The sequence below is a fragment of the Arthrobacter sp. G.S.26 genome (genome assembly GCF_050847375.1).
Lineage (GTDB): Bacteria > Actinomycetota > Actinomycetes > Actinomycetales > Micrococcaceae > Arthrobacter.
Genome location: NZ_CP193752.1, coordinates 2,724,788 through 2,782,458, shown reverse-complemented (window position 1 = coordinate 2,782,458; position 57,671 = coordinate 2,724,788). Strand labels below are relative to the sequence as shown.

Genomic DNA, 57,671 nt, shown 5'->3' with positions numbered 1-57,671 from the left:
TGCCGGCCGCTCGCTGACGGCAACGGATGTGGCCGACCTGGAGGGCGACTCCAAGGTCAAGGTCCACAAGGGACCCGGCGGGGAACTGCGCTACATCGTCTTCAACTTCGACACCATGCCGTTCGGTGCCAAAACCGCGGAGGCCGATCCGGCCAAGGCGCTGGCGGTCCGCCAGGCCATGGCCAACATCGTGGACCGGGATGCGATTGCCACCCAGGTCTACAAGGGCACCTACCTGCCTGCATACTCCGTGGTTCCCGATGGCTTCCTTGGTGCTGAACAGCCCATGAAGGAACTTTACGGCGACAATGGCAAGCCCAGCCTGGACAAAGCCAAGAAGGCACTCTCAGACGCGGGCGTGAGCGGGCCCGTCAACATCAAGCTCCAATACAACCCTGACCACTACGGCAGCTCCTCCGGAGATGAGTACGCCATGATCAAGGAACAGCTGGAAAAGTCGGGCCTGTTCACCGTGGACCTGCAGTCCACCGAATGGGTCACCTACTCGAAGGACCGGACTGCTGACGCGTACCCGGTTTACCAGTTGGGCTGGTTCCCGGACTACTCCGACCCTGACAACTACCTCACCCCGTTCTTCGTACCCAACAACTTCCTCAAGAACCACTACGAGAACGCCGACGTCGCTGCCCTGATCCAGAAGCAGCTGACAACTGTTGATAAGGACGAACGCGTCAAGATCCTCGGCGAGACCCAGGAAGCGGTTGCCAAGGACCTCTCCACCCTGCCCCTGCTCCAGGGCGCGCAGGTGCTGGTCTCCGGAGCGGACGTCAAGGGAGTCGAGACCACCCTGGACGCTTCCTTCAAGACGCGCCTCGGCGTCATCTCCAAGTAAGTCCATCCGGCCCTGACGGGCAACGGGGCGGAACACCTGTAGGTGTCCCGCCCCGTTGACGGGCCCGGCCGGCGTTTGGGGACGCTTGGCGCGGGCACCACATTCTTAGGTGATCCATTGACAACACTGATCGACGCCCCGCCCCCGGAAACGGACGGTGCACTACAGGCCGCCAAAAAGTCCTCCGGCGGAGGGCTTGGCCAATATATCCTGATCCGATTCCTCTTGATCTTTCCAACCATCTTCATCCTGGTGACCATGGTGTTCTTCCTGATGCGGATCACCGGCGATCCCATCACCGCAGCCCTGGGCGGGCGCCTGCCCCCCGAACAGCTGCAGGAACGGATCCAGGCGGCGGGCTATGACCGGCCGATCTTTGTCCAGTACTTCGAGTACCTGGGGCAACTGGTCACCGGCAACTTCGGAACCACCCTCTCCGATAACCGCAAAGTGACCGAAGTGCTGACAACGTACGGTGCCGCCACCCTTGAACTGAGCATTAATGCCTTGATCGTTGCGCTGCTGATCGGCATCCCCCTTGGCATGGTGGCTGCCCATCGGCGTGACCACCTGCCCGATGCCGTCCTGCGGATCTTTGCCATCCTTTGCTATGCCACCCCGGTCTTTTTCGCCGGGCTGCTGCTGAAACTGACGTTTTCCGTGTGGCTGGGCTGGCTTCCCGTCGCCGGCCGGGCCAAAACCTCCAACGAGCTGGCACTGACAGCCCTTCAGGCTCCCAGCGGAATCTACTGGCTGGACGCCCTCCGCAGCGGCAACATGGCAGCGCTGGGGGATGTGATGGCCCACGCGGTACTCCCCGCGTTGGCCCTGGGCCTGCTGACCGCCGGCATCTTCCTGCGGCTGGTCAGGACAAACGTGATTGGCACCCTGGGCCGGGACTATGTGGAAGCGGGTCGCTCCCGCGGCGTCAGCGAGTATCGGCTGGTCACCAAACACGCCTATAAACCGGCGCTGATTCCGATCATTACGGTGATGGGCCTGCAGATCGCCGTGATGCTGGGCGGAGCGGTCCTGACCGAAAAGACCTTCGAATGGAAGGGCCTTGGTTTCCAGCTGGCAACCTACCTGACCGCCCGGGACTTTGTGGCGGTCCAGGGCATCGTGGTGCTGCTGGCAGTAATTGTGGCCCTGACAAACTTCATCGTGGACATCATCGCCGCGTTGATCGACCCGCGTGTGAGGTACTGATCATGAGCAGCACACCCCAGGGCGCAGAAGCCCCCGTTCCCGTGGCCAACCCCCGCGCAGGCCTGTTCCGGCGGTTGCCGGTTGTCTCGCACCTGAGCCGCAGCGTTGGGCTGCAGCGAGGGATGCTGGTGATCGGGTTGGTCCTGACAGGAACCTTTTTGTTGGCTGCGGCGCTGGCTCCTTTGCTGGCACCCTTCGGGTTCGCCCAGCTCTCCGACGCGGACGGCAGCTTCCCCAGCCAGCAGCCCCCCGGCGGCAAGCACCTCTGGGGCACCACTGTGGGTGGCTATGACGTCCTCTCCAGGGTTCTCTGGGGAACCCAGACCGCTTTGCTGGTGATCGTGGTGGCCGTGGCGCTGTCCATTTTCGCCGGCGTCGCGCTGGGCCTTGTCAGCGGCTACCTTGGCGGCTGGCTGGACCGGATACTGGTGGTGGTGGCCGACGCCGTATATGCGTTCCCCTCGCTGCTGGTAGCCATCGTCATGGCCATTGTGATCAGCGGTGGACAGTCCAGCCTCTTCGGCGGCATCATGGCCGCGGCCACCTCCATCACCGTGGTGTTCATCCCGCAATATTTCCGGGTCATCAGGGCGGAAACCATCAGGCTGAAATCGGAGCCCTTCGTGGAATCAGCGAAGGTGGTTGGTGCGTCCAACCTGCGCATCATCACCCGGCATATCTACCGGAATGCCACCCGAACGCTGCCGCTGATCTTCACGCTCAACGCCTCCGAAGCCATCCTGACCCTTGCCGCCCTGGGGTTCCTCGGCTTCGGTATCGAACCCAGTTCCGCAGCTGAGTGGGGCTTCGACTTGAACAAGGCGCTCGCCGATACAACGTCGGGCATCTGGTGGACGGGGGTGTTCCCGGGCCTGGCCATAGTCTGGACCGTTTTGGGCCTGACATTGGTAGGCGAAAGCATCAACGACCTCAACGATCCCCGCCTTCGCGGCCGCAAGCGGGCCCGCGCCGCCGTGGTCCCGGCATCCGCCGAGAAAGGAAGCAAGGCATGAGCACCTCATCGCCCTCAACGCCCGGCCTGCCAGCACCGGTCCTGGCAATCAATAACCTGAGCGTCACCTTCGCCACCGACGGCGGGGACGTGCACGCGGTCAGGGGCGTCAGCCTCGACGTCCGCCCCGGCGAAGTACTCGCCATCGTCGGCGAATCAGGGTCCGGCAAAACCGTTACCGCCAAAACCATTTTGGGCCTGTTGCCCGAAACCGCCACTTCCTCAGGAACTGTCCTCATTAACGGTGCAGACGTCATCAGCGTCAGCCCGGGACGGCTGCGGCAGATCCGCGGCCGTGACGTGGCAATGGTGTTCCAGGAACCGTCCACGGCCCTGAACCCGGTCTTCACGGTGGGCTGGCAGATCGCCGAGGGCCTTCGCGCCCACGCAGACAAGGAGAGCGGCAGGAAGCTCTCATCCCGGGAAGCCAAGGAGCGGGCCATCGAAGCCCTCCGCAAGGTGGGCATCCCCGACCCGGAAAAGCGCGTCAACTACTACCCGCACCAGTTCTCCGGCGGGCAGAAGCAGCGTGTGGTCATTGCAGCCGCCCTGGCACTGAATCCAGGGCTGATTGTGGCGGACGAACCCACCACCGCCCTGGACGTCACAGTCCAGGCCGAAATCCTGGCACTGCTGCGGGACCTCCGCGATAAGTACGGCACCTCGATTGTCCTCATCACCCACAACATGGGAGTGGTGGCTGACCTCGCTGACCGGGTGGTGGTGATGTACCGGGGCGACATCGTCGAGGAAGCGTCCGCCCGGACGCTTTTCGCCGAACCGCGCCAGGACTACACAAAAGACCTCCTGGCCGCGGTGCCGCACCTCGGGCGCGATTCGGCGTCGGCCACACTGAGCACCCGGGCCCATCAGGGGGCCGAAGTCCTGGTCGAAGCCAAAGACCTGGTCATCGAATACCCAGGGAGGCTGGGCGCCCCGGCGTTCCGCGCCGTGGACGGTGTGTCCCTTACTTTGTCCAAGGGGGAGGTGTTCGGGCTGGTGGGGGAGTCGGGGTCCGGGAAGACCACCATCGGCCGGGCCATCGCAGGGCTGAACCGCACCACCGGCGGCAGCCTCAAGGTGCTGGGCTTTGAGATGCTGGGAATGAAAGAACGCGCCTTCAAACCGCTCCGGAAGGACATCGGCTTTGTGTTCCAGGACCCGGCCGCGTCCTTCAACCCCCAGCTGACCATCGGCGACTGCATCGCCGAACCCATGCTGATCCATACCAAGCCGAGCCCGGCGCAGGCCCGTCAACGCGTTGCCGGGCTGCTTGAATCAGTCCAGCTGCCGGCGTCGTACGCGGGAAGGTACCCGCACGAACTCTCCGGCGGGCAACGCCAACGCGCTTCCCTGGCACGCGCCCTCAGCCTGAACCCCAGGCTGCTGATCGCAGATGAGCCGACGTCTGCACTTGACGTATCGGTGCAGGCGAAAGTCCTGGAGCTGTTCCGGGACATCCAGGAGGAGTTTGGTTTCGGCTGCCTTTTCATCAGCCATGACCTCGCCGTGGTGGACATCCTCTCCCAGTGGGTGGGAGTTCTGTACAAGGGGAAACTGGTGGAACAAGGCATCGGCAGCCAGGTGATGGGCAACCCCGGCCACGACTACACCAAGCGGCTGGTGGCATCCCTGCCGGTGCCGGACCCTGATGAGCAGGCACGACGGCGGGAAGAGCACCGGGCGCTGCTGGGCATCTGAGCAGCAGGACCGCTGGGCGCGGCAGGCACCGGGCTTAACACGCCCGGTGCCTGCCGTTGCTGCCCATAGACTTGACCCATGACGCAGCACAACCCCGGCACCCCTGACCCCGACGACTTCGACCCCGCAGCCAGTTCCCTGGCCGGGCAAGTGGACAACTCGGTGATGGCCGAACTGCTGTCCATCCGCTCAAGCATCGATAACATCGACGCGACCCTGGTGTACCTCCTGGCCGAGCGCTTCAAGGCGACCCAGAAGGTGGGCTTCCTCAAAGCCAACCACCGCCTTCCGGCCGGTGACCCGGGGCGGGAAGCCGCCCAGATCGCCAGGCTCCGGCGGTTGGCCGAAGACGCCCACCTCGACCCCGCCTTCGCCGAGAAATTCCTCAATTTCATCATCGGCGAGGTGATCCGGCACCACGAAGCCATCGCGGAGGGCCATCAGGCCGCCGCCCTGGATACCCAGGCCGCCACCACCGCATGAGGGTTGAACCGCAGGACCAAGGCGCCACAGCCGCGCCGGTGCAGGCGCCGCCCCTGGAAGTGACGGCCACCGCCCTGGGCCCATGGCCCGGCGACGATCCACTGGAGGCCACGCGGATCATCAGGGGTGAACTGGGCAGCCCGCACCTGCCCTTCCTCGCGGAACTGCCGGACCGTGGCGTGGGCTCGGACGCCCTTGGCCGCACCGCCACGCTCCTCGAAGAACTGGCAGTGGACGTCCAGCCATACGGTTGGCGGCTGGTGGACCGGCCCGGCAAGGACCACCGGCGGGCCGTGTCCGCGCTGTCCACCGACATTAATATCCTGGCCGACGTGGTGGGCGCCGAGGACACCTCAGCGGCCGAAATCAAGGTCCAGCTTGTGGGGCCGATGAGCCTCGCGGCCGGCCTGCACCTCCATAACGGCGAACGGGCCCTGCTCGACTACGGTGCCCGCCGTGACTTGGCGGCCTCGCTCGCCGCTGGAGTGGGCGCTTACCTGGCCCGGGTATCCGCGGCAGTTCCCGGCGCCCGGCTGGTGGTCCAGGTGGATGAGCCCGACATCGCTGCCGTCCTGGCCGGAAGCATCCCCACCTCCAGTGGGTACCGCACCCTGCGGGCCGTCGCCGCCTCCGAGGCCCGCGAGTCCTGGCGCGTGGTCCTGGATTCGCTGCGCCTGGCCGGTGCTGCAGAAATCGTGGTCTCAGTTCCGGAGATCGAGGCTCCGTTTGACCAAATCCTTGCCGCCGGAGCTGACGGGATCGCCGTGCCGATGAAGGCGTTGACCAACCGGCAGTGGGAACAACTGGCCGGTGCGGTGGAGGCCGGCAAACGGCTGTGGGCCGGTGTCCTGGATCCGTCAGCGGAGCTGCCGCGGACAGCGGAGTGCGTGGAACGGGTGTGGCGCCCCTGGCGGCAGCTTGGCCTGCCGGCAGCCGCGCTGGCAGGGGTCCGGGTGACGCCGTCCGCCGGTGCGCAGGCACGGACCCCAGCCCAGGCCACGGCCGTGCTGGGCAGGCTTACCCAGGTTGCGGACGGGCTCAACCAGCTGACGTGAGCGGCGCGACCGGTCAGGTCCGGTTTTCCCAGCGGTCCGGCTGCGCGTAGCGGGGCAGGAAACTTTGGGCCGAGCTGCCGCCGGCGTAAGGCCGCAACCGGTAGTCGAAACTGCCGGCGTACACCAGCACCACCCCGATTTGGGGCTGGATCACCTTGACCTGGATCCGGTGCCTGCCGTCCGTGCCGGCCGCCGGATCCCACCACTGCTGTGCATAGGCTTTGGCGTCCAGGGCCGCGGGCAGGGGAATCCGCAAAGCTCCGAGGAAAAGCCGGGACGCCTCGGAGATCCCGCGGAGCTTGCCGTCCGGGGTGACGCTGAGGTTCAGGTCAGTGACCATCCGCCGGTACCTGCCCACGTAGTCCACCAGCCTGGCGCCTGCCGCGCCGTCCCTTTCGGCGCTGGTGGTGTCCTGGAAAATCCGGGTCCGCCCGGGGAACCTGATTTCACGCCGTGCGGTCAAGCTGGAGCGGCCGAACGGATCCTGGTGGGCATGGTTTTCGATCCGGAACGGGATGTCCTCGCCGTACTCGGGGAAAAACGCCTCCTCGCCGCCGGTCATCCGCAGCAGCGGCCGCAGCCAGTCCTGGCGGCACCCCACCACATCGAAGGTTCCTTCCCCCACGCCGTATTGGCCTGATCCAGGGACCAAGGAAAAGTACTCCTGCAGCTCGGGCTGCAGCCTGTCGAAAGCAGACCCAAGGGCCTGTTTGTAAATGGGGACGTTCATGGCGTGCCTCCTGCCGGGACGAACAGCTGTGGCTTCACAATCTACCGGCCGCCTTGAGCCGGATGTACATATCGGCCAGGGCGGGCGGCAACTGGTGCGGTTCAGCGTCCACCACCTCCACCCCGCAGCGGCGCAGTTCGGCGCTGACGGCAGCCCGCTGAAGCAGGGTCCGTTCGGCTGCGGCGGCCCGGAAGACGCTGCTGGCGTCCCCACGATCGCGGAGCATGGTTTCGAGCTGGGGGTCCCTGACGGCGGCAACCACCACAACGTGGCGGCCGGCCAGTTGGGCGGCCACCGGAATGAGGCCTTCCTCCGGGGCTCCGCCGTCGAGTGAGGTCAGCAGGACCACCAGGGAGCGGTGGGCCGACACCGCCCGGACCTCGGCCGGGACCGCCGGCCAGTCCATTTCGATGAGCTCGGCATCCAGGGGGGCCATGGCCTGCACCATCCGGCCCAGGAGGTTGCCCTGGCCGGCGGAACCGGCACGCGCCCGGATTCTCCTGTCGAAGGCCAGGAAGTCCACCCGGTCCCCGCCGCGCTCTGCCAGGACCCCCAACAGCAACGCGGCTTCCATCCCCGTGTCCAGCCTGGTTTCGTCGCCGATCCTGGCGGCCGAGGTCCGGGAGACGTCCAGGACCATCACCACCCGCCGGTCGCGTTCGGGCCGCCAAGTGCGGACCACCACGGCGGAGCGGCGGGCGGTGGCGCGCCAATCGATGGACCGGACGTCGTCTCCGCGCACGTAATCGCGGAGGGAATCGAACTCCGTGCCCCCGCCGCGGATCTGCACCGCTGCCTTCCCGTCGAGTTCACGCAGCTTCCGCAGCTTCGACGGAAGGTGGCGTCGGGAATGAAAGGGAGGCAGGACCCGCAGCGAGCCCGGAGAGGTGATGGTCACCTGGCCTGCTGCAAGCCCGAGTGGTCCGAAGGCCCGGACAGTGATGTGCGGGGTCCGGAGGTCTCCGCGGCGCACCGGGTGCAGCCTCACGGTGACGCGGCGTCCCTCGCCGGGCGGGACATCGATGTGCTGGACGGGGTTCTCGGCCCCTGCGGACGGCTGCCAGCCGTCGCGGATGGAGCCGCGGAGGCGGCGCCGTCCGTTGTTCCGGATGGTGAGGGTGGCCTCGACGCTGCCATGCAGGGTGACGCTGCCGGGCTTGGGCCGGAGCACTTCAATGGAGCGGAGCGACGCTGCCAGCAGCACGTCGGCGACCAGCAACGCAGCCAGCACGCCCACTGTCGTCAGGACCGTGGCCCGTCCGGGAAGCAGCAGGACGGGCACCAGGCCAAGCAGGACCAGGAGGACAAAGCGCCCGGAAACGGCCATCAGCGCGGTACAGGAACGGATGCCAGGATGCTGCCCAGCACATCGTCCACCCGTACGCCGTCCATCTGCGCTTCGGGCTGGAGCGACACCCGGTGCCGGAGGCACGGCAGCGCCAGGGATTTCACGTCGTCAGGGGTGACGAAGCTCCTGCCAGAAAGCCACGCCCATGCCCGGGACGTATTCAGTAAAGCGGTGGCGCCACGGGGAGAGACGCCGAGCTGGAAGGACGGGGCCGTGCGGGTGGCCCGCACCAGGTCCACGATGTAGCCAATGATTTCCGGTTCCACGGCAACGGCTGCCATGGCTTCGCGGGCCAGCGCGAGGTCCCCGGCACCGGCCACTGCCCGGATACCTGCTGCGGCCAGGTCCTGCGGGTTGAACCCGGCGGCGTGGCGGCGGATGACTTCAACCTCGTCGTGGCGTTCCGGCAGCTGCATGGTGAGCTTAAGGAGGAACCTGTCCAACTGAGCTTCCGGCAACGGATAGGTCCCTTCATATTCGACAGGGTTCTGCGTGGCGGCCACCATAAACGGGGCCGGCAGCCTGCGGGACACCCCGTCCACCGAGACCTGCCGCTCTTCCATGGCCTCCAGCAGGGATGCCTGCGTTTTGGGTGGCGTCCTGTTGATTTCGTCAGCCAACAGGATGTTCGTAAAAACCGGTCCTTCGCGGAACGTGAAGTCTGCCGTCCGGGAGTCGTACACCAGCGAACCGGTGACGTCTCCGGGCATCAGGTCCGGGGTGAACTGGACTCGTTTGGTGTCCAGGCTCAACGCCGCGGACAAGGCACGAACCAGCAGCGTTTTGGCCACGCCCGGGACACCTTCAAGAAGCACATGTCCTTGTGAGAGCAGGCCCACGAGGAGTCCGGTGACCGTGGCGTCCTGGCCCACCACGGCCTTCGCCACCTCGCGGCGCACATCCTGCAGCGCCTGACGGGCCGCGTCGTGCTCCGTTGATTCAAGGACCCGGGGCCCGCTGCTGTAGTCGCTCATGTATTCCTGACCTCTTTCTCGAGTTGGTCCAGTTCCTGCGCCCAGGCCACCAACCGGGCCTCGGTGCCGGGGTGTTCGTTAATTAGTGTTCGGATACGGTCAGCAGGCCGGCCCAGGAGGCGCGCCAGGGCCTCGATTGCCTGCGCATCGGTGGCCTCCGGTCCCAGCCTGAGCTTTCCGGACAGCCGGACCAGTGTTCCGGCGCGTAGGTTGTCGCGTGCCTGCCCAAGGGCGCGGGCATCGTGGTAAAGCCGCGCGCGCCCTTCCGCGGTTTCCACCGCTTTGACCACCACCGGCAGCGGTTCAAACACCAGCGGCCCATTCCGGCGGCCACGCCACACGATGGCGGCCAGGGCGACAATCAGCAGCCAGGGACCCAGGTACGGCACCCACTTGGGTCGCAGCTCCGCCAGGGAGGTTGGGGCCCCGGATGGTTCCAGGTCCGCCAGGGAAGGCAGGTACCAGACGAGGTCTTCAGAGGTGCCGAGGGTGCGCAGGGCCAGGGCGGCATTACCGTGCTCGGCCAGGTGCCTGTTTCCCAGGATCGTGGTGCTGCCCAGGACGGTCAACCGCTCATCGTCGCTGACGGCAAGCATTCCCCCGGCGGCACCTTGCGGCCGGTAGCAGGTGGTGCCGCCGTCGTAGGTGAAGCCAGCGTCTCCGGACACCGGACCGGCCGCTACGGCGTCCGGCAGTGAGCATCCGGGTTCCAGGACCGGCACCCCGTCCGGTACCACTCCCGCCTGGCGGATGTTCGGGGTCGTGGCGTCCTCGGGTGCCCCGGACCCTGTCAGGGCAGAAAGGGTGGCAAGCCGGGGAGTGACCACGACTATCCGTACCGCCGAGTCTGCCAGTTCACTAAGCTGTTCGCCGGAAAGGAAGCCACTGCGGTCATAGAGCAGGAGGGTGGGGTAGTCGCTGTTCGCCAATGCCTCCATGGCGGTTTCGAAATCACCGGCCTGGTGGACCTCGACACCGTGTCGGCCAAGGATTTCGCCGACAGCCCGGCTTCCGTTGGGACCGGCGTTTGCGAGCGACAGGGTTTCACTGTCCCCCTTGGGGGCAAGCTGGTTCCAAATGCCAAGGGCCAGTCCCACGGCGACGACACTTGACAGGATCGCCAGGCCGCGGTGCCTGCGCACCCAGCCTGATTTCCGGGTAGCCAGGGCCGGGTCCGAAGGAGGTTCGTCCGTGGCCTCGGTGGCTTCCTGTGGAGCGGCGCTCACGGCAGCGCCGCGCTGCGCTCGGTGCCGGCGGGGGCAGGGCGTGCGGTTTCGAGCGCTGCATCCAGGCTTGCCAGGTCCCGGTAGTCGGCGGCCTCAGCGGGCGTATTGCCGTAGCGGACGGCGTCGAAAGTCCTTGCCGCCTGGTCCAGGCGCAAGGTTTCGGCGCCGAACGCCGCGGACAGCCCGCGCGCTGCCTCGTCGGCAGTGCGGCCGGGTTCAGGGTCCAGGATGGTCCGGTACTCAGCTGACCGGACCATGGCCCGGAACAGGTCGACGACGGCGTCCCCCCACCTTTGTTCGGCGGCGGACTTTGCGGCCCGCTCCCGGAAGTCCCCGGCAGTAAGCTGGCTTGCGCTTTCGAACACTGGGTTGGCCTTACGGTGCTTCGCGTTCAAGCGGGGCCTGGCCACGATAACCGCCGCGGCGATGATGGCAGCTATAACGATCCCGATGACGGGGCTGGGGACCGGTGCGCCTTCGGCCGGCTGTCCTCCGATGGAGTTCAACCAGTCCAGGACTGTTTCCCACGCGTCGGCAAGCCACGATGGTGCGGCATCCCGGTATTCAGGCCTGGCCAGTTCCTCACTGGCCCACCGCCGGGCCTCGTCAGCACCTGGCAGCAGCGGGGGTTCAGCGGACATCCGGCCAGGTTCCGGGTGTTGCGCCGGCCGCGGGAGCCTGGCCGGGAGCACCTGCAGGCAGGCCCCGGCCGGGGATCCCGTCGGGATCGTCGCCGGACTCCAGGAGCCGCAGCAGCGAAATATCCAGGCCGTCCTTGCGCATCCGCAGGTCGAGGTAGAGCAACGCCATCACAGATGTCTGGAACGCGTAACCAAGGGCGCCAACCATGATGCCCACAATGGCCGTAAGAACCAGTCCAACGATGGCCAACCCGGCAGAACCGCCGGTTCCGCCGTCGGGCGAGACGGTGCTGCCAAGGAACTGGACCAAAAGGCTGATGGGTATGGTCACGACCTGGCTGATGACCGAAATAAGGATTCCCACCACCAGGGTGATTCCCAGGATCCGCCACCAGTTGGCGCGGGTCAGGCCCCACGACCTGCGGATGGCGGCCATGGCACCCAGTTCCTCAATGACCACGGCAGCCGGTGCCACCAGCACCTTGATGGTCAACCAGATGTACAGGACGAACATCCCGAACATAACAGGCAGCAGGATCAACAGGCCGGTCGCGTCCATGGTGCTGATCACCAGCGCAGCCACGCCTACGGGGATCAGGACAGCGACTACGCCGGCGCCGAGGTACACCAGCGCCAGCCTGACGAGCGCTCCGGTACGGGACCTGGCCAGTTGCCACATCTGGCGGAAGCCCGTGCGGCGGTCCAGGATCCCACGGGCCACCGGGACCACCATGGCGCCCTGCAGGATCGTGGCCACCAAAACGGACAAAACCGCGGCAACAGCGATCCCGCCCACAAACCCAAACCCCAGGGCGGCGAAGTCCGCTGCGGTGGCGTTGTCCGCCCACCCCGGATTGAAAAGGGTTCCGGCGGCGGCGCCTGCGGTCAGGAGCGCCGTAAGGATGTAGATCAACGATTGCGCGAGGAGGCCGGCGCCGAGCATGGCCTTGGCGTTACGACGGATGGTCTGGAAGGAACCGTCCATGATTTCCCCGAAGAGCAATGGACGCAACGGGACAGTGCCGGGTTTCGGCGGTGCCATGTAGCGGGGCTGGCCGTAAGGTGCGCCGCCGGTCGGACCTCCCTGCCAGGCCGGGGGAGGGGGACCCCATGACGGGCGTTGGCCCCATGGTTGTTGGGCAGATTGCTGGCCTTCGGGTTGGCCCCATGGTTGTTGTGGGGGTTGTTGGCCTTGGGCTTGGCCCCATGGTTGTTGGCCCCATGGTTGTTGTGGGGGTTGTTGGCCTTGGGCTTGGCCCCATGGTTGTTGGCCCCATGATTGCTGGGCGGGTGGTTGGCCCCATGGTTGCTGGCCCTGTTGCCCCGGCCATTGTCCGGATTGTTGCTGGCCCTGCTGCCCTTGCCACTGTCCGGAGGGTGCCTCGGACGGCCACCGCGGCTGGCCGGGTTGTCCGGCGGCCGGCCGTTGCCCCTGTTGCTGGCCTGGCTGCTGTTCGGGCGCCTCCCCGTCGCTGCCGGCCGGCTCCTGCGGGCCTGAATCCTGTGGTGACACCGTGTTCCCTCCCCAACGCGTAAATCCAACGCCGCCCGGAGAAGCTGCCGCGGCCTGCGCCTGGCGCCCCGGAACGGCGGGCATGACCCCAGCCTATAGTTCCGGCGTCGGGCGGCCTAGCATCCCGCCATGCCGTAGCCGGCTGAACACGACAAACCCCGCCTGATAAGGGAATATATAACTATGAAGGCACGCATTCTGGTGGTAGACGATGACGAAGCGCTGGCCGAAATGATTGGAATTGTGCTGCGCAATGACGGATTTGAACCCGTTTTCTGCGCGGACGGCGCCCAGGCGCTGGATATCTTCCGGTCATCGCGGCCCGACCTCGTGCTGCTTGACCTCATGCTCCCTGGCGTCGACGGTATCGAGGTGTGCCGGCAGATCCGGTCCGAGTCCGATGTGCCGATCGTGATGCTCACGGCAAAGGCGGATACTTCGGATGTTGTCCGCGGCCTGGAATCCGGTGCGGACGACTACGTCCCCAAACCGTTCAAGCCCGCAGAGTTGGTGGCAAGGGTCAGGGCCAGGCTCCGCCCGGGCGACCAAAAAGCCCCGGAGACGCTCCGCATCGCCGACATCACCATCGATGTCGCCGGCCACACCGTCAGCAGGGGCAGCGAGCGGATCTCCCTGACGCCGCTCGAGTTTGACCTGCTGGTGGCGCTGGCCCGTAAACCCTGGCAGGTTTTCACCCGGGAACTGCTGCTGGAACAGGTCTGGGGTTACCGCCACGCCGCCGATACGCGCCTGGTCAACGTCCACGTCCAGCGCCTGCGCTCCAAGATCGAACAAGACCCGGAAGCCCCGGAAGTTGTATTGACGGTGCGTGGTGTCGGCTACAAAGCAGGGGCCTGATCCCACGCCGCAGGATTCCACTCCGGAGGACGGGGAACGCGGCCTCGACGGTGCGCCGCCCGTAACCGGCGCCCCGGCCGTCCCCGCCGGACACGACGGCCCCCCGGGCCATGCGCCGGAGCATACGGATGCCCTCACTCCCGGGTTCCGGCAGGTGACGTTCCGCACCAGGATCTGGCGCCGCCGCGCCCTTATTGTCGGCTGGCGCGTGGCACGGCTCGTGGGCACGGGAGTTCGGCGCTTCCTGCCCGCGTTGAGGTTCATCGCCCGCGCCCTGCAGCGTCGGTGGCGCCGCTCCCTGCAGTTCCGCACGGTCCTGACCACGCTGATGCTGGCGGTGACCTCGTTCGCCGTGGTGGGTGCGTACCTGTCCAACCAGATCGCCAACAACCTCTTCCAGGAACGCCTTACCCAGGCGGAATCCGAGACGCGTTACAACGTCAAGCAGGTCCAGGAGACGTTCGACGGCGCCCAGGTCACCGACCAGTCCAGCGTCATCACCCTGGTGTACGACACACTTAACGCCGTGGAGGGTCGCGGCTCGGTCATCCAGCGTCGGTACGTCTTCGAGGCCAAGCCCGAACAGACCAAACCCAGGAACCGGTGGGTGGAATCGCGTGCCTCGGACCAGCTGACCGTCAGCGTCATCCCGCCGGACCTTCGGAAAGCTGTCCAGTCGTCCGGCAAGGACCAGTACTGGGCCTCCACCGTGATCCCGGTGGGCACGGAGGACCGGCCGGGCATCGCCGTCGGAAACCTCGTGACCTTTAACGGGACCGTCTACGAGCTGTACCTGATTTACGACCTGAACACCGCCCAGCAGACCCTGGACGAGATCCAGGGTGTGCTCTGGGCAGGTGGAGCCGTGATGGTGCTGCTGATCGGAGCCGTTGCCTGGTACGTCACGCGGAACGTGGTGAGCCCTGTCAGCCATGCCGCCATGGTGTCGGAGAAACTCGCAGCGGGACAGCTGCAGGAACGCATGGTTGTCCGCGGCGAGGATGAGGTTGCCCGGTTGGGGGCCTCCTTCAACCATATGGCGGCGAGCCTGCAGGAACAGATCACCCAGCTTGCCACCTTGTCCCAAATGCAGCAGCGGTTCGTCTCCGACGTCTCCCACGAACTGCGGACCCCGCTGACAACCGTGCGGATGGCAGCCGAAGTGCTCTACGACGCCCGCGACGACTTCGACCCCATCAATAAGCGTTCCGCCGAACTGCTGTACAACCAGGTGGAGCGGTTCCAGTCCTTGCTGTCCGACCTCCTGGAGATTTCGCGCTTCGACGCCGGCGTCGCCGAACTGGACGCGGAAGCGGAAGACATCCGGCACGTCGTGGCGCACGTCATCGAAGGCGCCGCCCCCGTGGCAGCCGAATACGGCTCCGAACTCATTCTCAGCGCACCGGCCGAGCCCGTCATCGTGGACATGGACGCCCGCAGGATCGACCGTATCCTGCGGAACCTCATCCTGAACGCCGTGGAACACGGCGAAGGGAAACCGGTGGCCATCACCGTCGCCGCCAGCCAGACCGCCGTTGGGATTTCCGTCCGCGATCACGGCATGGGGATGGAACCGGCCGAAGCCGCCCGCGTTTTTGACCGGTTCTGGCGCGCCGATCCCGCCCGCGCCCGCACCACCGGAGGCAGCGGTCTGGGCCTGTCGATCGCCATGGAAGACACCAAACTGCACAACGGCTGGCTGCAGGCCTGGGGCCGCAAAGGCAGCGGCGCCAACTTCCGGCTCACGGTGCCGCTGCGCCAGGGTGAAGGCATCGACGCCTCACCCGTTCCACTTGAACCTGATGACACCATGGTGCAGGGTCAGCCGGGGAGCATTCCCAGGGAGGCCGACCAACGCAACATGCTGATCCTCGAAGCCGGTGCCTCACACCTGGCACCGGCAATCACCTCCAAGGAGACACCATGACGGGCCGTAGCAGGGGTGCAACCAGGCTGGCGGCCATCATACTGGCGATGCTGCTTGCTGTCCTGGCAGGCTGCGCCCGGATTCCCACGGCCGGCCCTGTTGGCAAAAGCAGCGAGGGCAGTGCGGGAAACCTCAGTGCCCCGGTGTTCCTGCCGGCCGCCCCGCAGCCCGGAGCGTCGCCGGAGACCATCATTGACTACTTCTACCGTGCCGGCAGTGGCTACGAGGACGATTACGCCGTGGCCCGCCAATACCTGACGCAGGCATCCTCCGTGAGTTGGAAGCCGGATCAGCGGGCCCTGGTGTACCGCGAAGCCAGGGTGGTGGCCACGGAGACGGAGAACGTCTATAACTACGAACTGGACGTGTCCTACACGGTCAATGCAGACGGCATTGCTACCCAGTCGCCTGAAGGGACCGTGGAGAAGATCCCGGTTACCCTTACCCAGGTGGACGGTGAGTGGCGGATCTCGGCGATACCGGACGGCACGGCCATCGCAGAGGAAACCTTCAAGGTCATCTACGGGGCTTTTCCCATCTACTTCTACGATCCCACTTTTACGTTCGCCGTCCCTGATGTCCGCTGGTTCATCAGGAACAAAACAGTCAAGGCCATGACCAGTGCCCTGCTGGCCGGTCCTGCACCGTACCTGCGTGGCGCGGTGGCAAGTGCTTTCCCTTCCGGCATCAAACTGGCAAGGGAGTCGGTGCCGGTGGTTTCCGGGGCCGCCCAGGTGGACTTGAGCGCCAAGGAGCTCACTGAAACCTCGCCCGAAGACCGGCTGCGCATGCAGATGCAGCTGACGCTGACCTTCCGGAGCCAACCGGACGTGGTGAATGTGGAATTGCGAGCCAACCAGGACCTGGTGCGGGTGGAGGACACCGGCGCGGTCCTGCCGCCGGTCCAGGACAAGAGCGTTCCCTCGCGCCAGATCGCCATCAGCGGCAATGAACTGGTCCGGTACGAGAACAACAGGATTTCGCCGCTGCCGGACATGCAGTCCGTGTCCGCCCTCGGCCCGCGTTTCCCGGCCGAATCCCCGGTGTCCCAAAGCACAGCCTTCCTCAACGAGGGCCGCACCACGCTGTACAGCATCGTCCCGGGGCAGCCGGCACGCGCCCTGACTACCAGGTCCACCCTGACCAGGCCTTCCTTCAGCCTCAACGACTGGGTCTGGACTGCCGGGCCGGGAGCGGCGGGGGAGACCGAAGTCGTAGCATTCCGCCCCGCCGGTGTGGCAGAAGGGGCTGCACTGCCCTCGGTCTCCCTGTCCCCGGCATGGCTCGCAGGCCGGACCGTAAAGGAATTCCGGATTTCCCGCGAAGGGGTGCGCGCCCTCGTCATTTCGGAACAGAACGGCGTTACCCGCGTCCAGGTGGCCGGCATCATCCGCGCCGCAGATGGGACACCCCGGGAGCTGACGGCGCCGGTAACCCTTGTCACCGGCAGCAACCCTGACCAGGGTGTCTGGGTCAATGACACCACCGTGGCCGTTATGAAAAGCTCCACGGCGTCCAACGTCACACCTGAGATCCTGTCGCTGACCTCGGGGGCGCCGCAGCAACTGGCTCCGTGGCCCGGCCTCCTGTCGCTGAGCGGTGGAAACGGGCCGGACGAGATCTTCGCGCAGTCGGCCGAGGGTATCTTCCAACGGCTGGGCAACGGCTGGTCACCCCAGATCAAGGGCCCAACTGAGATGTCCTTCCCCGGCTGAGGTGGACTGCGCCGGTTCCAGCCCGGCAGTTACCCACATGCGGGGTCCGGCCTGTTCCGTCCTGGCCCCTCAGATGGCATTTTTTGGGGTATGGGCATTGAACTCTTTCCGCCTGCCAACCCAGCGTCCGACCCGGACCTGACGCCCGCCGAGCCCTGGCCCGCCCGCCATCGATCACCGTACGGCAGCGCTTTCCTGCGCTTCGCTGACCAGCTGGGCGCAGCGGCCATGGAGCTCCTCGCTGCCGCCGTTCCCGTGGACTGCGTCTGCTGCGGAGCAGAGGACCGGGCCCTGTGCGCTGGCTGCAGCCGCCGGGTGCGGCGACTTTCCACGCTGCCCTTCCGCGCCGAAGGCGGCGCCCCTGCGCTGATGGATGTCTCAGGGAGGGTGCTGCTGCCTGTGGTTGCAGCCGGCGTCTACCGGGAAGAACTGGCCCAGGCGCTCCTGTCCTTCAAACGGCATGGCCAGTACCAGGTGCGGCACTCCTTGGCACAGGCGCTCGCGGGGGCCCTCCGCGGCGCGGCGCCGGACGGTGCCGCCATGATCTGCGTCCCCGTGCCCACCAGCACGGCTGCGTTTGCGGCCCGGGGATTCAGCCCGGTCCACTCGCTGCTGGGGTTGGCCGCCCGGCAGGTGCCGGGCGTTGCCGTGGCGGATGTGCTGGCCAGGACGGGAAACGGTCACCCGCAAGTGCCCGGAGGGCAGAAGGGGCTGGATCGGGGGGGACCGGGCGCGCCGGGTCCGGGGATCCATGCGGGTCCGGCGCGGAGCGGCTGCCACAGTGGCCGGCAAGGCTTGCATCATTGTCGACGACGTCCTTACCACGGGCGCCACGCTCGCCGAGGCGGCCCGCGCTTTGCACCTCGCAGGGGCCTTCGTCAGGGGTGCGGTGGTCCTGGCCGCGACACGCCCGCCAGGGGCGGCCGACGCCAGCGCAATACCCGCCGGGGCGCAAGGAAGCCACCCCGTCTTAGAAAAAAATAAACCGGAAAAAGGTGAATAACCTGCGTCGATGAACTAACGTCGGTTGTGGGTACAAAGAACAGAATGTACCTTTCGATGGCGGCTCGGAGAGGGGCTCGACTGTCAAGCAGATCGGCCCTAGGACGTGCCGTCGTCGTGTCACCGAAGTCATTTGGAGGGCACCATGGAGTTTATGATCAGCGGACGAAATCTGACGGTCTCAGACCGATTCCGCGAATACGCCGGTGAGAAGATCTCGAAGATCGAGTCTCTCGGCGACAAGGTCCAGCGCGTGGACGCGAAGGTTTCCAAGGAAACGAACGCCCGGCAGACCGGGGACCAGCTCACCGTAGAAGTGACAGTCCTGGGGCGCGGACCCGTAATCCGTGCCGAAGCCAGCGCCGCCGACAAATTCGCTGCCTTCGATCTCGCTTACAACAAGTTGCTTGAACGGCTCCGCCGCGCCAAGGACCGCAAGAAAGTCCACCACGGCCGGCACACGCCCAAAGCCGTCCGCGAAGCCACCGCCTCGCTTGAACCGGCCAGCGCCAGCGAACCGCTTTACCTTGAAGCCAGCCACCGGTCCGATGCCGTGGCCCCGTCAGCGGACAAATCACCTTATGAGGTGGACAACGACATTCCTGCCGGTGACTCACCGGTCCTGATCCGGCGCAAGGTCTTCCCGGCAGCATCACTGACCCTTGACGATGCAGTGGACAACATGGAGTTGGTGGGTCACGACTTCTACCTGTTTGTGGACAAAGAGACCAACACGCCGTCGGTCGTGTACCGCCGCCGTGGTTGGACCTACGGTGTCATCACGCTGGACAGCGACTGCGAGCCCGGCGACTCGGTGGTGGAAGAGAAGATCCTCGCCTACCGTTCGGACGACGTCGCAGCCAACGCCTAGCGTGGGTGTTTTGACTGCCGGAAAGGACTGATGTGCCGGCTGCGCTGAGCCTGAACCAGGCACGGCGGATTGCGCTGGCAGCACAGGGACTTTCGAAAGGGCGGCCCACCGGGCCCGTGTCTTCACGGGCGGTGGGCCGCACCTTTGCCCGGCTGCAGCTGGTCCAGATTGATTCCGTAAACGTGCTCTCCCGGAGCCATTACCTTCCGTTCTTTTCCCGGCTGGGGGACTACGACCGCTCAATCCTGCACAGGATGTCAGGTACACACCCCCGTCGGATGATGGAATATTGGGCCCACGAAGCCAGCTATATCCGGCCCGAGCACTATCCGGATCTTCTCCTGTGGCAGAAGCGTGCCTGGGTTGGTGCTGCCGCCATGGACGCGGAACTGCGCGGTGATGTGTCTGGCCGGATCTTGTCGGCGCTGGCACCGGGCCGGCCAATGACTGCTGCCGAACTGACGGCCAGGATCGGCCACGTCGAGGAAAAATCGACGGATAACTGGGGCTGGAACTGGAATGCCGTGAAACGGGTCCTGGAACACCTCTTTGAGGCGGGGCTGGTTTCGGCCGCGGCCAGAACCGACCAGTTTGAACGCAAGTACACACTGACGTCCAGGGTCCTCCCGCGCGACGGCGGCAAAGCGGTCGATGATCCGGACGCAGCCCTGTGCCGGCTGACGGAAGCCGCAGCGCAGGCCCACGGAATCGGTTCCGTCAAATGCTTCGCGGACTACTTCCGTACACCCATCAAGCCCACAGCCTTGGCGGTACAGCGGCTTGTGGCGAATGGCAGGCTGGAACCCGTCACTGTTACCGGATGGCCGCGGCTGCTGTACCGGCACGTGGATGCAGCCATGCCCCGGAAGGCGGTGGGCCGTGCCCTCCTCAGCCCTTTCGATTCGATGGTGTTCGAACGCCGGCGCCTGGAAGAGCTGTTCGGCTTCCACTACCGGATTGAGATTTACACTCCGGCGCCCAAAAGGCGCTTTGGCTACTACGTCCTTCCTTTCCTCCTTCGCGACGCCATGGTCGCCCGTGTGGACCTGAAAGCCGACCGCGCCGGCGGCCGGCTGCTGGTCCGATCCGCCTTCGCCGAACCAGGCGCGCCGCCGGATACCGCCATCGAACTCGCCGCTGAACTGGGCCTTATGGCCCAATGGCTGGGGCTGGGGGATGTGGAGGTCCAGCCGGTGGGTGATCTGGCGCCGGCCCTGCTGATCGCCGTCGCCAGGATGGTGCGCTGATCCGCTCTGAGGAGAAAAGGCACCGCGGTGGTGTCTCTCACGTAGACTAAAAACGCCAGAATTCGGCCGGCAGCAGACTGGGAGCATCTTCACGTGGCATCACTTATCGAAAAACTTCTCCGCACGGGTGACAAAAAGACACTCCGGCAGCTGAGGAACTATGCCGACTCCATCAATGCCCTCGAGGACTCGTTCAAGACCTTCACGGATGCTGAACTCCGCGAGGAAACTGACCGGCTGCGTGAACGCCATCAGGATGGCGAGAAACTGGACGACCTCCTGCCCGAGGCTTTTGCGGCGGTCCGTGAGGCATCGTCGAGGACCCTGGGGATGCGGCACTTCGATGTCCAGCTGATGGGTGGCGCTGCGCTGCACCTGGGCAACATCGCGGAAATGAAGACCGGTGAGGGCAAGACCCTCGTTGCCACCGCGCCTGCCTACCTCAACGCCCTGGCTGGCAACGGCGTCCACGTCATTACCGTGAACGACTACCTTGCCGAGTACCAGTCGGACCTCATGGGCCGCGTCTACCGCTTCCTCGGCCTCACCAGTGGCTGCATCCTTTCGAACCAGGATCCGGCGGTCCGCCGAGAACAGTACGCAGCCGACATCACCTACGGCACCAACAACGAATTCGGCTTCGACTACCTCCGTGACAACATGGCGTGGGACAGGAACGAACTGGTCCAGCGCGGGCACCACTTTGCCGTGGTGGATGAAGTGGACTCCATCCTCATCGACGAGGCAAGAACCCCGCTCATCATCTCCGGTCCTGCCCAGGGCGACACCAACCGGTGGTACAGCGAGTTCGCCAAGGTTGTCCTGCGGCTGGAGCCCGAGAAGGACTACGAGGTCGACGAGAAGAAGCGCACCGTAGGCGTGCTCGAGGGCGGGATCGAAAAAGTCGAGGATTACCTCGGCATCACCAACCTGTATGAGTCAGCCAACACTCCGTTGATTGGATTCCTGAACAACGCCATCAAGGCCAAGGAACTCTTCAAGCGCGACAAGGATTACGTCATCCTGGACGGCGAAGTCCTGATCGTTGACGAGCACACCGGGCGTATCCTCGCCGGTCGGCGCTACAACGAGGGAATGCACCAGGCGATCGAGGCCAAAGAAGGCGTCGAGATCAAGGCGGAGAACCAGACCCTCGCCACGGTGACCCTGCAGAACTACTTCCGCATGTACAGCAAGCTCTCCGGCATGACCGGCACAGCTGAGACTGAAGCCGCCGAATTCATGAGCACCTACAAGCTGGGTGTGGTGGCCATTCCCACGAACCGGGACATGCAGCGCATGGACCAGGCCGATCTTGTTTTCAAGAACGAAACCGTCAAGTTCGATGCAGTGGTGAAAGACATTGCCGAACGGCACGAAAAGGGCCAGCCCGTCCTGGTGGGTACCACCAGCGTCGAAAAGAGCGAGTACCTTTCCCGCCTGCTGGCGAAGGAAGGCATCCGCCACGAAGTCCTGAACGCGAAGAACCACGCCCGGGAAGCTGCCATTGTTGCCCAGGCCGGCCGCAAAGCCGCTGTCACCGTGGCAACCAACATGGCCGGCCGAGGCACGGACATCATGCTCGGTGGCAACGCCGAATTCACCGCCGTCGCCGAACTGGCCAAGCGTGGCCTTGACCCGGAAGAGAACTCCGAGGAATACGAGGCAGCCTGGCCAGGCGCGCTCGAAGCTGCCAAACAGTCGGTCAAGGACGAGCACGAGGAAGTCCTCAACCTGGGCGGGCTCTACGTCCTGGGCACGGAACGGCACGAATCGCGCCGCATCGACAACCAGCTTCGGGGCCGCTCCGGCCGCCAGGGTGACCCGGGGGAGTCGCGCTTCTACCTGTCCCTGAAGGACGACCTGATGCGGCTCTTCAACTCCGGTGCCGCGGAGCGACTGATGAACAGTTCCGTCCCGGACGATGTGGCGCTGGAGTCCAAGCTGGTTTCCCGGGCCATTGCCTCCGCGCAGGGTCAGGTGGAAGGCCGCAACGCCGAGCAGCGCAAAAACGTCCTCAAATACGACGACGTCCTCAACCGCCAGCGCGAGGCCATCTACAGCGACCGCCGCCGAATCCTCGAAGGGGACGACCTGCACGAAAAGGTGCAGTTCTTCGTGGAGGACACCATAGTTTCGCTCATCGACGCGGCAACCGCTGAAGGCAACGGCGACGACTGGGATTATGCCCAGCTGTGGACCAACCTGAAAACGCTCTACCCCGTAAGCGTCACGGCCGACGACATCATCGAGGAAGCCGGCGGCCGGTCGAGGCTGACCGTTGAGATGCTCAAGGAGGAACTCCTCTCCGACGCACGTGTGGTGTACCAGACGCGTGAAGAGACCATCGGTGCCGAAAGCATGCGCGAACTTGAACGCCGCGTGGTCCTTTCCGTCATTGGCAGGAAGTGGCAGGAGCACCTCTACGAGATGGACTACCTCAAGGAAGGCATTGGCCTGCGCGCCATGGCCCAGAGGGATCCGCTGGTGGAATACCAGCGGGAAGGGTTCCTCCTCTTCCAGAGCATGATGGAAGCCATCCGCGAGGAAAGTGTCGGATTCCTCTTCAACCTCGAAGTTGAAGTCACACCCGCCCAGGACGTTGTGGTGCAGGATGATTCAGGAGCCCACACCGAGCACGTGGAACCCCAGGTCCGGGCGGCCGGACTGGAAGCCCCCGAGAAGCCGGCCCAGTTGCAGTACACGGCTCCCGGCGAAAGCGGCGGCACCGAGACCCGCGTCGAAACCCGGACGTCAGGCCGCTCGGGGAACCCGGCAAAGGCTGCCAACCAGGACGCCGTCAAGCGGACCGCGAAGAAGAAAAAGCGCTGAACCGCAAGGGACATGTGCACCCTTAAGTGACCACGTGAGGCAGGGTCGGACATCATGTCCGGCCCTGCCTCCGTTAGCGGGGCCCACTCAGCCCACCAAAAGTTCGGTGACCCGCCACACCTGCTTGCTGCGCTCAAGCCTGACGGCCACGGCACGGACCCGGACATCGTCGATGACCACCGCGCTTGCCTCGTAGATTCCGTCGCCGACCCCGCAGACCCGGATGGAGCGGACCATCGAGTTCCGGTGCAGCCGGGCCAGGTCTGGATTGCCGGTCCGGACCAGCTCATGCCGGATCAGGGCCGCGCGGTGCTGCAGAGTGGACAGGCACTTCGGGTCGAGCCTGCGGGCCAGTTGGTGGACGGGCCGGATCCCAGCCAGCACCTCCATGGCGGCCTGGACAGTGCCCCGGGCGATGGCCCGCACCTCGGCTGCCTCATCGGCAAACCGCAACGGGGGCGCTTCCGCCCGGCTCCGGGCGTCCGGCCAGGATCCAGGGGGCAGGGTCTTGGCGACTTGCCCGGACGCGGAGTTCTGCTGCAGCCCGTGTCGCTGGGCGCTGAGAGCCTGGGCAGTTGTTCCGATAGCGGCTCGGATGGGGATGCTGGCGGTCATTGGATTTCCCTAGGTTGGTAACGGAGGAGCCGGTCTGGTGCAGGCAGGTCGTCGGAGTCCCTAAGCCGGTCCGGGATGCACCAGCACCTGCCCGGGCAGCAGGTGGTCGGGGTCGGGACCGATTACTGCCCGATTGGCCTGATACCAGCGGGGCCATTCGACGGCAATGTCAGCGTCACTGGCCTCCGGCCCCAGGTGATCTGCGGCGATGTCCCAGAGGCTGTCGCCGGCGAGCACTGTCACGGCAGGGCCTGCCGGTGCCAGGTCCTGCCCCGGCAGGTTGCCGGGGCGGCCGGGGCTACCGGCCAGCAGGCCCGGGCCTTGATGTTGGGCGGCAGGTTGCCAGCCGGGATGGAGTGCTCCCGGCAACGGCGGGGCGGGGGCGCTGATGCCGGGGATTGATGTGCGGCTTTCGGCAGGCTGCCAGGGTGGTCCGGGTACGGCCGCATTTGCTGCGGTCACGGACGCGAGTTGGGCGGACAGGGCGGCAACTGCGAGGCGGCGCATAAAAGCCGGGGAGAGCCAGCCGACCGCTGCAGCCGCCGTGGGCCTGCCGGTTCGTTCCAAGAGGGCGCTGCCGGCCGCCAGAACGAAGGCAAGCAGCCACCAGGCCACCAGCAGGCTGCCCACGGCAGCCGCTGCGACTCCCAGGATGTCCTCGGATCCAGGTTCCTGGTGCCGCGAAGCTGAATCCACCCACTGACCGGCCAGGCCCGCACCAATCACAACGAGGAGAATCCCCAGCAACAGAAGAGTGGCTGCGGCGGCGGTGTCTGAAAGCTGTTGTTGCCGTGGCGAAATCATCATTGAAAGCCCATCCAATGCAGTTTGATGCTGTTTGATAGCGTTAAATGCAGTTTGAACCTGATGAAGTACTTTTGTCCAGTGTCCGAACTGACGGGACCCGGCATTGACCTCCCGCTGGCCCCGTCCTACGCTTTGCGCATGCGGTGGGATGCACTCTTCGAGGACCTTGAAGGCCAGTTGGCCGAACCCGGCCGGCTCGCACTCGATGCTGAAATCAGCGACCGGGTGCGGGCCGAGATGGTAAACATCGCCTTGGCAGACAGGCTCCGCGGCTCGCTGGGCTGTGTGGTTGCGGCACACCTCACCTGCGGCGAAGCAGTGCAGGGAACCCTGCAGCATGCCGGCGCCGATGCCCTGCTGCTGGTAGCGGGCGGGTATCAGATGCTCATCCCTTACGCCGCGGTCGGCAGGTACGTGGGCATTGGCCGGCACTCGGCCGCGGAGGAATCGACGGTCCGCAGGAAAATCGGGCTGGCCCACGCATTACGGAGCCTGGCGCGGGACCGGGAGGAACTGGTGGTTGTCCTGTCGGCGGGTGAGGGTGCGATGCGGCTTGCCGGCGTGATCGACAGGGTAGGAAAGGATTTCCTTGACCTTGCAGCCGTGGCCCCGGGGGAGGCGCGCCGGAGCGGGCGGGTCACTGAGTTTTCCACCATCCCGTTTGCTGCGGTGGCGATGGTCCGGTCGCCCCGAGGGGACGGCTAAGAACCGGGCATGGCGGGTCAGCCTGCAGGGACGGTGCTCAGAGCTGCGCGGCCGAAGCCTCAGGCCTGCTTGGCCTTGGCTTCACGGATCATCCGGCTGGCCTCGGCGTAGCGTTCTTCGATGTACTGCTCAAGCATTTTTTCCTCCACCCGCCATTGGCCGCGACCGCCCACCTGAATGGCTTTGAGCTCTCCGCTGCGGACCAGGGCATAGGCCGCCGGCGAATTTATCTGGAGCTGCTCGGCGACGTCGGCAAGAGTTAGGAACCTGGGCATGGAACCATTTTGCCATCGGGTGGACAGGTTTGCTGCTGTTATCCACAGATCCGCAGTGTTTGGCCGGATCCCTTTCGCCCGGAGGACCTTGCGGCAACAATGAGGAGTCTGAAGACTGCGGCACGCAAGCGCACCGAGGGAGGCACAGTATGGTTGCTGATCCGCCTGTTCCCGTGGCCAGGTTGAAACGTCCCTCTTGGAAGGACCCCCGGTTGCTGGTGGGCCTGTTGCTTGTCCTGGTATCCGTTGCCGGAGTGGTTTTCCTGGTGGGCAGTGCAGACCGGACCACCGAGGTTTACGCCGCCAGGGACGGCATCGCCGTGGGTGAAGCGCTGACTGCCGCCAACGTGGTGCGGGCCAAGGTCCGCCTCGGTGAAACTGAAAAGCAGTACCTCACCGTGGAAGAAGGCCTGCCGGCGGGAGTTGTAGCCATCCAGCGGATCGGCAAGGACCAGCTGATTCCGCGGGGGAGCCTCGGCGCCGTGGACCGCCTTGACCGCAAACCGGTGGCTCTCACCATCCAGGATGCACTCCCGTCCCAGGCTGTGGCAGGGGCCCGGGTGGACGTCTGGGTGGCACAGCCTGACGCAAGGAACGGCTTCGGTGAACCGACACTCCTCTTGAACGCGGCGGAAATAGCGGAAGTAACCACAGGTTCGAGCACGTTGGGCTCCACCCGGACAACAGTCCTGATGGTGTTGGTTCCGGATAGCCGGATGCCGGCGCTGCTGGGTGCCCAAGCCAATGACGCCCGCATCGCCGTGGTCTGGAATCCGGGCGCCGGTCCGTCATGAGTATTCCCGTCGTCACCGTGGGGCGGGCCGGAGATGACCTGGTCGGTGGACTGGAACGGCTGCATGGACCGGTCACCGTCGTCAGGAGATGCGACGGATTGCCTGAGCTGCTGGCGGCCTGCCAGAGTGGACTGGCCCGGGCAGCCATCGTAGCGGAAGGCTCCGAAGGATTGACGGCAACCCTGGTGGACCGGCTCAGTGCAGTCGGAGTGGCTGTCCTGGCCATCACCGACCGCCAGTCGGAAGCGGCCAGGCTCCTGGGACTCGGGGTAGCATCTGCACCCGCCGGGGTGGGGCCTGAGGACCTGTCCGGCAGGATCGCCGAGGCCGTGGCGATGCTGACCCGGTCAGACGCACGCCATCCGGGCGCCAGCTGGACGGCAGACGCAGGTCCTGCCCTGCGACGCCTGCCGGAGCGGCCGGCTGCATCCCGTGAGCCTTCGGCATCGGGACGTGTCCTCGCGGTGTGGGGGCCGGCAGGCGCTCCCGGACGGACCATCGTCGCCACCAACATCGCCGGCGAACTCGCCGGCGAGGGCAAAAAAGTCCTGTTGGTCGACGCCGACACCTACGGTGCGAGCACTGCGGCGGTCTTGGGTCTGCTCGACGAATCAGCCGGGCTGGCCCAGGCCTGCAGGCTTGCTGACCAGGGGGTGCTGGACGCGGAGGCGCTCCGGCGGGCAGCCAGCACCGTTGCGGCACGCCCAGGGACCTTCCAGGTCCTCACCGGCCTTACACGCGCGGACCGTTGGACGGAGGTGCGCGCGTCAGCCCTGACCATTGTCCTTGAACGCGCCCGGCAGCAGTACGAGGTGGTGGTCGTGGACACCGGGTTCTGCCTGGAATCGGACGAGGAGCTCAGCTTCGACTCCATGGCTCCGCGCCGGAACGCGGCTACCCTGCGCACGTTGGAACTTGCTGACACTGTCTACGCCGTTGGAGCCGGCGACGCCGTGGGGGTGCCGCGCCTGGTGCGCGGTCTTACCGAGCTGGAGGCAACGGTGCCCCAGGCCTCCCCGGTGGTGGTGATGAACAAGGTGCGGGCGTCGGCTGTGGGGCGTGGGCCGGAACGGCAGTTGCGCGAAGCCTGGGAGCGGTACGGACCTGCGCTGGATCTTGGGATCCTCCTGCCGTACGACCGCGCCGCAGCCGACGCGGCGTTGCTCGCCGGGGAGCTCCTGATGGAGGCGGCGCCCGAGTCGGCGCTGCGCAGAGCCATCCGCGGAATCGTTTGTGCAGTTGAACAACGAAAACGAAAATCCTCTGTTTTTTCTTCCACACCGCGTCGCAGACCAAACGGCTAGGCTCGGCATAAGAGCTGCAACGGTGCAGTAAAAATCTTGTGATGGAGGCGTGTGTCGATGTCGTCTGGATCCAGCGTGGAGGATCAGCCCCTTTCCACGGAAGGCCTTGAAGGCTTCCTTGGGGACTACTACCAACACCTTGCCGAGGAGGACGCCCGTGGCTATGCCGGCGAAACGCTCGCGGCCAGGGCACAGCACCATCGCGGAGTGGGGGCCAAGCGGCTTCCGGGCCAGGCCATCGTCTCAATCTCCGACGAAGAAGACAGCAGCGTGGTTTTTGTCGTCACGGATGACATGCCGTTCCTGGTGGATTCCGTCAATGCCGAGATTGTCCGGCAGCATGCAGCCATTAAACTCGTCATCCACCCGCTGTTTGTTGCCACCCGCAACCGGGAGAGCGGCGAGCTCGCGAGGGTCAACAAGGTGCCCGCCTCCCTCGGCATCTCCAGCGGCGACACCGCGGCGATGCCCAGCCTGTCCCACCTGATCGCTACGGGCGAGAACGCTTCGCACATGGAGTCCTGGATCGCCGTCGAAATCAACCGCATTCCCGAGGATGCGAAGGAGGCGCTGTTTACGGGCCTTCGGCGGGTCCTGAATGATGTCCGCGCCTCGGTGGAGGACTGGCCCAAGATGCGCCAGAAGGCCCTGCGCATCGCCGACAGCCTGGACGAGGTGGCCAACCCCTCCCAGATCGTTGAGCTCCGCCAGGCCCAGGACCTTCTGCGCTGGCTGGATAACGGCAACTTCACTTTCCTCGGCTACCGCGAATACGATTTGGTGGACGTTGCGGGCGAGGACGTGCTCGAACTGCGTGACGACAGCGGGCTGGGCCTGCTTCGGGATTCAGCCGACTCCCCACACGTCCAGCACCTCACCGACGCCGGGCGGAAGAAGGCCCGCGAGAAGCGGGCCCTGGTGATCACCAAGGCAAACTCCCGCTCCACCGTCCACCGCTCCGCATACCTGGACTACATCGGCGTCAAAAGCTTCGACGCCGCGGGCAACGTCAATGGCGAACGCCGGTTCATTGGCTTGTTCGCGACCAGCGCGTATGCCGGTTCAGTATTGGATATCCCCATCGTCCGGGAAAAAGTCGACGCTGTCCTCCGTAGCGCGGGGTTCCCCGCCGACTCCCACTCCGGCAAGGACCTGCTGGGCATCCTGGAGACCTACCCGCGGGACGAACTGTTCCAGATCGAGGCCGAGGACCTTGCAGCCACGGCGCTGGGCATCCAGAAACTGCAGGAGCGGCGCCGTACCCGGCTCTTCCTGCGGCCCGACATCTACGGCCGGTTCATGTCGGCCCTGGTCTACCTCCCCAGGGACCGGTACACCACCAACGTGAGGCTCCGCATCGAGCAGGAACTGCGGGAAACGTTCCAGGCCGTGTCCATCGACTACGAGGCCCGGATGACGGAGTCCGCGCTGGCCCGGCTTTTCTTCCGCATCCGCCTGCCCAAGGACGCCGATGTGGTGGACATCAACGCCGAGGAGTTGGAGAAGCGGCTGGTCCGTGCTGCCCGTTCGTGGAGTGAAGGCGTCGCGGAGGTCCTGCGGGAAACCCCTGATGTGGACGATGCCAAGATGCTCGCAGCCATCTGGTCCGAGGCGTTCCCGGCAGGGTACCGGGTGGACTACGAGGTGGAGGATGCCCTTGAAGACATCCGCCGTTTTGAAAAGTACGGCGCCGCAGCCGAACGCATTGAGGGTGCCCGGCAGGAACGGCCAGGTGTCCACGTGTACCTGCCTGAGGGTGCCGGGGCAACCCTGGAAGAAGACGCCCGCGTAAAGCTCTACATGCTCGAGCCCAAGAGCCTGAGCCAAATCCTGCCCTTCTTCCACAACCTGGGCCTTGAAGTCCTCGACGAGCGGCCCTTCGAAATTGAAACTGCCGATAACCGCGACTTCTTCCTGTACGACCTTGGCCTGAAATACCCCGCCGGTGTGGATCCGCTGGCCACAGGGGAGCTGCTGGCAGACTCCTTCGGCGCCGCTGTTGGCGGGGCCACTGAAACGGACAGCTTCGACAGGCTGGTCCTGCGCGAAGGTGTCCATTGGCGCCAGGTGACGGTGCTCCGCGCCTACGCCCGTTACATGCGCCAGATGGGCAACACCAGTTCGTTCGGTTTTATGGCCGACACCCTGCTGGCCAATCCAGACGTGACCCACGGGCTCCTGAACCTGTTCGCGGCCAGGTTTGATCCGGCAGGCGGGAACAACAAGCGCACCGAAGCGCAGGACGCCGTGCGGCAGGACCTGTCAGCCTCCATCGAGAAGGTGGCAACGCTCGACGCCGACAGGGTGCTCCGCACCTTCGTTAACCTCATCGAGGCCACGCTCCGCACCAACTACTTCCAGCACAAGCCGCACCTCAGCTTCAAGCTTGACCCTTCGCAGATCGAAGGCCTGCCCTTCCCGCGGCCCATGTTCGAGATCTGGGTTTACTCACCCCGGGTGGAAGGCGTCCACCTGCGCTTCGGCAAGGTGGCCCGCGGCGGGCTGCGCTGGTCTGACCGCCGCGAGGATTTCCGCACCGAGGTGCTGGGCCTGGTCAAGGCACAAACCGTCAAAAATGCAGTGATCGTGCCCACCGGCGCGAAGGGTGGTTTCTTCGCCAAGCAGCTGCCGGACCCTGCAGCAGACCGTGCAGCGTGGATGGCGGAAGGTGTGGAGAGCTACAAAACCTTCATCCGTGGCCTGCTGGACCTTACCGACAACCTCGTCACCGAAGGCGAAAACGAAAGGCTCGTGCCGCCGTCGGACGTCATCCGCCATGACGACGACGATTCCTACCTGGTGGTGGCTGCGGACAAGGGAACCGCCACGTTCTCCGATATCGCTAACGGGCTGGCCGCCGAGTACGGATTCTGGCTCGGCGACGCCTTCGCCTCCGGTGGTTCGGTGGGCTACGACCATAAGGCCATGGGCATCACGGCCCGCGGCGCCTGGGAATCCGTCAAGCGCCACTTCAGCGAGCTGGACCTGGACACGCAGTCCCAGCCCTTCACAGTGGTGGGCGTGGGCGACATGTCAGGGGACGTCTTTGGCAACGGGATGCTGCTGTCCCGCCATATCCGGCTCCTGGCGGCGTTCGACCACCGCCATATCTTCCTGGACCCCACCCCGGATGAGGAATCGTCGTTCGTTGAGCGGCAGCGGCTCTTTGAGCTGCCCCGCTCGTCCTGGGACGACTACGACAAGTCGCTCATCAGCGCCGGCGGCGGAGTCTTCCCCCGCCACGCAAAATCCATTCCGCTTTCCCCGGAAGTCCGGACAGCGCTGGGCCTTCCGGCCGCAACCTCCGAACTCAGCCCGCCGGAACTCCTCCGCGCCATCCTCCTGGCGCCGGCAGACCTGCTCTACAACGGCGGGATCGGCACCTACGTTAAGGCGGCCGGCGAAACCAACGCCTCCGTAGGCGACAAAGCCAACGACGCCATCCGCGTGGACGGCGGGGACCTGCGGGTCAAGGTGGTGGGCGAAGGCGGAAACCTGGGCATGACCCAGCGTGGCCGAATCGAGGCGGCCCTGCAGGGCGTCATTCTGAACACCGACGCGATCGACAACTCTGCCGGCGTTGATTGCTCCGACCATGAAGTGAACATCAAGATCTTCGTGGACCGTATGGTGGCCGCAGGGAAGCTTTCCCGTGAAGAACGGGCCGGATTCCTCGCCTCGATGACGGACGAAGTTGGCCGCCTGGTGCTCGAGGACAACATCGACCAGAACATCCTGCTGCTCAACGACCGCACCCGGGTGGCGGAGTGGAGCCCCAGCTACGAACGGCTGATGGATTGGCTGGAGGTGCGGGCTGAACTTAAGCGTGACCTTGAGGCCCTTCCCACGACGGCAACACTGCGGGAACGGCTGCAGCAGGGGCAGGGCCTGACCTCACCTGAGCTGTCGGTCCTGGCCGCGTACGCCAAGATCGAACTCGCCTCCGCCCTGCGCGAGAGCGACCTGGCGGATGATCCGTGGTTCCGGCAGACCCTGCGGGCCTATTTCCCGCAGCAACTGCGGGAACGCTTCGACGATGAACTGGATACACACCCCCTGCGCCGGGAAATCATCGCCACGGTTGTAGCCAACGACATCATCAACCTCGGCGGCATCACCTTCGCGTTCCGGGTCATGGAGGAGACGTCGGCCAGCGAGGTCGCCGTAGCAAAGGCCTTCGTAGCACTCCGTGAGGTTTACGGGCTGGACGCCATGGTGGCGGAACTGAACAGCCTGCCGGCCTCGTTCCCAACCGAGCACTGGAGCGCCGTGCACCTCGACGTGCGGCGGCTCCTGGACCGCGCCGTCCGGTGGCTGCTGAGCCAGGGCGGGGTGTCACAGTCCATCGCTGATGTCATAGCCGAGTTCAAGCCCCTCGTGGAGCCCATGCGGGCACACCTGCTGGACTACCTCCAAGGCAGCGACCGCGACCGGGTTTCCGGTTGGCTGGACAAAGCCCGCGAGTGGGACCTCCCCGAAGGTCTCGCGCTGCGGTGGGCCGAACTGTTCGAAAGCTTCGTGCTGCTGGACATCGCCAAGATCGCAAGGCTCCGTGAAGATTCGGTGGCGGACATTGCCGCGGTCTACTACACGGTCTTCAACCGCTTCCACGCAGACTCGCTGCTGGAACGGATCAGCAGCCTTCCGCGCCAGGACCGGTGGCAGGCCCTGGCCCGGGCAGCTTTGCGCGATGACCTGTACTCCACAGTCTCGGACATGACGACGGCGGTGCTGGACGCCACCCCCGCGGGTGGGAAACCGGAAGCGCGGCTGACGGACTGGGAGACACAGAATGCCGAACAGCTGGGCCGGGCAAAGAGCATGTTCGACGAGGTCAACTCGCTCGAGGCCGATGATATGGCTTCACTGTCGGTAGCATTGAGGCTCTTGAGGTCAATCGTCCGACGCTGATAAGCAGGCGTCGCAACTGGAGGTGCAGTGGCAATCTTTACGGACCCCATCAGGGAACATGCTGATTTCGGGCCGGGGGATGCGGAGTGGCTGCACCTCCTGGTGGGGGACTGGCAGATGGTGGCGGACCTGGCGTTCGCCGACCTGGCACTCTGGTTCCCCCACCCTGACCACGGCTATGTCGCTTTGGCGCACGTCCGGCCCTCCACCACGCACACGGTGTTCCATGGGGACTTCGTGGGCGAGGGGATCCGGTCTGACCTGCAGCCCCTGGTGGACAAAGCCTGGCACAGCCGCACCATCGAGCGTTCCAGCGAAACCAACTGGAGCAGCGACATGGCGTTGCGCGTCGAAGCGGTTCCAATGGTGCGCAATGGGCGGACCCTCGCCGTCGTCACCACGCACATGGACCTGTCCAGCTCGCGCATGCCGTCCCGCCTGGAGCTGACCTACCGCCAGTGCGCCTATGACCTGCTCCGGATGGGGACGCTGGGCCTGTGGCCTGATTTCGCCTCACCTACCGGCTCCCGCCGCGGTGCGCCGCGCGTTGGCGACGGACTGATCAGGCTCGACGCCGAGGGCATCGTTCAGTACGCCAGTCCCAACGGCGTATCGGCTTTCCGGCGGCTGGGTGACGGCGAATCGCTGGAAGGCCGGTCGCTGGCGGAGGTGACCGCGAGCCTGCTGAAGGACCGGCGCATGGTGGACGAGACCCTGCCCCTGGTGGTCACGGGCAGGATGCCCTGGCGCAGCGAAATCGAGTCCCGCGGCGTAAGCCTGTCCCTCCGGGCCATCCCGCTGCGCGATGAGCAGCAGCGGTTCGGCGCCCTGGTCCTTTGCCGCGACGTGTCCGAGTTGCGGCGCCGCGAAATGGAGCTTGTCACCAAGGACGCCACCATCCGGGAAATCCACCACCGGGTCAAAAACAACCTGCAGACCGTGGCGGCGCTGTTGCGGATGCAGTCCCGGCGGATGGTCAGCGATGAGGCGAAGCAGGGCCTGGAGCAGGCCATGCGCCGGGTTGCCACCATCGCCCTGGTCCATGAGACGCTGTCCCAGGGCCTGACGCAGAGCGTCGACTTCGACGAACTGATCGGCCGCCAATTCCGCCTCTCGGCGGAGGTTGCCTCCCCATCCCAACAGGTCAAAACCGAGCGCTCCGGAACGTTCGGAGAACTGCCCAGCGATCTTGCAACGCCGCTTGCCCTGGTCATCAACGAACTCGTAACCAACGCAGTGGAACATGGGCTGGCCGGCAAGGCTGGGACGGTTTGGCTGATTGCGGACCGGACGGACGGGGACAACGGCGAAGAAATCACGGTGACCATCGCCGACGACGGGGTGGGACTTCCCGAGACGCCGCACGTTGAGGGACTGGGACTGCAGATTGTGCGCACCCTGGTGACCAGCGAGCTGGGTGGCAGCATCGCGTGGCTTCCCCGCGACGGCGGCGGAACCGCGGTCCAGATCCTGTTGAGCCTCGAAGGCAAATAAGCCCCTCGCGTTACCCGCGGCGGCGGGAACGCAGAAGCCCCGGTGGCAACCTTGTTAGGTTGCCACCGGGGCTTCCGGATAAAGCCATGGTTGGGGACCGAGGCCCCGCGGGATCAGGAGGCGCGGCGGGCCCTGGCTGCGCGGCGCTTAAGGGCACGGCGCTCGTCTTCACTCATGCCGCCCCACACGCCGGCGTCCTGGCCGGACTCAAGGGCCCATTGCAGGCAGGTGTCCACCACCGGGCAGCGACGACACACGCTTTTGGCCTCCTCGATCTGCAGGAGGGCAGGTCCCGTGTTTCCCACGGGGAAAAAAAGTTCCGGGTCCTTTTCGAGGCACGCTGCGCGGTTACGCCAATCCATGCTGATCAGTCGCTCCAATTCTGGGAAAAGCTCTTGTGAAATTATTCACTAAGCGCTACAAAGGAAAAGGGCCCGGCAGGGCCCCGTTGGTCATCTGAATCCAGCCTGTCATGTTAACGCTGTGTAAACAAGGGGTAATAACGCTTGATATCCCGGGAACGCTGAGCGATACATCACACTGTGGGGGCAGGCCCGCACCACTGTCCGACTATGTCCGGTAGGGTGCCAGTGTGTCAAGACCCCCCGCACCGCCACCAGAGCCCGCCGTCCCCGCGGAGGAACCGGACAGCCGCCCGGATTCCGCTGTGGGAGACATGACCCTCCACCGCCCCCGGGCCGTCCTTGTGGTGGCCGGTATCGTGGCCGCCGAGGCCACCGCACTGCTGGTGGCCGCAGCCTGGTACGGCTACCAACTGTTCTCCGGCAGCCCCGTGCTTTCTTTCTGGGGAGCCGTGTTCACGCTGGGGCTGATGCTGGCTTTTTCGGCATGGCTTTACGCCACGGCGGTTTTCCTGAGCCGCGGCTACCGCTGGACCCGGGCCGCCGCCCTGGTGGCACAGCTATTTGTCCTGGTCATCGGATTTCCGAGCATCAGTGGTGGGGTAGTGATCCCCGGCCTGTTGATGGTTATCCCGGCGATCATTGCCACCTTGCTCCTTTTCAGCAGCAAAGTCATTGGCTTCGCGACCCGGACCGGGAACCCGGCGCCCACCCTCTGACGGTCCTGACGGTCCTGACGGTCCTGACGGTCCTGCCCAGGCCACCTGGACAGGGCGGGAACGTCCGTTGGACACCAGGACCGCCCGTCCTGGCGGGGGCCTGTCCTCGAGTTCGAAACGGATTCCCAAAAGATCCCCGTCCGCCAGGCTCCGCGGCGACAACAGCAACGCGGTTCCAGCGGCCCGGACGTCCGTGGCGAGCGGAAACCGGTGCATCAGCAGGGGGCTGAACCGGGCCGTAAAAACCACTGCGTAGCCCAGGGTGTGCAAGGCTGTCAGATCCGCCAGCGCAGCGGCCGGCAGCAGGTCTGCGTCATCGGCCAACAGCACGGTACTGCGGGGGAGCCGGCCCGTGCCCGCCTCCGCCAGGGCGCGCTGGAGCCTTGGAGTTGCGTCGGCATCAGCGGCCAGCTGCAACCACCGGTCCGGGGCCGGATTCAGTGCCTGGATGGCAGCCAGGACCGCTGACTTGCCGCTTCCCTGCCCGCCCAATACCGCCAGCACGCCGCCGGGCGGGAGCGGCAGAGAGGCGGGAGCCAGTTCGTCGCCGCCGATTCCAAACACCAGTGATGGGCCTGCGGCCGCCGTGCCGGCAGCTGCAGCGTACGGGTGCGGCCCAGGAAACCGGGTCCGAACCTGACTGACCGTCACCACGGCAGGCAAAGGTTCCACCTTGAAGGGACGCCGTTCGACCTGTGGCGCCACCGGCGTTCCGGGCGACCCAACAAATACCTGGCATACCGCAGCGTTGCTGCCGGCCACGGGCCCGAAAGCCACAGCCCGCCCCCTGGCGGCCGCGACGGCGGGCAGTCGCGGCCAGGCCAGGCGGCCTTCCTCCGTGGAACCGGCAGGGAAAAACAGCCTGTTGGGCAGCGCCCCGAAAAACCTTGCAGTCACCAGTTCCCGGCCGCCGGAAACAATGATGGTGATCGCTGCCTGCGAGCCATCCCGGACCAGGTCGTGAACCAGCTCTTCGGCCCACGCCAGCGGACCGGCACGGAACGCCGAAACCCAGGATCCCCAGCCGGTAATGACCAACACCAGTGGCGTGCCGGATTCTTCTCCGCCGAGCCTGCGGGCCATCTCCTGGTGCAGCAACTCGAGGACCCGGACGGCATGGCGTGCCTCATGCAGGCCGGCGTGGGCACCCGTCCGGTCATCGCCGGCCCGGTGGCGGAAGGCGCCAACGGCGTCGAGGTAGTACAGGTGGCTCTCCTGTGGGTGCGAGGCAAGCCCTATCACTGCAAGTTCCAACGCATCCAACGCTCCGGAACCGGGTCCGCCCAGCAGGGCCAGATGGCTGTCCAGGGCCGGATCCCACACCAAAGGAATGACCTGCTGTTCCGCCGGCAGGTCCAACAGTCCCAGGCCAACGGGCCGGGACTGCACGCCGGATTCGGATCCGGCGCCTGCAGGTTCCCGGCCGCCACGCCACGGCGGGACGACAGGCCGCTGATTGTCGATTACGGGCTCCTGGACCAACAACGGCAATGGCGCTGCTACCGGCCGCCTTGGGGGCGCCCCGTTCCAGCTGGCCCACAGGTCCCTGACCAGGGCCACCAGTGGAGCTGCTGCGCGGGCAGGGGTGGGCGCAGCGTCAGGTTCACCGGAGCCGGCGCCGGGATGTTCCAACTGATCCACCGCCCGCCGCACCCATAACGGCGGCGTTGCCCGACCCGTAGCGCTGGTTGCGGTTTGAAACTCCTGGATGCATTCACTGCCCCGGGCCAGGAATGCCCGGCCCGGTAAGCCGATGCCGATGGCGGCGGCCGCCGGGGATCTGATGATCTCCATCGATTCCATCTCCGACTGGACACGAAGGGCGATGCTGGACGTGACATTGGCCCGGATGTCCGCGGTGAGCGCACCCTGGGGCCGCTGGGTGGCCATCACCAGGTGCAGGCCCAGCGACCTGCCAACGGCAGCGATCCGCATCAGTTCACGGAGTACCTCGGGTGCATCGTCGACCAGCATCCGGAACTCGTCGATGATAATCACCAGGTGGGGGAGCGGCGGATCCCCCGGTGCGGGCAGGAAGGCGCCGAGGTCCGGGACGCCCGCAGCGGCGAGGACCCGCTCACGGAACCGGACTTCGGCACGCAGGGAGGCCAGCGTCCGATCCAGTTCGTGGCTCGAGAGGTCGGTCAGCAGACCCACGCAGTGAACCAGCCCGGCCAGGGGACCCAGGCCGGATCCGCCCTTGAAATCAATAAAAAGAAAAGTGACCCGATCCGGCGGATACGTGAGGGCCAACGCCAGGGCCAGCGTCCGCAGCAGCTCCGACTTGCCTGATCCCGTGGTCCCGGCCACCAACAGGTGGGGGCCGTCCGCTTCCAGGTCAAACCCGCACGATCCTTCCGGTCCCAGCCCCAGCGGAACTGGAAGCCCGGCCTGCCCGGCACCGGATTTCCAGCGGAAGGCCGTTTGGCCGGCGGAGGTCGGAACCAGCGCACTGAGTGGGCAGGCCGCCGGTGTTGGCTGCGTGCCCGGATCCGGACGCATCGGAGCCGCTGCTGACTGACGGCAGAAGCGGCTGAAAACAGACTCTGAGGCCAGGTCCGGGACAAATTGCAGCCGCCGCGGGCCTGACTGCACGGTGGAGCCCCGCCCGGAGAGGATCACAGTGGAATCGTCCGGGCCTCCTGCCGGAAAGAACTGCAGGACGCGCCAGCCCCGGCGCAGAGCCTCACCAGGCAGTCCATCGCCGGTGCTGTCTTCGGCTGGGTCTGCCGGTGAACCAAGGACCAGGAAAACGCCGGCGCCGCCATTCCGGGACAACGCATCCAGGCATGCAGGCGTGGTGGCGGTCAGGGCCACCTGTGGCAGATACCGCGCGGCCAGGGGCAGCAGCGAAGCGGGACCGTGGACAAGCACCCGGGCATTGCGGCCCCGCGGGTACCCCGTCAGCTGCATCAGGAACGACCGGCACATCCCCAGGACGAGGTCTCCGGGCCCGCGGATGGTTGCATGCCGGATACCCGGGTCCAGGGACACGGGGACAGTCCCCGCTGACGGGATGCGGGCACCGGGAACAGGCGGTTCGATCAGGACATTTGCCGGCCGCCGGGCCAGGCCCAGCCGGAGCCACAGGCCGTCCGGCGGCGGATCGTCAGAGGTCCCGGCAGCCTGCCGCGCTGCCAGTGCCACCAGGGACAGGGCCGGAGCGGACTGCACCCGCCGCTGCCGGTCCTGTTCCACGGCCGACCGGACGGCCGCAGACAGTTCGCGCCTGTAGCGGCGGGAAGCTGCCACCGGAAGGGCGACGGAGACCGCGGACACAGCAGAAAACGCCAAAAACAGCCACATCCCGGTGAAAGCCGAGAGGCCGACCCCCACCACAAGTGGCAGGAGGGCAGGCAGCAGCAGGGCCCTGCTGAACGGTTCGCTCCGGCCGGGGACAACCAAGGGCATTTGCACGGAAAGCCCGGCATCCGACAGCGGCGCCTGTGGCACATCGACGAAAACGAGGGACATGGTGGTGTTGCCGCACCGGATGCCCGACGAGGTGGACACCGTCGCCCGGTTGACCTGCACACCGTCAACCTCGGTGCCGTTGGCACTGTCCAGGTCGACAAGAACGATGTCTGTGTCCGTGACAACCAGCCGGGCATGTTCGCGGGAAAGGTCAGGGTCCGGGATGGAGATCCGCGCATGGTCGCGGCCGATGGTGTAGGTTCCCCGCCGCAGGGGTATCAGGGTGCCGGCGCCGGGTCCGCTGTGCACTGCGAGTGTCAGTGACGCCGGTGGCAGGCCATGGCTGCCGGGCCGCTGGGCACCCCGGCCCTGCTGGCGGTCCGTGGGGTACCTTGCTCCGCAGGCCACGAGCACCGCCCCATTGACCAGGGGTGGCGTTCCAACGGCCAGGGAGCCCAGGTCCTGTCCCGCCACCGTCACCCCGGCCACGGCATAGGACGCCGCGAGGACTGGGAGCAGGTCACTGCCGGGAGTCCCCGAAGGGGCTGCAACGGTCAGCTCCAACGGTTCCGTTGGCACCGCTGAGCCGGGGCGGCCCACCAAGGTGAAATGCAGTGTCATGGTTGTGGTCCTTACCTCGTTGCCACCACGCTAGCCAGCAGGCTTCCCGCCGTCGCGGCTGCGGGTTTCCATGTGGAAAAGTGCGGATGTCAGCGGGCGTCCGGTCTCGCCGGTGGCATCCGCCTCGGTTAGGATCGCTACACCATCACCTCCGTCCGTTTGGAAAGCAGGCGCCTCCCGTGAGCACCGTAGCCGCCAGCGCAGACGTCTCCGCGGATGCCCTGATCGGTGCCGGGACAAAAGTCTGGCATCTGGCCCAGGTCCGGGAGGCTGCACGTGTGGGGGAGAACTGCGTTGTGGGCCGGGGGGCCTACATCGGCCCCGGAGTGGTGCTGGGCAATAACTGCAAGGTCCAGAACTACGCCCTGGTCTACGAACCGGCAGTGCTGGCGGCCGGTGTTTTCATCGGCCCGGCAGTTGTGCTGACAAATGATGTTTTCCCCCGCGCAGTAAACCCCGACGGCGGCCTGAAGACTGAGGACGACTGGCACAAGGTCGGCGTCACCATCCTGGAAGGCGCCGCTGTGGGTGCCCGCGCCGTCTGCATCGCCCCGGTGACCATCGGGGCGTGGGCCACTGTGGCAGCAGGCGCCGTTGTCACCAAAGATGTGCCGGACTTTGCCTTGGTCGCAGGGGTCCCGGCACACCGGATCGGGTGGGTAGGGAAAGCCGGGCAGCCGCTGCGGCTGGAGGGACAGGACTGGGTTTGCCCGATCACCGGAGCGCATTACCGGGAACAGGACGGGACCCTGCGGGAGGCCTGATCGCGGCGCCGTGCGTGCCGCCGATATTGGTTGGCTTCATACCCCCTCAGGTACGCTAGAGCCGCAGACCCTGCACAACAGGGTGCTGCCCGCTTTCTATCCAGGAGATTTTGTGACCGCTGACCTCGTTATCGTAGGGTCCGGCTTTTTTGGCCTGACAATTGCAGAGCAAGCCGCAACGGAGCTCGGGCTCAAGGTCGTTGTCCTCGACCGCCGCCACCACATTGGTGGAAACGCATACAGTGAAAAAGAAGAGCAGACGGGAATTGAGATCCACCGCTACGGCGCGCATCTCTTCCACACCTCAAATGAGCGGGTCTGGGAGTACGTCAACCGCTTCACCACTTTCACAAACTATGTGCACAAGGTTTACGGCGTCCACAAGGGCGAGGTCTACTCACTCCCCATCAACCTGGCCACCATCAACCAGTTCTTCCGGGCCAACCTCACCCCGGGCCAGGCCAAGGACCTGATTCAGGAACAGGCAGGCGAACTGGCGGGAACCGATCCGCAGAACCTCAATGACAAGGGAATCCAGCTGATCGGCCGGCCCCTCTATGAGGCCTTCATCAAGCACTACACCGGTAAACAGTGGCAGACGGACCCCAAGGACCTGCCGGCCGGCATCATTTCCCGGCTCCCGGTGCGCTACAACTATGACAACCGGTACTTCAACGACAAGTATGAGGGCCTGCCCACCAACGGTTACACGGCCTGGATCGAAAAAATGGCCGAACACCCGAATATCGAGGTCAGGCTCAACACCGACTTCTTCGACGAAAGCCACGAGTACAGCAAGGAAAAGGTGGTTGGCACCATACCCGTCATCTACACCGGGCCTGTCGACCGCTACTTCGATTTCTCAGAGGGCGACCTTTCCTGGCGGACCATCGACTTCGAAGAGGAAGTCCTCGACGTCGGCGATTTCCAAGGCACGTCAGTGGTGAACTACAACGACGCCGACACTGCCTACACCCGCGTCATCGAACCACGGCACTTCCACCCCGAGCGGGAGTACCAGACTGAGAAAACCGTCATCATGCGCGAGTTCTCACGCGCGGCCGAAAAGGGCGACGAACCCTATTACCCCATCAACACGCCGGTGGACCGTGACCGCCTGCTCAAGTACCGCGATCTTGCAGCGGCGGAAAAGGACGTCCTGTTCGGCGGGCGCCTGGGTACCTACAAATACCTGGACATGCACATGGCCATCGGCTCTGCCCTGGCAATGTTCGATAACAAGATCCGGCCGCATTTCGAGAGTGGCGCCAAGCTGGAAAGCGGAGGCGTCGACGCATGAACGAAGCTCCGGGCTGGGCCACCCTTCAGCGGGTGATTTTCCCGCCGGAGTCCGGGGTGGACACCATGTCGCTCTATGCGGACGCCGGCCCGGCCACCGGGGCACGGTTCAAGGAGAGCGATGAGTTCGCCAGGAACACCAAGCCTGTCGAGGAAAAACTCCACCTTGTAGGTTCAAGCTCACGCGACGTTCATTTCGATGATCTGCTGTCGCGCCACTCCATCCGGGTTCGGGCGGGCGAGCAGCTCTCCCTGGGAACGTATTTTAATGCCTTCCCTGCAAGCTACTGGCGACGCTGGACCCCGTTGCGCGACATCCGGCTTGTGGTTGAGACGGCAGGACACGGCTCCGTCGCGGTCTACAAGTCCAATGCCCGCGGCACCGTTCAGCGGGTGAACGGCGCGAGGGTGGACGGCGACAGCCGGACAGAGTTCCTGCTGTCCATCAAACCGTTCGGTGATGGCGGCTGGTACTGGTTCGACCTGGCATCGGGCGCCGGGGACCTTGTCCTGAAGGAAGCCCGCTGGGAGGGACCGCCGGCACTTCGCGCCGGGGAGCAGGCCACCATCCAAATCACCACCATGGACAAGCCGGACTTCTGCCTGGCCAACATCCGGACACTGGCCGACCACCCCGAAGCGCTTGAACTCGCAAGGGAAGTCATTGTTGTCGATCAGGGCTCCCGGAAAGTCGTCGCCGAGCCAGGCTTCGCTGATGTCGCTGCGCGGCTGGGATCCAAGCTTCGCATCATCAACCAGGCCAACCTGGGCGGCTCCGGCGGCTTCGCCAGGGGCATGTACGAGGGCGTCAACAACGGCAGCGACTATGTCCTGCTGCTTGATGATGATGTGGTCATCGAGCCCGAAAGCATCCTGAGGATGATGGCATTCTCGGGCCGCTGCAAGAACCCCACGATCGTGGGCGGGCACATGTTCGACCTTTACAGCCGGAGCACCCTGTATTCGATGGGTGAGACCATCGACGCGCGGACCTTCTCGCCGAGCCAGCCGCACGAGGACATGCAGATGCGGCACGACTTCAGTGTGTCAAACCTTCGTCAGACTCCTTGGCTCCACCGGCGCTTCGACGTTGATTACAACGGCTGGTGGATGTGTATGGTCCCCACGTCGATCATCCGCGATATCGGCTTGCCGCTGCCGCTTTTCATCAAGTGGGACGACTCGGAATACGGGCTTCGCGCACGGGCTGCCGGATACCGCACAGTTTCGCTGCCCGGCGCGGCCCTCTGGCACATTTCATGGCTGGACAAGGACGACCTTGTGGGCTGGCAGGCCTACTTCCACAACCGCAACAGACTGATTACTGCGCTCCTGCACAGCCCGCATCCCAAGGGTGGGGATGTTCTTGCCAGGTCGTTCCAGGAAGATGTGAAACACCTTGTTTCGCTCCAGTACTTTACGGCACAAAACCGCCTTCAAGGCCGGGACGACCTGCTCGCGGGACCTGGCCGCCTGCACCCGACACTTGGCACCCAACTGGCCCGCATCAACGAGGCCCGCAATTCCTACACTGATGCACAAATGGTGGAGGACGTAGACGACTTTCCGGCGCCCGCCTTGGGGGCAGGACTGTCGGCGGGATCCGACAGCAGGATGCCGGCGAAGAAGGACATGGTCAGATGGGGTGTGGCCACGGTGGCACGGCAGTTGCTCAAACAGCCTTCAGCGGAGTCACTGGAGCGTCCCCAGGCCTATCTTGCGCACCTTGATAACCGCTGGTTCCGCATTGCGAATTTCGATTCGGTGGTTGTTTCAAATGCCGAGGGCACCGCTGCGTCCTGGTACAAGCGCGATCCCCGCAAACTGAAAGCCATGCTCAAGCTCTCCGCCGTGCAGCATGCCAGGCTGTTCAGGAACTGGAACTCCCTCGCAGAAACCTACCGCTCGGCCCTGCCGGACCTCGTATCGATGGAATCCTGGCGGAAAACCTTTGATGATGCAGGCAAGTCGGCCGCTGCCTCTTAATAGCCGTCCTGGCGCGGCTGCCGGTCGGCTGCAGCCGGCCGGGGCGCGCTGGGCCGGATGGTCAGCCAGCGGTGCAGGCAAAGGCCGCTGACAGCGAGTACCAGCAGGTACATGGCCGTCAGGCCCTGCCAGGTTCCCGGGGGCTGCCAGAGCGGCTCGAACATCTCTGTCCAGTTGACGTGGTCCTGGATCCCCAACGTGTAACGGCGCATTCCTTCAAGGAAAACGTACGTGTGCGCCAGGATGGCGAGGACGATGCTCCACCGGAGCAGCGACGAGCCCCAGGGTGTCACTTTGTACGGGCGGAAGCGGACGGTGACGCCGGCCGCCAGAATCATCGTCACAACCATCGCCAGGGCGTACCGGCCCTGCCAGATCCAGCCCAGCTGCTCACTGGAACTTGCCTGCAGGACAACAGGAATCACGAGCACGGTCAGCGTGAGCAGCACCATTGCCCACCGCCCACGGACCGGACGGGACGTATAGGCGAGAAGCAGCATGGCCCCGAAGCCGAGGACCCAGGCGTAGGTGGCGGCGACGGGCGGTTGTGTGTCGAGCCAACCGAGGACACCCACGTACTGGGCCATGAAGGCGACTGTTTTATCCACCATTTCCACAGCCGCCACGTCTGCCGGGATGGATTCACTGCCGGCCAGGAGGCTTTCGAAGCTCTTTGCCGAGACAACCCACCAAAGTGCGAATGAGCATGACAGTCCCACGGCCAGGACGGCGGCCTGGGCCCGCCTGTCCCGCAGCGCCCGGAAGAGTGCAGGGGCGCTGTGACAGAGCATGGCGGAAAGGGCGGCAATGGCAAGCCAGAGCAGGGAAAGGGGCCGGGTATGGGCCAGCAGCGCACCAGCCAGCGCAAAAATGACAAGCAACAGGCTGCTGATTTTTGTTTTACGGGCGGACTGTTCAAGGATGGCGCAGAGGCTCATGAATACCGCACCTGATGCAGCGATTTCCAGGGCGTTGGGATTAATGGCGCCGGTGAGGAAAAATACGGACGGCGTCAGGGCGATGGCGCCGGCAATAACAGGCCTTTGAAAGCGGCGAAGGGAAGCAGCCGCACAAAAGATTGACGCAAGAAAAAATGAAACAAGCCAGGTGTTGATAAGCCGCATCGCATAAATGGCCGGCTCGCCGCTGAGGCCCCGGCTGCCGAGGCCAACAATTGCATAGTAGACAGGATTGTAATTGCCGGCCGACGTCTTGGCGGGAATCCAGGTCCTGTCGCCGGCATCAATTTGCTGTGAGCAGTCCGGGGTGACATCCGACTTTTGGGCAAAGCAGCTGTACTCGCCAAGGTGCGCAATGTAGCCCGGGACATTAACGGTGAGCGGCTCACCCTGAATGCCGGAGCTGCTGCCGCTGAATTGTCCCCTAGCCACGGCTGCGGCTTTGATGGCGTGGGCGGGCTCGTCGGGGACCGACATAAGGGGAGAAGCGAAGCTCCAGATCGACCCCAGGCAGCCAAACAGCAACCAAGCGGTGACCAGGACGCGGACCGGGGAAGGTAGCTGGTTGAGGCTGGATGAACGACTGTTTTTGGGCGCCAGAGCCTGCCTCTTGAAAATCTGCATGATAGTTTAAATGGTACTTGGAGCTGTGCCGTTCGCTGGCTGAACACTCCGTACCACTGGAGAGGCCACCCATCATGCGAAAATCTGCTCCCAGGGAGTCGTCCGCCTCAGCGGCGACCGCAGCAGACCCTGCCCCGTCAAACCTTGCGGTGGTCCTTTACCGGCATCCGATAGTCCGGTTCCTGCTGGTGGGCGGGTTGTCTTTTGCGCTTGACCTGGGGCTTTTGGCGATATTCCATGAGGTATTCGGGGTGCCGCTGTGGATTGCCACGCCCATCGCATTCCTCATCAGCCTGGTATTCAATTTTCTGTTGCAGCGGATTTTCACTTTCCAGGCGAATAACAATGGAAGCGTCAGCGCGGCAAAATACGTGCTGCTGGTGATCGTTAATGTCTTGGTCAGCGATTTGATTGTCACCGGCTTTGACGCGGCGGGCTGGTCATATATTTTTGGAAAGGCGTCGGCAACAGCGCTGACGACAGTTTGGAATTACTTCCTCTACCGGCACTGGATTTTCAAGCGCGTTCCCGAAGAGTACAGCGGTTCCTGAACTATCCAACGGGCCGGTTGTGCCCTCTGGCTTGCATGGGTTGTGCCGACACGACGAAGTCCCCGTCCCGGAAGGGATGGGGACATCGTCTTTTCAGTCCGTAGGGCCGGTCTCAGCCCGGATGCCGCCGGGAGGCATTCGTGTTCCCGCACCCACCGGCGAACCCGGCACAGGAGCGCTGGGCAGCCCGCTGGGCCCGGTGGACGGAAGGGCCGGGCTGGGCTTCCCGGTCCGGACCGGGCTCTTGCCCCCGGGACGCCACACGGGAAGCTGCTGTCCGCCATGCAGGTACCGGAAGAGAATCAGGCCTCCTGCCGCGGTGACCAACAGATAGGCGACGCTGAGGACAAACCAACCAAGTGGCGGCTGCCAGTGGGGGGACGAGAAGAGGGTCTGCCAGTTGGCTATTTCGCTGATACCAACAACGTAGCGCCGCAGCACGTAGACGAAGGTCAGGGTGTGGCAGAAAACCATTACCCAAAAAACGACCCGTGAGACCCTGACGGCAGCCGGGCTGGCGGGGAAGCGGAGTTTGCGTAATCCGAGTCCCACGCTGATGAACAGGACCATAACGAGGGGCAGGGTGTACCGGCCCTGCCAGATGAATCCCATCCCCCGCCACAGGGCGGTCTGCAGCAGCGCCGGCACCAGGTACAGCATGGCCAGGGCCACCCAGTAACCGGTCCAGTGCCGAAGCGGCCGGACGCAGAAGGGGACAATCAGTGCTGCCACCATCAACCCGCCCCAGACAAGCTGGACCAGTTCCGGCGCCGGTGTGTCGAGCCAGCCCATGGTGCCGATGTACTGCGGGAAGAAGTCGTAGGTGCGGTCAAGCATGATGATGAATCCGCGGTACAGCGGTGCATCGGGATGCGGGCTTGCAATGCCTTCCGGCGCCACGCCCACGTTTGCGGGCCCGTTGGATGCCAGGTACATCCACACCAGGCCCAGCACGGCGCCGGGGACCGCCAGCCCTGCGGCTATCAGGACGCGCTTGTCACTGAAGACGGCAATCGTGCGGCGGAAGCGGAATGAACAGACACCGACTACCAGGGCGCAGAGCAGCCAGATCAGTGATATTTGCCGGGCGTTGGCAAGGACCACCGTTGCCGCAGCAACCGTCGCCAGGGCCGGAATCACCCTTTTGGTATTACGCCAGTTGTCCAGCACCACAACGAATCCCGCGAAAGCGGCCATGGTCGCAGCGATTTCCAGGGAGTTCGGATTGATGCCACCGCCCAGGAACAGGACCATTGGCGTGACACTCAGTGCAGCAATCAGCACCGGGAATTTGGGGCGCCTCAGTTCAGTAAGGGCTGTGAAGCCGGCGGCAAAGAACACCGCACACAGCAGCGCGCTGACCAGGCGCATTGCGTAGAGGGCCGGCGCGCCGGACATGAACAAAGTGGGCAGGCCAACCACCCAGTAGTACATGGGGTTGTAGGACCCCGCGGACGTCACCCCGATGTTGGTGAACGTATCGTCCGAATAGATGGGGGCCGTGCAGTCAGCCGCTTGGGTGCGGTTGAACTTGTAGCAGCTTTGCGCGTGCAGGCTGGCGATGTAATTGGGAACCCGGACATGGACACCATGGCCGAACGAAGTGCCTTCCTCGACCAGGACCTGGCCCCGGACCACGGCAGCGGCCTTGATGGTGTGTGCCGGTTCATCGGGAGCACCCATCAGCGGGGTAGCCAAGGACCACAGACCGAACAGGAGGGAGAAGATGGCGGTGAGGAGAGCGAACGTCGGCAGCGGCCGGGGAAGGCTGCGGCGTCCGGTGTTTTTCGTAAGGATGGTCATTGTCCGCCTCCAACGGTGCTGATGAGCCTGCGGGCGTCGGCAATGGCTTTTTTACCCGGAGACATCACGAACGCGAACGCATTGGCGTTCTTCTGCGCCTCTTCACTCAGGACGCTTTCAGCCATCGACTGGGTCAGCCTGCCCAGCTCGGGTTCCTCGTACTGCCGGCAGACGTAGACATAAATGACTGTCGCGAGCGCGTAGCCGGATCGGCCGTCGAGGCCCTGCACCACGGACCTTGCCGAGGACTGGACTGTGCCTGTGCTGACGGCGTCGACAACCGAAGTGGCCTGCAGCCGCCGGGGCTTGCCGTCGAAGACCAGTTGCGCGGCAGTAAATCTGTTGCCGATGATGCTGCCGTCCAGGATCGACAGCCCGCCGTCAGTGTCGTCGAGCTTGTTCGCAAGGTCCAGCGGCGGTGAGGATACCTGTCCCAGGACCGTTGACGGCAAGGAATCAGGGGTGGCAGGCGTCCAATCCATGCCGGCATCCCGGCCGAGATAGTCGTTGACCGGTCGGACAGTGTCCGATGGACCTTCCGGGACCAGCACCGTGATCCCGAGATCCGGCAGGTCTGTTTCGGGGTTCAACTCGAGCAGGCGCGGGTCGTTCCAGCGTGTGATCCGGCCTTCAAGGATGCCGGCAAGGACCGGCGCATCCAGCACCACGTCACTGACGTCCTTGATCTTGATGGCTACACCCACCGGCAGGACTCCTGCAGCGAAGGAGACGGCACCGTCGGCCGTGCACATCCCGCGCACGGACGCGGCCACATCGTCCGGAAGCGGGGATGAGCCAACAGCAAAATGGGCCTGCCCGTCCTGGAAAGCCTTGAGGCCGGGGGCTGTGCCGTCCGGGGAGTAGCTTACCGAGGCGCCCTTGACGGCTTCGCCCCAGGCCAGGCCCCAGGCACTGACTGACCCCTGGGCGGCATTGCTGCCGATTCCGGTCAAAGCACCCTGGATGGTACCCGGGGGAGTGGTTGAACAGGCAGCCAACGACAGGAGGCCCACCAGCAGTCCTGAAGTGCGTATTTTATTGCGGTTGGAAAGGTGAATCACGTGTCAAGCCTAATGCCCACACCCGGCGGCGACGGGCAGGCCGCCTCCCGCGGGACGCCCGGACATCCTCACCCGCAACCCGAGATCCGGTACAGCCGCGCTGCGTCGCCTTCTGAATCAACGAGGGTAAGCCCCCTGGCCTGGCCAATATCCGTGACACCCGGATAGGTCTCGGAGCCAGGCAAATCGATGAGGTAGTCGGAACCGAAATCCAGGACGTACTGGACGTTCTGGTTGCGAAGGGCGGGACACAGCCCGCTCACGTCGGGCCCGTCCTTGAGGCTTTCGTTGATCAGCTTTGCGTCCGGACCGGCTTCTGCAAACAGGTGCGCGGTCAGCACTCGCCGTCCCGTGTACGCGTAGGCGAGTGAGCTGCCGTTCCAGGGATTGTCGGCAATCACGGCGTCAGCTGGAACGTGGTCCGGCAGGCGTTTCAACAGGGCCAGTTCAGCCGGCGTCAACAAGTCGGAATCGGCACTCAACTTGTATACCCCTGATGCGCCGCGGATGTAGTGTGTGAGCGGCCCGGCGGTACTGGCCAGGGCCAGCAGGACGATGGTTGCCGCCGCGGCGACGAGGGCGGGACCGCGGCCGGGGAGTTGTGCCCGGCCTTCAAGTGTCCCCTGCAGCCTGGCCGCCATGGCTGACGACTGCCACCAGTCCCAGAGAGCCAATGCACCGAGCACGGCAAGGGGTGTGGCGAACAGCGGCAGGAGTGCTGCGAGCCTGTAGGTGTCGCCGTACCAGGTGCCTATCAGTGCGTCCCGGACGGCACCCTTGGGGAACGACGCGGCCACAACGTAAAGGCTGCCCAGGACAGCGTATGAGAATGCCATCCAGCGGTGCTTCCGTTGCCGGAAAACGGTGAGCAATCCGGCCACTGAGAGGGCGGCGACAATAACGGCCGGGATCGTGGATTGCATGGTGCTGACCGTGAGGATTTCACCGACGGCGGCGCCCGGCTTAACTGCCGGACCCCAACTGTCGTACGGGGCTGGACGCAGCTTGAACCACAGCAGGGCCGCAACCAGGAGCACGGCCAGGCTGGCGGCACTGAACAGGACGGACCGGAGCGCGCCGGCCCGGAGGCCGGAGCGCCTCGCGATGCGCCACCAGAGCAGTCCAGCCAGGGGCAGGCCCATCGCTATGGTGGTGTTGACCGAGCTCGTGTGGGCGAAGGCAAGGCCGCCCAGCCCGAGTATCAAGGCAAAAATCCAGCTGCGCAGGGGGTCCGTGCGGGTCCGCCCGAGCCGGACAACGGCCGCGAGGCAGGTGATCAGCGCCGGCATCATGCTGACGGCCAACGCGTAGGGGAACAACGGACCCCAAACGATCATGAGATACGGGAAGGCAACCTGGGCCGCTGCAATGATCCCTGTGACCACCAGGGCTGCGGGCCGGCGCGAGATGGTTTTGGCCACCAGGAACAGGCAGGACGCGGGCCAGAGGACAGCGGCGATGACCAGGTTCAGGGCGTTCTGGGCCGTGGGGATGTCGACGGCGGCCACCTGGACCAGGAGCGCGGCGAAGGAGTGCCATGCCGCGGGATAGACGGCGTCCAGGCCCGATACCCCCTGCAACGCAGCGAGATTGAGCGAGGACGCGTTGCCGGTATCCAGGATGAACCGGATGGCGTTCAGGTGGAAGACATTGTCGAACACCTGCGAAGGGTCTGCCGGCGAGCCCACCAGCTGCACAAACCTGATGGCTGTTGGGATTGTCGCCAATGCCAACGCCGCGAAGGGCAGCCATTGGCGGAGGGGCGGTGCCCCTGTAAGACGCCACCTGACTCCGCGCGTTACTGCCAACGCTGCTGCGGCCAGCAGGGCGCTGACCAAAAGGTAAGGCAGGATGCTCCACGGCACGCCAATGGCCCCGCCGAGTACCCCTGCCAGGCCGGCGGACGCAGTGGACAGCAGGGGCGCCAGGCCAAGGATGGCTCCGGCGCGGAACTTCAGGCACGCACCGATCAAAGCGCCCGGTATATACAGGAGCAGCACTGCCACGGCTATCGCAGGTACGGCGCCAAGCCAGCTCACAATGCGGCCCCGTCAACTTCGCGGGTCGGGGCCTCGCCCCTGACCAGGCGCAGGATGGCCAGCAGTTGGATGACGGTAACTGCCACTTCGCCGATCACCAGGCCGAGGGCGCCGCCTTGGCCGCCCATCAGGCCCGACAGGATGATCATGGCCGGCAGACCCAGCACTGCCCCAACAATGGTGCTGTAGAACACAACGCGCATCTTCTTGGCCGGTACAAGCCAGTGCGCCCCGGTGGAGGTTGTGACGCAAACCAGGAAGAATGACAGGCCAAACCAGAAGCAGGTCCAGAAATCGGCAGGCACCTTCGGGAACAGCATGAAGCTGACCCACGGCCCCAGGAGCGCCAGGAGCGCCCAGCCTGCAAGGCCGAGGCCGGTGAGGGCCCGGAGTGAAAACACCCGTCTGCGGGTATGGTCGCCGCCGTGTTCGCTGACCCAGCCCTGAAGGCTGTTACCCAGGGCAGCCGTGGCGAGGAGTCCGATCCGGTAGAACTTTTCGGCCGTTACGAAGGATGCAAGTCCGGCCGTTGACGCGGCAAACTGCACCACAAGCACAGGTGTGGACGCGTAGGCCCCGGCCGCAGCAGTAATGCCGGCACCCGCACGCAGCGCCCAGATTTCCTTCAGGATGGCGGTAAGGCCGAGTCCGCTGAAATCACTTCGGTTCGAGTGGTCCTTGTTGAACCAGAGGGTTCCCGCCAGCCCCAGCACTATCAGGGCAAGCGGGTAGAAGGAGATCTCACCCGTTGCAAACAGCAGGGGAATGACGCCCAGTGTTGCCACCATCCGGGGGAGGACGTCGTATTTGGCAATGCGCCCGGCATGTCCGGTCGCGATGCAGTACCAGGCCGGGGTCAACCCGGCAGCGGCCTGGGCGCAGGCCATCAGGAAGGCAAGCCAGAACTGGCTGGCGCCTGTGGTGAAGGCCAGTGTGAGCGCCATCAGCGGCACGGCACAGACAAACATGAACGAGCGGGTGACGAAGCTGACGGCGTAAAAGCGCCGCCGCACGGTCTCATCACCGGACGCGGCGACCGCGGCCGGGCCGGTCAGGGGCCAGCCGAGCCCGATGAGGATGGCAGCGATGGCACCGACGGCCTGTCCCACAGCGAGTGAGTTCCAGGCAGGAGCGCCGCCAACGTTGGCGATGATAGGCAGCAGGATGAAGGAGGACAGGGACGCCAGAAGCGGCAGCCCGGCGAACGCTGCGATCCTTTTGATCATGCTGCCGTCTCCCCGGTGCCGGCAGCGGCCTTACATATAGTCATAAGCGTCCTTGCCGAGCTGGCCTTTTACAAAGACGTCTTCCACTTCGCTCCTGAACCTGGACTTTTCGTTCAGGATGGCGGCGCGGTAGCCGTCCTGTTTGGCAACCTCGGCGTCAAAGTTGCCAATGAGCTGCGGGAGCATGGCTGCGGCAGTCGATACCTCGTCCTTGCCCGGCGTGATTTTGTGTTCCCAGGGGACGGGAACGTCGGCGTAAAAAGCTCCGGAGCCCCGGCGGGCCACGATGCTGAGCGCGCCGGACAGTGCCGCCTCGCGGGGCATCCGGTCTTTTCCGGGATGGTGGCCCAGGTCAAGGTAGACCCCGCAGCCCTGCAGGGTGCCCACCACTTCTGCCCGGGTCATGCCAACGATCGGCTGCCATTCGATCGAGGGCGGGCACAGTTTCTTCACGGCCTCGATGATGTGGCCGCCCTTGGCCGGGTTGTACGTCACCAGGTTCCTGTTGCGGCTGGTTTCCGGATGGGCCTGGAATTCGCTGTTGGGTGTGTAGTCGGAGATCAGGGACGGCACAACATCAAAGCGTGTCGCCACGAAGGCCCACGCGTAAGAGGACTGGACGAGGTGGACCACGTCGCGGTCGTTGCGGAGGAACGCGGGGGCCACCTTGTTTTTCCACATCCGGGCGAAGGGGACGGCAGCTTCTTTGGCCTTCTCAAAGGGGCCGGCATCACTTCGGTGCCACATCCGCTCCGCCATAAACGTGAGGGAGTTATCGATGCTCAACCACCAGCACATGCGGCGGGCCAGTTTTACGCCTGACATCTCGTAGACGTAGGTTTCCGGATACACCACCACGTTCCCGGGGGCGTCAATGATCGCCGGGGCCTCCGGCGCGTTGTAGATGTTGTACTGCTCAACCCTGTCGTTGTGCACCGTGTGCGGGTGCGGAACGAGGTAGGCGTCGCGGCCCAGTTCGCGCAGCATGTCGACAAGCTGATGCAGTGCTTCCGGGCCGCCGGTCCTTAGTCCTTTGTGGTACAGGACGAAGATGGTTCCTGAGTGATCGGTCATGGGTGGTCCTTCGATTTCGGCCGCGCAGTGGGGCGCCGGCGCTGCATGATGGAATTCCTGCTCAGCGCAGGCGGGCGGCCAGGGCGTCGTCGATCTTTCCCATCTTCAGGCGCTGGGCGTCACGGACGCCGGCCAGGGCGGCCACAAGGTGCTTGCGCCGGTTGGGACCAAAACCAAACCGGACCACATGGCTTTGGATCTCCATGTAAATCCGGCGCAGCACCCATTTGGGCTGCTTGAAAGCGTACCGGCGGGCGAGGACCAGGGAGTTCCTGGTGATGTAGTAGACCCGGAAAGGTGCGTGGTAGTACACAAAAAGCTTTTTCGCGCCGACGTGGGCATGCCACCCGAGGATCGTCATGGGACGCGCATTGCCCAGGCTGTGCTCAAGGTTGCAGCCCCGCCCGGCAAGGGCACGGAGCCCCTTTTCGCGGAGCCGGGCATTGAATTCCGAATCCACGCAATCAATGAAGAATCCCTCATCAAAGGACCCCACAGCGGTGAAGGTACTGGTGCGGACCAGGCTGCCGCTGGTCATGGGGTCAAAGATCTGCGGTTCCTCCGGGCTTCCCCAGGACGGCAACGGGATGTTGTTGTGCGACTCGGCGCAGACCATGCCCACGGTGGCCGGTTCGGAGGAGGAGGCAGCCGTTGCCAGGGCCGAAGCTACGTAGTCGCCGGTGAAGCGGGAATCCTGGTCCATGGTGACCACCCATTCCGGGTCCCAGCGGCTGATTGCTTCGTTGACGCCCAGGTTGAGGGCCCGGGCAATGCCGGAATTGGTGCCAAGGCGGACCACCACAGCGCCGGCGTCTTCCATGGCCCGCAGCGATTCGGTGACATCCGCCGGCGATCCGTCGTCAACCACCACCACGTGCTCCACATACTGCAGGAGCCATTCGATGTTTGCCACGTTCTCGGGGCCGGGGTTGAATGCCGAAACCACACCGCACACGTTGCGGGCACGGCTGGTCACTGCCGGTTCTTCCGCGCCCATCAGACGGCCCCCACCTGGCGGAAGCGCCGGAGCGCCGTGGCAAGATTGCGGACAAATGCCAGCCTCGCGCGCAGGATCTTGGAGGCCGAGCGGATGCCGCTGGGGGTCAGGTTCTCGCCGTGGAGCCGATGCAGGATGGTGTCTTCTTCCAGGTAAACGATCGAACGGTTGACGTTGCCCACAGTTGCTATCCACTGGTCGTGGGATTCGTCCATATAGGCGGGAAACGGCAGGATCTGGGCCAGGAGCACACGCCGGAATGCCATGGCACAGCCCCAGTGCAGCCGGTACCCCACCACGATGCCCGCAAGGTTCCGGACGGTGTGGTCCGAATCGGCCGCTTTCAGGCGGATGTCGTGGAAGCGCCCTGAGGGCCCCTCAACGTGCCGGCAGTTGCTGACCACCATGTTCCGGCCGTCAAGGGCGGAGATCATCCGTTCCACCCGGCCCGGCAGCCAGACATCATCCTGGTCCGAAAGGAACACGTATTCGCCGCGGGCTTCACCCAGGGCCCGTTCGAAAGTACGGACGTAGCCCACGTTGCGGTCGGCGTTGATCAGCCGGATCCGGGGGTCGTTCACGCCTGCGACCAGGTCGGACGTCGCGTCGGTGGAGCAGTCGTTGACCACCACCAGTTCGTCGTCGGGTCCGATTTCCGGCAGGATCGAAGCGATTTGTTCTTCGATGTGGCGGGCGCCATTGTATGCCGCCATGCACACGCTGATGCGCGGCGAAGGGGCAGTTGCGGGCTCCATAAGTTTTTTCTCCTCGGGCCTCCGGGCGGTGCCAGCGGGGCGGGCAGGGTCCCCAGCAGTCTAGCAAGCCGGGCCTGCAGGGAGGGACGCGGTGCCGGTCAACTATAATTGGTGGAACACTGCCGGCGAGCTCTTCGCGCGGAATCCACGGAAGGAACCTCAGGTCCATGACCGTTGACGTAATGTTGCCTTACTACGGCGATGTCCATCAAATGAAGCTCGCAGCCCGCAGCGTGATGAATCAGGAAAACCAGGACTGGCGGCTCGTGGTTATCGACGACGGCTACCCGGATCCCGAGCCTGAGCGCTGGTTTTCCACGATCACGGATCCCAGGGTCACGTACCTCAAGAACGAGCAGAACCTGGGTGCCAACGGAAATTACCGTAAGGCCCTGACCCTCGTCGAGGCACCGTATGTTGTCATCATGGGCGCAGACGACGTTATGCTGCCCAACTACCTAGACCTCGTGACGAGCGCGTTCGCGGAATACCCGAAGGCGGACGTGATCCAGCCGGGTGTCCAGGTGATCGACGAGCAGGGAATCGCCTGCACGCCGCTCGTGGACGCGGTGAAAAAGATCTACGCTCCCAAGACCAGCGAGCGGATCGAACTGAAGGGCGAAGTGATGGCCACCAGCCTGGTGCGTGCCGACTGGGCTTACTTCCCGTCCCTTGCCTGGCGCTCGGAGACTGTGAAGCGCATCGGCTTCACCGAGGGTCTGGATGTGGTCCAGGATCTTGCCCTCCTGCTGGACATCGCCGCCGAGCATGGTTCGATGATTGTTGACCCGGTCCTGGCGTTCCTTTACCGCCGGCACTCGGCGTCTGACTCGTCGGTTCGCGCGCTTGACGGCCGCCGTTTTGATGAGGAACGACGCTTCTTCCAGCAGCAGGCGGAACGTTTCGCGGCCATGGGTTGGAAGGGCGCCGCGAGGGCCGCGAACTTCCATACGACGTCCAGGCTCAACGCCGCGTCGTTGATCCTGAAGTCCGTCGGCAAAGGCAAGTTCGACTCGCTGCCCAGGCTGGCGAAGCACATCGTGCGTTAGGCAGCCCCGTAACGGAGTGGGCTTAACGCCGTCGGGTCCCCAACAGAACACTGTTGGGGACCCGATCGCGTTAACGGGACCGTCAGCCCTCCGGGTCCGCTGCACCTGCGTTCCGGGTACCGGACTCGAAACGGTGCTGCAGGACTTTCAGCTCGGATTTGAGGATTGCCACTTCCTCGCACAGGATCCTGACCTCGTCCTCGGCCTGGGACTGTTCCCGGGACAGGTGGAGGCAGACGCCCACCAGCAGCACAAGCGTCATGATGAACAGCAGGTTAGCCGGGACCTGGATGCCCAGCAGCCCGCTGGCTTTTTCCAGCAGGGAGGGGAAGGCCGACAGCAGGAGGGTGCCGATGCCCACCACAATCCAGAGGATGGCGTACTTTTCCCGTAGTTTCTGGCGGCGGAGCATTTCGAAAACAAAAAAGAGTATTGCCAGGACGACAATGGAGCCCATCAGGAGCGACATGTTGGATTTCCTAGTTGGTAGACGGCTCGGTTTTTTTCCGGGTCAGCGCGAACAGGAGCGCCAATCCGGAGCGTCCAAGGTACATCGCTGCCTTGACAGGGTTGTGGCTCGGCGTGCCACCCTGCCGCTCCCGCATGGACACCCCGACCTGCTGGACTGTGCAGCCTGAGCGGATGGCGACGACCAGGGAATCGATGGTGTCCCCGAGGTACTCGGCAGGGTAGTGATCCACGTACTGGCGGATGGCCTTGGAGTTGGCCGCCCGGAATCCTGAGGTGACGTCGGTGAGTTTTGTTCCGGCCAACCGGGAGATGGTCCAGGCCAGGACGTTCATGGCCCACTTGCGGGGGCCGCGGACCTCGTAGTTGCCTTTGTCCGCGAATCTGGCGCCTATGGCAATGTCCGCGTGTTCGAGGCCGTCCAGGACGGCTTTAATGTCCCTGGGATCGTGCTGTCCGTCCGCGTCCACCTGGATCACCTGGCTGTACCCGTGGGTCTTGGCGTATTTGAAGCCCGTCCGCATGGCGCCGCCCACCCCCATGTTGAACGGCAGCTGCAGCACGATGGCCCCGGCGGCCCGGGCCACGTCCGCTGTGTTGTCCCGCGACCCGTCGTCCACCACCAGCACGTCGCAGGAAGGCCCGAATTCAAAGACCTCCGTGATGGTTTTCCCAACGGATTCTGATTCGTTCCATGCAGGCATGATGACCAGCGTGTCGGACCGTGTCACTTCGCGCGGTCCACATTCTCGACGTAGCTCTTGAGGCGCGTTGAAACGAGCGGAAGCTCCAGCCCGGAAGCTTTGATCTTGGCCAGGTCCAGTGCGCTGTTCAGCGGGCGGGGGGCTGCGGACTTGCCCTTGAAGTACTCCTCGGTACTCACCCCGGTCACCGACCCGCGCGGTTTGCCGGACAGCTCGTAAACGTCCGCTGCGATGTCCGCCCACGACTGCGGCTCGCCGTCGTTGCTGAGGTTGTAGGTCCCGTACGCTGCACCTGACATCAGCAGATGCCTGATGCCGGCCGCGATGTCGCTGGTGAAGCTGAGCCGTCCCACCTGGTCGTTGACCACCGACGGTTCAATGCCGCGGTCCGCCAGCGAGGCCATGGTCCGGACGAAGTTGTTGCCTTCGCCGATCACCCAGCTGGTCCGCACGATGTAGTGGCGCGGAACCACGCTGACGATCGCGTCGCCGGCGGCTTTCGTTTGGCCATAGACGCCGAGCGGCGTCAGCGGTTCATTTTCGTGGTGGACTTCCCGGCCGCCGTCGAACACGTAATCGGAGGAGACGTGCACCAGGGTGAGGTCATGTTCGACGGCGGTCCGCGCCAAACGCGATACGGCGGCGACGTTGACGGCCCAGGCGGCCTCGCGGCCTTCGGGGGTCTCCGCGGTGTCCACGGCGGTGTAGGCGGCCGCGTTGATGATCGTGGAGTAGTTCTTCCAGTTCCGGCCGGCGAAGGCTTCGTCGCTGCCGAGGTCGAACCCGGCGCGGCCGGCGAACTCAACGGAAGGGTCGCCGTCGTACAACCCGCGGAGGGCCTTGCCCAACTGGCCGTCGGCACCCACCACCAGGGTCTTTTTCGCGGGCATGGGGATCACGTCAGCCAGGCGCGGGTGCGCCTTGTCCTTGTCGGACAGCTCCGCCTGCGCCAGGGAAATGGGCCACTGGATCGCTGAAACCTCATCCGCAAGGTTGAGGAACGTGTACTGGCCCTGCGCGTCCGCTGACCAGTGGTCGTTGACCAGGTACGTGTACGCGGTGTTGTCCTCGAGGGTCTGGAACGCGTTGCCCAC

46 protein-coding genes and 1 pseudogene (2 of these 47 running past the window's edge) are annotated in these 57,671 nt (G+C 65.0%); 24 read left to right on the top strand and 23 right to left on the bottom strand.

What is annotated here, in order from left to right; all coding sequences use genetic code 11:
• From ACRB8A_RS12720 to ACRB8A_RS12695, 6 genes are all read left to right on the top strand, one after another.
• Window positions 1-853 carry the 3' portion of an ABC transporter substrate-binding protein gene (locus tag ACRB8A_RS12720; protein WP_432244826.1) on the top strand. It extends 779 nt beyond the left edge of the window, so only the last 853 of its 1,632 coding nucleotides appear in the window; the start codon falls outside the window, past its left edge; the stop codon is at window positions 851-853.
• A 117-nt stretch (window positions 854-970) separates the two neighbouring features.
• Window positions 971-2,062 (top strand): ABC transporter permease, encoded by a 1,092-nt coding sequence (locus ACRB8A_RS12715; RefSeq protein WP_050687869.1) that lies wholly within the window; start codon window positions 971-973, stop codon window positions 2,060-2,062.
• Window positions 2,063-2,064: 2 nt separating this feature from the next.
• Window positions 2,065-3,075, top strand: coding sequence for an ABC transporter permease (locus ACRB8A_RS12710; protein WP_056597158.1), 1,011 nt, complete (start codon window positions 2,065-2,067; stop codon window positions 3,073-3,075).
• Window positions 3,072-4,775, top strand: coding sequence for an ABC transporter ATP-binding protein (locus ACRB8A_RS12705; protein ID WP_050687867.1), 1,704 nt, complete (start codon window positions 3,072-3,074; stop codon window positions 4,773-4,775). The genes ACRB8A_RS12710 and ACRB8A_RS12705 overlap by 4 nt, the downstream gene beginning before the upstream one ends.
• A 78-nt stretch (window positions 4,776-4,853) precedes the next feature.
• Window positions 4,854-5,258: a chorismate mutase gene (locus ACRB8A_RS12700; protein ID WP_050687866.1), complete on the top strand. Its 405-nt coding sequence runs from the start codon at window positions 4,854-4,856 to the stop codon at window positions 5,256-5,258.
• Window positions 5,255-6,313: a hypothetical protein gene (locus tag ACRB8A_RS12695; protein ID WP_157370898.1), complete on the top strand. Its 1,059-nt coding sequence runs from the start codon at window positions 5,255-5,257 to the stop codon at window positions 6,311-6,313. Before ACRB8A_RS12700 ends, ACRB8A_RS12695 begins: the two co-directional genes overlap by 4 nt.
• Window positions 6,314-6,326: 13 nt before the next feature.
• On the opposite strand, the gene ACRB8A_RS12690 is transcribed toward ACRB8A_RS12695, so the two are convergent.
• From ACRB8A_RS12690 to ACRB8A_RS12665, 6 genes are read right to left on the bottom strand one after another with little or no spacing between them, the layout of a single operon-like run.
• Entirely contained in the window at window positions 6,327-7,043 is a 717-nt protein-coding gene (locus tag ACRB8A_RS12690) for a DUF4166 domain-containing protein (protein ID WP_050687865.1), read from the bottom strand.
• 34 nt (window positions 7,044-7,077) lie between these two features.
• A complete protein-coding gene (locus ACRB8A_RS12685) occupies window positions 7,078-8,370 on the bottom strand; it encodes a DUF58 domain-containing protein (protein ID WP_056597164.1) in 1,293 nt (430 codons plus the stop codon).
• On the bottom strand, window positions 8,370-9,365 hold the full coding sequence (locus ACRB8A_RS12680) for an AAA family ATPase (RefSeq protein ID WP_050687863.1): 996 nt from the start codon (window positions 9,363-9,365) through the stop codon (window positions 8,370-8,372). Before ACRB8A_RS12680 ends, ACRB8A_RS12685 begins: the two co-directional genes overlap by 1 nt.
• Window positions 9,362-10,591 (bottom strand): DUF4350 domain-containing protein, encoded by a 1,230-nt coding sequence (locus ACRB8A_RS12675; RefSeq protein WP_235504658.1) that lies wholly within the window; start codon window positions 10,589-10,591, stop codon window positions 9,362-9,364. The genes ACRB8A_RS12680 and ACRB8A_RS12675 overlap by 4 nt, the downstream gene beginning before the upstream one ends.
• Complete coding sequence (locus ACRB8A_RS12670; protein ID WP_056597167.1) at window positions 10,588-11,232, bottom strand: DUF4129 domain-containing protein; 645 nt, start codon at window positions 11,230-11,232, stop codon at window positions 10,588-10,590. Before ACRB8A_RS12670 ends, ACRB8A_RS12675 begins: the two co-directional genes overlap by 4 nt.
• Window positions 11,222-12,274, bottom strand: coding sequence for a hypothetical protein (locus ACRB8A_RS12665; protein ID WP_050687861.1), 1,053 nt, complete (start codon window positions 12,272-12,274; stop codon window positions 11,222-11,224). Before ACRB8A_RS12665 ends, ACRB8A_RS12670 begins: the two co-directional genes overlap by 11 nt.
• Window positions 12,275-12,928: 654 nt before the next feature.
• Here ACRB8A_RS12665 and mtrA point away from each other — a divergent pair.
• The 3 genes from mtrA to ACRB8A_RS12650 all read left to right on the top strand — a co-directional run bounded on the left by mtrA (window position 12,929) and on the right by ACRB8A_RS12650 (window position 17,245).
• Window positions 12,929-13,603, top strand: coding sequence for an MtrAB system response regulator MtrA (gene mtrA / locus ACRB8A_RS12660; RefSeq protein ID WP_050687999.1), 675 nt, complete (start codon window positions 12,929-12,931; stop codon window positions 13,601-13,603).
• Between the two features lie 154 nt (window positions 13,604-13,757).
• On the top strand, window positions 13,758-15,530 hold the full coding sequence (gene mtrB, locus ACRB8A_RS12655; protein ID WP_082484095.1) for an MtrAB system histidine kinase MtrB: 1,773 nt from the start codon (window positions 13,758-13,760) through the stop codon (window positions 15,528-15,530).
• Window positions 15,527-17,245, top strand: coding sequence for an LpqB family beta-propeller domain-containing protein (locus tag ACRB8A_RS12650; RefSeq protein WP_432244825.1), 1,719 nt, complete (start codon window positions 15,527-15,529; stop codon window positions 17,243-17,245). Before mtrB ends, ACRB8A_RS12650 begins: the two co-directional genes overlap by 4 nt.
• 378 nt (window positions 17,246-17,623) lie before the next feature.
• Here ACRB8A_RS12650 and ACRB8A_RS12645 read toward each other — a convergent pair whose 3' ends face one another.
• Complete coding sequence (locus ACRB8A_RS12645) at window positions 17,624-17,929, bottom strand: hypothetical protein (protein WP_432246078.1); 306 nt, start codon at window positions 17,927-17,929, stop codon at window positions 17,624-17,626.
• Here ACRB8A_RS12645 and ACRB8A_RS12640 point away from each other — a divergent pair.
• The 4 genes from ACRB8A_RS12640 to secA all read left to right on the top strand — a co-directional run bounded on the left by ACRB8A_RS12640 (window position 17,901) and on the right by secA (window position 23,197).
• Window positions 17,901-18,248, top strand: a complete 348-nt coding sequence (locus ACRB8A_RS12640; protein ID WP_432244824.1) for a ComF family protein — start codon at window positions 17,901-17,903, stop codon at window positions 18,246-18,248. The two genes, ACRB8A_RS12645 and ACRB8A_RS12640, sit on opposite strands and share 29 nt — an antisense overlap.
• Window positions 18,249-18,392: 144 nt before the next feature.
• On the top strand, window positions 18,393-19,118 hold the full coding sequence (hpf, locus tag ACRB8A_RS12635; RefSeq protein ID WP_050685658.1) for a ribosome hibernation-promoting factor, HPF/YfiA family: 726 nt from the start codon (window positions 18,393-18,395) through the stop codon (window positions 19,116-19,118).
• A 32-nt stretch (window positions 19,119-19,150) separates the two neighbouring features.
• Window positions 19,151-20,365 carry a winged helix-turn-helix domain-containing protein gene (locus ACRB8A_RS12630; protein WP_285240731.1) on the top strand — a complete coding sequence of 405 codons (1,215 nt, stop codon included), beginning with the start codon at window positions 19,151-19,153 and terminating at the stop codon, window positions 20,363-20,365.
• A 93-nt stretch (window positions 20,366-20,458) separates the two neighbouring features.
• Window positions 20,459-23,197 (top strand): preprotein translocase subunit SecA, encoded by a 2,739-nt coding sequence (gene secA / locus ACRB8A_RS12625; RefSeq protein WP_056597179.1) that lies wholly within the window; start codon window positions 20,459-20,461, stop codon window positions 23,195-23,197.
• An 87-nt stretch (window positions 23,198-23,284) separates the two neighbouring features.
• Here secA and ACRB8A_RS12620 read toward each other — a convergent pair whose 3' ends face one another.
• Window positions 23,285-23,812, bottom strand: coding sequence for an Rv3235 family protein (locus ACRB8A_RS12620; RefSeq protein ID WP_056597181.1), 528 nt, complete (start codon window positions 23,810-23,812; stop codon window positions 23,285-23,287).
• Between the two features lie 60 nt (window positions 23,813-23,872).
• Window positions 23,873-24,619: a LysM peptidoglycan-binding domain-containing protein gene (locus ACRB8A_RS12615; RefSeq protein WP_056597182.1), complete on the bottom strand. Its 747-nt coding sequence runs from the start codon at window positions 24,617-24,619 to the stop codon at window positions 23,873-23,875.
• A 78-nt stretch (window positions 24,620-24,697) separates the two neighbouring features.
• Here ACRB8A_RS12615 and ACRB8A_RS12610 point away from each other — a divergent pair, with 78 nt between their 5' ends.
• Entirely contained in the window at window positions 24,698-25,324 is a 627-nt protein-coding gene (locus ACRB8A_RS12610) for a hypothetical protein (protein ID WP_327019591.1), read from the top strand.
• A gap of 59 nt (window positions 25,325-25,383) precedes the next feature.
• On the opposite strand, the gene ACRB8A_RS12605 is transcribed toward ACRB8A_RS12610, so the two are convergent.
• The gene (locus ACRB8A_RS12605; RefSeq protein ID WP_050685601.1) at window positions 25,384-25,599 is read right to left on the bottom strand and encodes a helix-turn-helix domain-containing protein; all 216 of its coding nucleotides are present in this window, start codon (window positions 25,597-25,599) and stop codon (window positions 25,384-25,386) included.
• A gap of 149 nt (window positions 25,600-25,748) precedes the next feature.
• Here ACRB8A_RS12605 and ACRB8A_RS12600 point away from each other — a divergent pair, with 149 nt between their 5' ends.
• Genes ACRB8A_RS12600 through ACRB8A_RS12585 form a run of 4 tightly spaced genes read left to right on the top strand, consistent with a single transcriptional unit; the run spans window position 25,749 to window position 34,102 of the window.
• A complete protein-coding gene (locus ACRB8A_RS12600; protein WP_050685602.1) occupies window positions 25,749-26,393 on the top strand; it encodes a hypothetical protein in 645 nt (214 codons plus the stop codon).
• The gene (locus ACRB8A_RS12595) at window positions 26,390-27,697 is read left to right on the top strand and encodes an AAA family ATPase (RefSeq protein WP_432244823.1); all 1,308 of its coding nucleotides are present in this window, start codon (window positions 26,390-26,392) and stop codon (window positions 27,695-27,697) included. The genes ACRB8A_RS12600 and ACRB8A_RS12595 overlap by 4 nt, the downstream gene beginning before the upstream one ends.
• A 57-nt stretch (window positions 27,698-27,754) precedes the next feature.
• Window positions 27,755-32,608 (top strand): NAD-glutamate dehydrogenase, encoded by a 4,854-nt coding sequence (locus tag ACRB8A_RS12590; RefSeq protein WP_432244822.1) that lies wholly within the window; start codon window positions 27,755-27,757, stop codon window positions 32,606-32,608.
• Between the two features lie 27 nt (window positions 32,609-32,635).
• Window positions 32,636-34,102, top strand: a complete 1,467-nt coding sequence (locus ACRB8A_RS12585; RefSeq protein ID WP_050685605.1) for a sensor histidine kinase — start codon at window positions 32,636-32,638, stop codon at window positions 34,100-34,102.
• 113 nt (window positions 34,103-34,215) lie between these two features.
• Here the strand turns inward: ACRB8A_RS12585 and ACRB8A_RS12580 are convergent, their stop codons facing one another.
• The gene (locus ACRB8A_RS12580; RefSeq protein ID WP_015937605.1) at window positions 34,216-34,464 is read right to left on the bottom strand and encodes a WhiB family transcriptional regulator; all 249 of its coding nucleotides are present in this window, start codon (window positions 34,462-34,464) and stop codon (window positions 34,216-34,218) included.
• Window positions 34,465-34,694: 230 nt separating this feature from the next.
• On the opposite strand from ACRB8A_RS12580, the gene ACRB8A_RS12575 reads away from it, so the two are divergent.
• Window positions 34,695-35,183: a hypothetical protein gene (locus ACRB8A_RS12575; RefSeq protein ID WP_432244821.1), complete on the top strand. Its 489-nt coding sequence runs from the start codon at window positions 34,695-34,697 to the stop codon at window positions 35,181-35,183.
• Between the two features lie 1,815 nt (window positions 35,184-36,998).
• Here the strand turns inward: ACRB8A_RS12575 and ACRB8A_RS12570 are convergent.
• A pseudogene (locus ACRB8A_RS12570) lies at window positions 36,999-39,218 on the bottom strand (FtsK/SpoIIIE domain-containing protein); the annotation flags it as partial.
• 179 nt (window positions 39,219-39,397) lie between these two features.
• On the opposite strand from ACRB8A_RS12570, the gene ACRB8A_RS12565 reads away from it, so the two are divergent.
• The 3 genes from ACRB8A_RS12565 to ACRB8A_RS12555 all read left to right on the top strand — a co-directional run bounded on the left by ACRB8A_RS12565 (window position 39,398) and on the right by ACRB8A_RS12555 (window position 43,267).
• On the top strand, window positions 39,398-39,982 hold the full coding sequence (locus ACRB8A_RS12565; protein ID WP_285240733.1) for an acyltransferase: 585 nt from the start codon (window positions 39,398-39,400) through the stop codon (window positions 39,980-39,982).
• 112 nt (window positions 39,983-40,094) lie between these two features.
• Window positions 40,095-41,282 carry a UDP-galactopyranose mutase gene (gene glf / locus ACRB8A_RS12560; protein ID WP_050685607.1) on the top strand — a complete coding sequence of 396 codons (1,188 nt, stop codon included), beginning with the start codon at window positions 40,095-40,097 and terminating at the stop codon, window positions 41,280-41,282.
• Window positions 41,279-43,267 (top strand): glycosyltransferase, encoded by a 1,989-nt coding sequence (locus tag ACRB8A_RS12555; protein WP_432244820.1) that lies wholly within the window; start codon window positions 41,279-41,281, stop codon window positions 43,265-43,267. Before glf ends, ACRB8A_RS12555 begins: the two co-directional genes overlap by 4 nt.
• Here the strand turns inward: ACRB8A_RS12555 and ACRB8A_RS12550 are convergent.
• Window positions 43,264-44,850, bottom strand: coding sequence for a DUF2142 domain-containing protein (locus ACRB8A_RS12550; protein WP_432244819.1), 1,587 nt, complete (start codon window positions 44,848-44,850; stop codon window positions 43,264-43,266). The two genes, ACRB8A_RS12555 and ACRB8A_RS12550, sit on opposite strands and share 4 nt — an antisense overlap.
• A 74-nt stretch (window positions 44,851-44,924) precedes the next feature.
• Here ACRB8A_RS12550 and ACRB8A_RS12545 point away from each other — a divergent pair, with 74 nt between their 5' ends.
• A complete protein-coding gene (locus tag ACRB8A_RS12545; protein ID WP_082178292.1) occupies window positions 44,925-45,401 on the top strand; it encodes a GtrA family protein in 477 nt (158 codons plus the stop codon).
• Window positions 45,402-45,494: 93 nt separating this feature from the next.
• Here ACRB8A_RS12545 and ACRB8A_RS12540 read toward each other — a convergent pair whose 3' ends face one another.
• The 7 genes from ACRB8A_RS12540 to ACRB8A_RS12510 all read right to left on the bottom strand — a co-directional run bounded on the left by ACRB8A_RS12540 (window position 45,495) and on the right by ACRB8A_RS12510 (window position 54,356).
• Window positions 45,495-47,204 carry a DUF2142 domain-containing protein gene (locus tag ACRB8A_RS12540; protein ID WP_432244818.1) on the bottom strand — a complete coding sequence of 570 codons (1,710 nt, stop codon included), beginning with the start codon at window positions 47,202-47,204 and terminating at the stop codon, window positions 45,495-45,497.
• Window positions 47,201-48,265 carry a substrate-binding domain-containing protein gene (locus tag ACRB8A_RS12535; RefSeq protein ID WP_432244817.1) on the bottom strand — a complete coding sequence of 355 codons (1,065 nt, stop codon included), beginning with the start codon at window positions 48,263-48,265 and terminating at the stop codon, window positions 47,201-47,203. Before ACRB8A_RS12535 ends, ACRB8A_RS12540 begins: the two co-directional genes overlap by 4 nt.
• Window positions 48,266-48,333: 68 nt before the next feature.
• Window positions 48,334-50,304, bottom strand: coding sequence for a DUF6541 family protein (locus ACRB8A_RS12530; RefSeq protein ID WP_432244816.1), 1,971 nt, complete (start codon window positions 50,302-50,304; stop codon window positions 48,334-48,336).
• Window positions 50,301-51,530 (bottom strand): lipopolysaccharide biosynthesis protein, encoded by a 1,230-nt coding sequence (locus tag ACRB8A_RS12525; RefSeq protein WP_050685618.1) that lies wholly within the window; start codon window positions 51,528-51,530, stop codon window positions 50,301-50,303. The genes ACRB8A_RS12530 and ACRB8A_RS12525 overlap by 4 nt, the downstream gene beginning before the upstream one ends.
• A 30-nt stretch (window positions 51,531-51,560) precedes the next feature.
• Window positions 51,561-52,604, bottom strand: coding sequence for a hypothetical protein (locus tag ACRB8A_RS12520; RefSeq protein WP_432244815.1), 1,044 nt, complete (start codon window positions 52,602-52,604; stop codon window positions 51,561-51,563).
• Between the two features lie 61 nt (window positions 52,605-52,665).
• Window positions 52,666-53,580, bottom strand: a complete 915-nt coding sequence (locus ACRB8A_RS12515) for a glycosyltransferase (protein WP_197273566.1) — start codon at window positions 53,578-53,580, stop codon at window positions 52,666-52,668.
• Window positions 53,581-53,600: 20 nt separating this feature from the next.
• The gene (locus ACRB8A_RS12510; RefSeq protein ID WP_432244814.1) at window positions 53,601-54,356 is read right to left on the bottom strand and encodes a glycosyltransferase; all 756 of its coding nucleotides are present in this window, start codon (window positions 54,354-54,356) and stop codon (window positions 53,601-53,603) included.
• Between the two features lie 167 nt (window positions 54,357-54,523).
• Here ACRB8A_RS12510 and ACRB8A_RS12505 point away from each other — a divergent pair, with 167 nt between their 5' ends.
• Entirely contained in the window at window positions 54,524-55,405 is an 882-nt protein-coding gene (locus tag ACRB8A_RS12505; protein ID WP_050685624.1) for a glycosyltransferase family 2 protein, read from the top strand.
• Between the two features lie 82 nt (window positions 55,406-55,487).
• On the opposite strand, the gene ACRB8A_RS12500 is transcribed toward ACRB8A_RS12505, so the two are convergent.
• The 3 genes in view from ACRB8A_RS12500 to ACRB8A_RS12490 are tightly spaced (at most 23 nt apart) and all read right to left on the bottom strand, a layout consistent with a single transcriptional unit that may run on beyond the window.
• Window positions 55,488-55,874, bottom strand: coding sequence for a DUF2304 domain-containing protein (locus ACRB8A_RS12500; RefSeq protein WP_050685625.1), 387 nt, complete (start codon window positions 55,872-55,874; stop codon window positions 55,488-55,490).
• A 10-nt stretch (window positions 55,875-55,884) separates the two neighbouring features.
• Window positions 55,885-56,577 (bottom strand): glycosyltransferase family 2 protein, encoded by a 693-nt coding sequence (locus ACRB8A_RS12495; protein WP_050685661.1) that lies wholly within the window; start codon window positions 56,575-56,577, stop codon window positions 55,885-55,887.
• Between the two features lie 23 nt (window positions 56,578-56,600).
• Window positions 56,601-57,671: the 3' portion of a sugar nucleotide-binding protein gene (locus tag ACRB8A_RS12490; protein WP_432244813.1), read on the bottom strand. It continues 354 nt past the right edge of the window; only the last 1,071 of its 1,425 coding nucleotides appear in the window; the start codon falls outside the window, past its right edge — the gene reads right to left on this strand; its stop codon occupies window positions 56,601-56,603.

Bases quoted from the DNA above. Each gene is read 5' to 3' on its own strand.
- ACRB8A_RS12600 (WP_050685602.1), top strand. From the start codon at position 25,749: ATGGTTGCTGATCCGCCTGTTCCCGTGGCCAGGTTGAAACGTCCCTCT.
- ACRB8A_RS12700 (WP_050687866.1), top strand. From the start codon at position 4,854: ATGACGCAGCACAACCCCGGCACCCCTGACCCCGACGACTTCGACCCC.
- ACRB8A_RS12695 (WP_157370898.1), top strand. From the start codon at position 5,255: ATGAGGGTTGAACCGCAGGACCAAGGCGCCACAGCCGCGCCGGTGCAG.
- ACRB8A_RS12685 (WP_056597164.1), bottom strand. From the start codon at position 8,370: ATGGCCGTTTCCGGGCGCTTTGTCCTCCTGGTCCTGCTTGGCCTGGTG.
- ACRB8A_RS12540 (WP_432244818.1), bottom strand. From the start codon at position 47,204: ATGACCATCCTTACGAAAAACACCGGACGCCGCAGCCTTCCCCGGCCG.
- ACRB8A_RS12690 (WP_050687865.1), bottom strand. From the start codon at position 7,043: ATGAACGTCCCCATTTACAAACAGGCCCTTGGGTCTGCTTTCGACAGG.
- hpf (WP_050685658.1), top strand. From the start codon at position 18,393: ATGGAGTTTATGATCAGCGGACGAAATCTGACGGTCTCAGACCGATTC.
- ACRB8A_RS12510 (WP_432244814.1), bottom strand. From the start codon at position 54,356: ATGGAGCCCGCAACTGCCCCTTCGCCGCGCATCAGCGTGTGCATGGCG.
- ACRB8A_RS12680 (WP_050687863.1), bottom strand. From the start codon at position 9,365: ATGAGCGACTACAGCAGCGGGCCCCGGGTCCTTGAATCAACGGAGCAC.
- ACRB8A_RS12650 (WP_432244825.1), top strand. From the start codon at position 15,527: ATGACGGGCCGTAGCAGGGGTGCAACCAGGCTGGCGGCCATCATACTG.
- ACRB8A_RS12580 (WP_015937605.1), bottom strand. From the start codon at position 34,464: ATGGATTGGCGTAACCGCGCAGCGTGCCTCGAAAAGGACCCGGAACTT.
- ACRB8A_RS12615 (WP_056597182.1), bottom strand. From the start codon at position 24,619: ATGATGATTTCGCCACGGCAACAACAGCTTTCAGACACCGCCGCCGCA.
- ACRB8A_RS12545 (WP_082178292.1), top strand. From the start codon at position 44,925: ATGCGAAAATCTGCTCCCAGGGAGTCGTCCGCCTCAGCGGCGACCGCA.
- ACRB8A_RS12555 (WP_432244820.1), top strand. From the start codon at position 41,279: ATGAACGAAGCTCCGGGCTGGGCCACCCTTCAGCGGGTGATTTTCCCG.
- ACRB8A_RS12520 (WP_432244815.1), bottom strand. From the start codon at position 52,604: ATGACCGATCACTCAGGAACCATCTTCGTCCTGTACCACAAAGGACTA.
- ACRB8A_RS12595 (WP_432244823.1), top strand. From the start codon at position 26,390: ATGAGTATTCCCGTCGTCACCGTGGGGCGGGCCGGAGATGACCTGGTC.
- ACRB8A_RS12605 (WP_050685601.1), bottom strand. From the start codon at position 25,599: ATGCCCAGGTTCCTAACTCTTGCCGACGTCGCCGAGCAGCTCCAGATA.
- ACRB8A_RS12620 (WP_056597181.1), bottom strand. From the start codon at position 23,812: ATGACCGCCAGCATCCCCATCCGAGCCGCTATCGGAACAACTGCCCAG.
- ACRB8A_RS12710 (WP_056597158.1), top strand. From the start codon at position 2,065: ATGAGCAGCACACCCCAGGGCGCAGAAGCCCCCGTTCCCGTGGCCAAC.
- ACRB8A_RS12525 (WP_050685618.1), bottom strand. From the start codon at position 51,530: ATGATCAAAAGGATCGCAGCGTTCGCCGGGCTGCCGCTTCTGGCGTCC.
- ACRB8A_RS12640 (WP_432244824.1), top strand. From the start codon at position 17,901: ATGTGCTGGCCAGGACGGGAAACGGTCACCCGCAAGTGCCCGGAGGGC.
- ACRB8A_RS12665 (WP_050687861.1), bottom strand. From the start codon at position 12,274: ATGGCACCGCCGAAACCCGGCACTGTCCCGTTGCGTCCATTGCTCTTC.
- ACRB8A_RS12495 (WP_050685661.1), bottom strand. From the start codon at position 56,577: ATGCCTGCATGGAACGAATCAGAATCCGTTGGGAAAACCATCACGGAG.
- ACRB8A_RS12590 (WP_432244822.1), top strand. From the start codon at position 27,755: ATGTCGTCTGGATCCAGCGTGGAGGATCAGCCCCTTTCCACGGAAGGC.
- mtrA (WP_050687999.1), top strand. From the start codon at position 12,929: ATGAAGGCACGCATTCTGGTGGTAGACGATGACGAAGCGCTGGCCGAA.
- ACRB8A_RS12705 (WP_050687867.1), top strand. From the start codon at position 3,072: ATGAGCACCTCATCGCCCTCAACGCCCGGCCTGCCAGCACCGGTCCTG.
- ACRB8A_RS12500 (WP_050685625.1), bottom strand. From the start codon at position 55,874: ATGTCGCTCCTGATGGGCTCCATTGTCGTCCTGGCAATACTCTTTTTT.
- ACRB8A_RS12670 (WP_056597167.1), bottom strand. From the start codon at position 11,232: ATGTCCGCTGAACCCCCGCTGCTGCCAGGTGCTGACGAGGCCCGGCGG.
- ACRB8A_RS12505 (WP_050685624.1), top strand. From the start codon at position 54,524: ATGACCGTTGACGTAATGTTGCCTTACTACGGCGATGTCCATCAAATG.
- ACRB8A_RS12550 (WP_432244819.1), bottom strand. From the start codon at position 44,850: ATGCAGATTTTCAAGAGGCAGGCTCTGGCGCCCAAAAACAGTCGTTCA.